Below are 57,671 nucleotides of genomic sequence, written 5' to 3' on the forward strand. Positions count from 1 at the left end.
TTGACGGCGTTCTCCACGACGTTCGCGACCGCCCGCTCCAGCAGGCCCCGGTCGACGTAGACCATGGGCAGGGTCTCGGGGATGTCCAGCTCCACGCTGTCCTCGGGGACGCCGCCGAGCGCCATCGGCACGACCTCGTCGAGGTCGGTCTCGCGGATGATCGGGGTGACCGTGCCGGTCTGCAGGCGGGACATGTCCAGCAGGTTGCCGACGAGGTGGTCGAGCCGGTCGGCGCCCTCCTCGATGGCCTCCAGCAGGTCCGCCTGATCCCGCTCCGACCACTCGACGTCGTCCGATCGCAGCGAGGTGACGGCGGCCTTGATGCCGGCGAGCGGGGTGCGCAGGTCGTGGCTGACGGCGGCCAGCAGCGCGGTGCGGATGCGGTTGCCCTCGGCCAGTTCCTTGGCCCGGTCGGCCTCGCTCTGCAGCCGCTGCCGGTCCAGGACCACGGCGGCCTGCGCGGCGAACGCGGCCAGCACCCTCCGGTCGGCGGCGGGCAGTACCCGGCCGCGCAGGGACAGCGCCATGTGGTCGCCGACCGGTACGTCGACGTCCGCGTCCTCAGGGATCCGCGCGGGCTCGGGCCCGACGCTGCCGGCGCAGGTCCAGGGGGCCGTCTCGCCGGAGCGCTCCAGCAGGGCCACCGACTCCATGCCGAAGGTCTCGCGGACCCGTTCCAGCAGCGCCTCCAGGGTCGTTTCGCCGCGCAGGACGTTCCCGGCGAGGAAGGAGAGGATCTCCGACTCGGCGCGCAGCCTGGCCGCCTGATGGGTGCGCCGGGCCGCGAGGTCCACCACCGAGGCCACGGACACGGCGACCCCGATGAAGATCGCGATGGCGACGATGTTCTTCGGGTCGGCGATGGTCAGGGTGTGGACGGGCGGGGTGAAGTACCAGTTCAGCAGCAGCGATCCGACCATCGCCGAGGCCAGCGCCGGGAGGAGGCCGCCGAGCAGGGCCGCCGCGACCGTCAGCGTCAGGAACAGCAGCATGTCGTTGGCGAGGCCGACGTCCGGGACGGCGCCGGTCAGCAGCCAGGTCATCAGCACCGGGCCCAGCACGCCCACGGCCCAGCCCCAGATGACCCGGGAGCGGCCGAGGCGGGCGCCGCGCGCCACCGGCAGTCCGCGGCCCTTGCCCGCCTCGTCGTGCGTGATGAGGTGCACGTCGAGGTCGGGACCGGACTCGCGGGCGACCGTGGCGCCGACGCCCGGCCCGAAGACGTACTGCCAGCTGCGGCGGCGGGAGACACCCAGCACGATCTGGGTGGCGTTGACGCCCCGCGCGAAGTCCAGCAGGGCGGCCGGTATGTCGTCGCCGACGACATGGTGGAAGGTGCCGCCGAGGTCCTCCACCAGGGTGCGCTGGTCGGCCAGTTCCTTCGGGGAGGCGGAGGTCAGGCCGTCGCTGCGGGAGATGTAGACGGCGAGCACCTCGCCGCCGGCGCCCTTCTCGGCCAGGCGGGAGGCACGCCGTATCAGGGTGCGTCCTTCGGGGCCGCCGGTGAGGCCGACCACGATCCGCTCGCGTGAGCCCCAGATGGTCGAGACGCGGTGCTCGCTGCGGTACTCGTTGAGATACTCGTCGACCCGGTCGGCCACCCACAGCAGGGCCAACTCCCGCAGCGCCGTCAGGTTTCCGGGCCGGAAGTAGTTGGACAGGGCCGCGTCGACCTTGTCCGGCTTGTAGATGTTGCCGTGCGCCATCCGGCGGCGCAGCGCCTCCGGGTCCATGTCGACCAGCTCGATCTGGTCGGCGCGGCGTACGACCTCGTCGGGAACGGTCTCCTGCTGCCGGACGCCGGTGATCGACTCGACCACGTCGCCGAGGGACTCCAGGTGCTGGATGTTGACGGTCGAGATCACGTCGATCCCGGCGGCGAGCAGTTCCTCGACGTCCTGCCAGCGCTTGGCGTTGCGGGAGCCGGGGATGTTGGTGTGCGGCAGTTCGTCCACGAGCGCCACCTGGGGGCGGCGCGCGAGGACGGCGTCCACGTCCATCTCGGTGAAGACGCCGCCCCGGTAGGTGAGTTCCCTGCGCGGCACCTGTTCCAGGCCGTGCAGCATCACCTCGGTGCGCGGCCGGCGGTGGTGTTCGACGAAGGCCACGACACAGTCGGTGCCCCGCTCGATACGACGGTGCGCCTCCGCCAGCATCGCGTACGTCTTGCCGACGCCGGGTGCCGCGCCGAGGTAGATCCGGAACCTGCCGCGTGCCATGTCATCCCTCGAAGCGGTAGCCCATGCCGGGCTCGGTGATCAGATAGCGGGGCTGCGAGGGGTCCGACTCCAACTTGCGGCGGAGCTGGGCCATGTAGACCCGCAGGTAGTTGGTCTTGTTGCTCTGCGAGACGCCCCAGACCTCCTGGAGCAGCTGTTTCTGCGTGATCAGCCGGCCGGGGTTGGTCACCAGTATCTCCAGCAGATGCCACTCGGTCGGGGTCAGCCGTACGTCCCGGCCGGACCGTACGGCCTTCTTGGCGAGCAGGTCGATGCTGAAGTGCTCCGTCTCGACCAGTGTGGTCTCGGGGACGAGCGGGGCGTCGTCGGTGCGGCGGACGGCGGCCCGCAGCCGGGCCAGGAGTTCGTCCATGCTGAACGGCTTGGTGATGTAGTCGTCCGCGCCGGCGTCGAGCGCGGCCACCTTCTCGTCGGAGGCCTGCCGGGCGGACAGGACCATGATCGGCACACGGCTCCAGCCGCGCAGCCCCTTGATGACCTCGACGCCGTCCATGTCGGGCAGGCCGAGGTCCAGCAGCACGACGTCGGGCTGACGCGCGGCGGCGAGCCGGAGGGCCGTGGCACCGTCGGGGGCGGCGTCCACGCCGTAGTGACGTGCCTGCAAGTTGATGACGAGGGCCCGCACGAGCTGCGGGTCGTCCTCCACCACGAGCACCCTGGTCATGGGTGTGTGCCTCTCCTGTCATGCCTGCGGGAGCCGGCGACACCGGGATTCCTCCCGGGCGCCGGCTCCCGTCGCGAATCGCTTAAGACCGTCACTTCTTGGCCACGAGGTCCTTGAGCGCGATGTTGAGTTGAAGGACGTTCACCTGGGGATCGCCGATGAAGCCGAGGGTGCGGCCCTGGGTGTGGTCCTTGACGAGCTTCTCCACCTGGGCGACGGACAGCCCGTTCTTCGCGGCGATCCGGTGGACCTGGAGTTCGGCGTACTCCGGGGAGATGGCCGGGTCGAGGCCGGAGCCGGAGGAGGTGACGGCGTCGGCGGGGATGTCGGACGGCTTCACCGTGTAGCCGGGGACTGAGTTGTCCTTGACCACCTTGGCCCTGGCGTCCTCGACCTGCTTGATGAGCGCCTTGCTGTCGGCGGACAGGTTGGTGGCCCCCGAGAGGATCAGCTTGTACTGCGTGTTGACGCTGTTCGCGCCGAGGCCGCCCGCCGGGCGGGGCTGGAAGTAGTCGAGGCTGTAGCCCTGTTGCCCGATCAGGGACGAGCCGACGACCTTGCCGTCCGCCTTGATCTCGGAACCGTTCGCCTTGTTGTTGAACAGTGCCTGGGCGATGCCGGTGACGACCAGCGGGTAGATGACGCCGGTCACCAGGGTCAGTACGAGGAGGGCCCTGAGGCCCGCCCCGAGCAACCGGGCGGTGTTCGTAACGGAGTTGTTCATGGCCATCAGCCGATTCCGGGGATGAGGGAGATGAGCAGGTCGATGATCTTGATGCCGATGAAGGGCGCGATCAGGCCGCCGATGCCGTAGATCCCGAGGTTGCGGCGGAGCATCTTGTCCGCGCTCATCGGCCGGTACCGCACGCCCTTCAGGGACAGCGGCACCAGCGCGATGATGATCAGCGCGTTGAAGACGACGGCCGACAGGATCGCGGAGTTGGGCGAGGACAAGTGCATGATGTTCAGCTTGTCCAGGCCCGGGTAGACCGCCGCGAACAGCGCCGGGATGATCGCGAAGTACTTCGCGACGTCGTTGGCGATGGAGAACGTGGTCAGCGCGCCGCGCGTGATCAGCAGCTGCTTGCCGATCTCGACGATCTCGATCAGCTTGGTCGGGTTGGAGTCGAGGTCGACCATGTTGCCGGCCTCCTTGGCGGCCGACGTACCGGTGTTCATCGCCACGCCGACGTCCGCCTGCGCGAGCGCGGGCGCGTCGTTGGTGCCGTCACCGGTCATCGCGACCAGCTTGCCGCCGGCCTGCTCCCGCTTGATGAGGGCCATCTTGTCCTCGGGGGTGGCCTCGGCGAGGAAGTCGTCGACGCCCGCCTCCTCGGCGATGGCCTTCGCGGTCAGCGGGTTGTCACCCGTGATCATGACCGTCTTGATGCCCATGCGGCGCAGTTCCTCGAACCGCTCCCGCATGCCCTCCTTGACGACGTCCTTCAGGTGGATGACACCCAGCACGCGGGCGCCCTGCTCGTCGTTCACGGCGACCAGCAGCGGGGTGCCGCCGGCCTCGGAGATGCGGTTGGCGATGGAGTCGGCGTCCTCGGCGACCGTGCCGCCCTGCTCCTCGACCCAGGCGATGACGGAGGCCGTGGCGCCCTTGCGGATACGGCGGCCGTCGACGTCCACACCCGACATACGGGTCTGGGCGGTGAACTCGATCCACTCGGCGTGCGCCAGCTCGCCCTGGTGGCGTTCGCGCAGCCCGTACTTCTCCTTCGCCAGGACGACGATGGAGCGGCCCTCGGGGGTCTCGTCGGCCAGCGAGGACAGCTGGGCCGCGTCCGCGACCTCCGCCTCCGTCGTACCGCGCACCGGGACGAACTCGGCGGCCTGGCGGTTGCCGAGCGTGATCGTGCCGGTCTTGTCGAGCAGCAGCGTGGAGACGTCACCGGCGGCCTCGACCGCACGGCCGGACATGGCCAGGACGTTGCGCTGCACCAGCCGGTCCATGCCCGCGATACCGATCGCGGAGAGCAGGGCGCCGATGGTGGTCGGGATCAGACAGACCAGCAGGGCGACCAGCACGACCATGGTCAGGTGCGTGCCCGCGTAGGTGGCGAACGGCGGCAGCGTGGCGCAGGCCAGCAGGAAGACGATGGTCAGCGAGGCGAGCAGGATGTTCAGCGCGATCTCGTTGGGCGTCTTCTGCCGGGCGGCGCCCTCGACCAGGTTGATCATCCGGTCGATGAAGGTCTCGCCGGGCTTCGTCGTGATCTTGATGACGATCCGGTCGGAGAGGACCTTCGTACCGCCCGTGACGGCGCTGCGGTCGCCGCCGGACTCCCGGATGACCGGGGCGGACTCACCGGTGATGGCCGACTCGTCCACCGAGGCGACGCCCTCGACGACATCGCCGTCGCCGGGGATCACATCGCCGGCCTCGCAGACCACCAGGTCACCGATCTTCAGCTCGGTACCGGCGACCACGGTCCCGTGGACCTTGCGTGCCACGGTGTCGGTCTTGGCCTTGCGCAGGGTGTCGGCCTGCGCCTTGCCGCGGCCCTCGGCGACCGCCTCCGCCAGGTTGGCGAAGATCACGGTCAGCCACAGCCAGGCGCTGATCGCCCAGCCGAACCAGTCGCCCGGGTCCTTGAAGGAGAAGACGGTGGTCAGGACGGAGCCGATCCACACCACGAACATCACGGGCGACTTGACCATCACCCGCGGGTCGAGCTTGCGGAACGCGTCCGGCAGCGACTTGACCAGCGCCTTGGGGTCGAAGAGGCCTGCTCCGACACGGCCCTCGGCACTCTTGTGCCCGGTCGGCGCGTCCTGATGGGGCGCCAGGGTGGGAGTGGACATGGAGTCCTCGTGCTTCTCGGTGTCGGTCGTCATCACGCCAGCCCTTCCGCGAGCGGGCCCAGCGCGAGGGCCGGGAAGTACGTGAGACCGGTGATGATCAGGATCGCGCCGACCAGCAGGCCGGTGAACAGCGGCTTCTCGGTGCGCAGGGTGCCCGCGGTGGCCGGGACCGGCGTCTGCTCGGCGAGCGAGCCGGCGAGCGCCAGGACGAACACCATCGGCAGGAAGCGGCCGAGCAGCATGGCGAGCCCGGTCATGGTGTTGAACCAGTCCGTGTTCGCGTTCAGGCCGGCGAAGGCCGAGCCGTTGTTGTTGGCCGCCGAGGTGAAGGCGTACAGGACTTCGGAGAAGCCGTGCGCGCCGGAGTTGAGCATCGAGTGCGGCGGGGTCGGCAGGGCCATGGAGGCGGCCGTGAAGACCAGCACCAGGGCGGGTGTGACGAGGATGTAGCAGGCGGCGAGCTTCATCTCGCGGCCGCCGATCTTCTTGCCCAGGTACTCGGGGGTGCGGCCGACCATCAGACCGGCGATGAACACCGCGATGACCGCCATGATCAGCATGCCGTAGAGGCCGGAGCCGGTGCCGCCGGGCGCGATCTCGCCCAGCATCATGCTCAGCATGGTGATGCCGCCGCCGAGGCCGGTGAAGGAGGAGTGGAAGGAGTCCACCGCACCGGTCGAGGTCAGGGTCGTGGCAACGGCGAAGATCGACGATCCCCCGACGCCGAAGCGGACTTCCTTGCCCTCCATCGCGCCGCCCGCTGCCTGGAGGGCCGGGCCGTGGTGGGCGAACTCGGTCCACATCATCAAGGCCGTGAAGCCCAGCCAGATGGTGACCATCGTGGCGAGGATCGCGTAACCCTGCCGCACCGAGCCGACCATCAGGCCGAAGGTGCGGGTCAGCGCGAACGGGATGCACAGGATCAGGAAGATCTCGAACAGGTTCGTGAACCCGGTCGGGTTCTCGAAGGGGTGGGCGGAGTTGGCGTTGAAGTAACCGCCGCCGTTCGTGCCCAGCTCCTTGATCGCCTCCTGCGAGGCGACCGCGCCGCCGTTCCACTGCTGCGAACCGCCCATGAACTGGCCGACCTCGTGGATGCCGGAGAAGTTCTGGATGGCGCCGCAGGCGACGAGGATCACTGCGGCCACGGCGGCGATCGGCACCAGGATGCGCAGCGTGCCACGCACCAAGTCGGTCCAGAAGTTGCCGAGTTCACCGGTGCGTGAGCGCGCGAAGCCGCGTACGAGGGCCACCGCGACGGCCATGCCCACGGCCGCCGACACGAAGTTCTGCACGGCCAGACCGGCGGTCTGCACGACGTGGCCCATGGTCTGCTCGCCGGAGTACGACTGCCAGTTGGTGTTCGTCACGAACGAGACGGCCGTGTTGAACGACTGCGCGGGATCGACCGAGGAGAAGCCCATCGAGCCGGGCAGCACGCCCTGCAGCCGCTGCAGCAGGTACAGGAAGAGGACACTGACGGCCGAGAAGGCGAGGATTCCGCGCAGATACGCGGGCCAGGTCATCTCGGTGTCGGGGTTGGCACCGATGCCCTTGTAGATCCACTTCTCCGTCCGCAGGTGCTTGTCGGAGGAGTAGACCTTGGCCATGTAGTTGCCGAGGGGGACGTAGACGAGCGCCAGCGCGCCTATGAGGGCGAGCAGCTGGAGCACGCCGGCGAGTACGGGACCCATGTCGTGTCTCAGAACCTCTCCGGGTAGATCAGGGCGAGGACGAGATAGCCCAGCAGGGCGACGGCCACGACGAGGCCGACGATGTTCTCGGCGGTCACAGCTTCGTCACCCCCTTGGCGACGAGGGCCACCAGCGCGAAACCCGCGAGCACGGTGACGACGAAGGCCAGATCGGCCATCGCGAACTCCTGGAGTGAGGTTCGGTGAAACGGACGTGTACGAGGAAACCGCCTGCCTGGCCGGATCCGGCCGCCCGTTGACGCCTCTCATACGGCCGCGCTCACGCCTTTGACGGGTCTCTTACGACCCCTGACCCGTACCGGCGGGTAGCGCGCCGCGACGGTAGGCGACCCCGGTCACAGCCGCTCCGGCCCAGCCCCCGCGACCAGCACCCCGACCTGGTGCCGGGCCCGGTGGCAGCCACCTCACCGACGTACGCGGCTACGGGCCACCCGAGCACGCCGCCCACAGAACAGCCGCACCACCAGTCACAACCGGAACCGCAGCCGGCAGATCACCGCGTCCGTCTCCCGACGCACCGAGTGCGCCACGATCGCGCCCCGCCGATTCGCAGCAGCCTCCCCCCACGCTCGGCTCCGCTCGCGCGAGGGCACCCCCAGCCACAGCCACTCCGGCCCGGCCCAGCCCCCGCGACCAGCACCCCGACCTGGTGCCGGGCCCGGTGGCAGCCACCTCACCGACGTACGCGGCTACGGGCCACCCGAGCACGCCGCCCACAGAACAGCCGCACCACCAGTCACAACCGGAACCGCAGCCGGCAGATCACCGCGTCCGTCTCCCGACGCACCGAGTGCGCCACGATCGCGCCGCGCTGGTTCTGCAGCAGGCGCTGCCACAGACGCTCCGGCTCGGCCTCCGCGATCAGTACGGTGACCTGGGTGCCGGGCTCGGTGGCGGCCACGTCGCGGACGTACGCGGCGATGGGCCGCCCGAGCGTGCGCCGCTCGCAGGACAGCCGGACCAGCTCCACCCCCGGGTCCCAGTCCGCCCAGGCGCGTTCCAGGGCGTGCAGCTGGGCCCGGTCCTCGGGGTCCGGGTAGCAGACGGTCACCGCGCGGACCTCGTCGCCGAGGGAGCTGGCCGCGGTGAGCGCCTCGGAGGTCAGACGGGAGAGCGTGGACACCGGGACGACCACCAGCGAGCGCTCGCGGTGCGGGACCTCCGGGATACGGCCGAGGCCGAGCCGCTCGCCGATCCGGCCGTAGGCGCGGTGCACGGTCTCGAAGACGAGCACCAGCAGCGGCAGGGCGATCACGATCAGCCAGGCGCCCTCGGTGAACTTGCTCGCCGTGACGACGACGGCGGCGATGCCGGTGAGGACCGCGCCGAAGCCGTTGAGCAGCGCCTTCCCACGCCAGCCGGAGCCCTTTTCCCGCAGCCAGTGCCGGACCATGCCCACCTGGGCGATGGTGAAGCCGACGAAGACACCGATGGCGAACATCGGCACCAGGGTGTTGGTGTCACCGCCGGAGAAGACCAGCAGCCCGGCCGAGACGACGGCGAGCGCGAGGACGCCGTGCCGGTGGACCTGGCGGTCGGCCTTCAGCGCGAAGACGTGCGGCGCGTAGTTGTCACGGGCGAGCAGCTTCAGCAGCACCGGCAGCCCGCCGAAGGAGGTGTTCGCGGACAGCGCCAGCAGGATCATCGTCGCGAACTGGATGACGTAGAAGGCCCAGTTGTGGCCGAGCGCGGCGTCCGCGAGCTGGGCGAGGACGGTGACGCCCTCGACCGGCTGGAGGTGGAAGCGGCCGATCAGCACCGACAGGCCGATCAGCATCAGGCCGAGCACACCGCCGAGGGCGACCTCCGCACGCTGGGCCCGGCGCACCCGCGGCACCCGGAAGGAGGGGACGGCGTTGGCGATGGCCTCCACGCCGGTCAGCGCGGCACACCCGGAAGCGAAAGCTTTCAGCAGCAGGAGCGCGCCCACGGAGGAGGCGTTGTCGGCGAGGACCGAGGCATGCCCGGCGGCGGTGGCCGTGCTCACGGGGTGGGAGCGGAACAGACCGACGACGATCAGCACGAAGATCGAGCCGACGAACACGACCGTCGGCACGATGAACGCCTTCGCCGACTCCACGATCCCGCGCAGGTTGACGGCCGTGATCAGCGCGAGCACCGCCAGGCACAGCCACAGCCGGTCACCGTAGAGGGAGGGGAAGGCGGAGGTCAGGGCCGCCACGCCCGCCGTCACCGCGACCGCGACGTTGAGCACGTAGTCCAGCACCAGCGAGGCGGCGGCCACCAGGCTCGTCCGCGCCCCCAGGTGGGTCTTGGCCACGGCGTACGACCCGCCGCCGTCCGGGAAGGCCGCGATGACCTGCCGATACGACGCCACCAGCACCGCCAGCAGGGCGGCGATCGCGAGCGTGACCGGCATCGTGAAGCCCAGCCCGTGCGCGCCCGCGGCGGCGAGGACGAGGACGATCGCCTCGGGGCCGTACGCCACCGACGCCATGGCGTCCAGGGACAGGGCCGCGAGGCCGGTGACGGCGGTCAGCCGGTGACGATCGCCGGTATCAGGCGGCTCCTCGCCGGCGGGTACGGCATCCGGCTGCTCGGTGGTCAGGACGGACATGGGCGCGTGCTCCTCTTTCTTACGGGTGCACACAGGTTCTGTCCGGTTCGGGCTCGCCTCTGCTGTTGTTTGCGCCATCTTCGCGCGCAATGGGCTGCCTTTGACGAGATCTTGACGGTTCAGCGCCGTGGGGCTCGCCCCTCAGCGGGTCATCAGGGTCCTCCTACGCTCTGCTCGGTCGGTTCGGCACCGGTGGGGCGGCCCGCGAACGGCAGCGACACCACCATCGTGAGGCCGCCGCCGGGAGTGTCCTCGGGGCCGAGGGTGCCGTTCATCGCCTCGGTCAGGCCGCGCGCGAGGGCGAGGCCGAGACCGAGTCCCGTGGTGTTGTCGGTGTCGCCGAGCCGCTGGAAGGGTTCGAAGAGGCGGTCGCGGCCGTCGGCGGGGAGTCCGGGCCCCCGGTCCACCACCCGCAGCTCCACCCGCCCGGCCAGGGCGCTGGCGGTGACCAGCACCGGCTTCCCGGGCGGGGTGTGCCGGGCGGCGTTGCCGACCAGGTTGGCGATCACCCGCTCCAGCAGCGGCGGATCGGCCAGCACCGCCGGGATCCCCTCCATGTCCGTCACCCGTACGTCCGGCACGTCGGCCAGCGCCAGGGGCAGCACCTCCTCCAGGGTGGTGGCCCGCAGGTTCAGGGTGAGGGCGCCGGCCTCCAGCCGGCTGAGGTCGAGAAGGTTCTCCACCAGGCGGTTGAGCTTGGCCATGGACTCGTCGGCGGTGGCGAGGAGTTCGTCGCGGTCCTCGTCGGTGAAGGCGACATCGCGGCTGCGCAGCGAGGTGACGGCGGCCCAGCCGGCGGCCAGCGGGGTGCGCAGGTCGTGGCCGACGGCCCGCAGCAGGGCGGTGCGCAGCCGGTCGGCGGCCTTCACGGGCTCCACCTCGGCCGCCGCCTCGGCCAGCCGGGACCGCTCCACCGCCGAGCCGACGTGCGCCGCGAAGGCGGCGAGGACCCGCCGCTCGGAGGAGGAGAGGGTACGGCCGCGCAGCACGAGCCAGGCACCGGGGCCGGCCGGGACCGCCGTCGCCCCGGCGGAAGCAGAAGGGGAACCGGACACGTGGGACCCGGACAGGGGAAGCCCGGACAGGGGAAGCCCGGACAGGGGAAGCCCGGACACGTGGGCTGCGGCCGTATCCGGCCCGCACGCATCCGGCCCGCACGCGTAAGCCACGACCGCGTGGGCCCCGGCCACACACGACCCGGCCACATGCGACCCGGCCACATGCGACCCGGCCACATGCGACCCCGCCATATGGGCCTCGGCGACAGGGGACCCGACCATATGGGACCCGACCGCATGGGACCCGACCGCGTCGGGCCCGGTCGCGTCCGGCGGCTCGTCCACCAGGTCCGCCGAGTCCATGCCGAAGGTCTCGCGGGTGCGCTCCAGCAGGGCCGGGATGGTGGCCTCGCCGCGCACGATGCTGCCGGCCAGGGACGACATGGTCTCCGCCTCGGCCGTGGCCCGCGCGGAGCGGCGCGACAGGCGCAGGGAGCGGTCCACGACCGCCGCCACGGTGGCCGCGACGACCGCGAACACCGTCAGGGCCACCAGGGCGTTCGGATCGTCCAGCGTGAAGGCGCCGATGGGCGGGATGAACCAGTAGTTGAGCAGCAGGGACGCCGTCACCGACGCGATCACCGCGGAGGCGACCCCGCCTATGCAGGCCACGCCCACCACGGCCAGCAGGAATAGCAGGGCCTCGCTGGTCAGGTTGAGCGTGCCGCGCAGCTGCGCGAGGACGGCGGTGAGCAGGATGGGCAGCACCAGTCCGGCCACCGGTCCGGCGATCAGCCGGGCGGTCGACAGGGTGCGGCGCCGGGACGGGAGCAAGGTGCCCCGTCCCGCCCGCTCGTGCGTGACCCGGTGGACGTCGATGTCCCCGGACAGCTCGGTGACGGTCTCCCCCGTGCCCGGACCGGTCAGAAACCGCGCGAGCCGCCCCCGCCGGCTGGTGCCGAGGACCAGCTGGGTGGCGTTCTCGGCGCGCGCGAACTCCACCAGGGCGGTGGCCACGTCGTCGCCGACGACCGAGTGGTAGCTGCCGCCGAGGTCCTCCACGAGCCGGCGCTGCCGGGCCAGCGAGGCGTGCGAGACGCCGGCGGCGAGGCCGTCGCTGCGGGCCACGTGCACGGCGAGCAGATCGCCGCCGGCGGACCGGTCGGCGATGCGGGCGGCCCGCCGTACCAGCGTGTCGCCCTCCGGTCCCCCGGTCAGCGCTACGACCACCCGCTCCCGGGTCTCCCACACCCGCCCGATCCCGTGCTGCGACCGGTACTCCTGGAGCGCCTCGTCGACCCGGTCGGCCACCCACAGCAGCGCCAGCTGGCGCAGGGCGGTCAGATTGCCGGGCCGGAAGTAGTTCGCGAGCGCGGCATCGATCTTCTCGGGGGCGTAGATGTTCCCGTGCGCCATGCGCCGGCGCAGCCCCTCGGGGGGCATGTCCACCAGCTCGATCTGCCAGGCCCGCCGTACCACCTCGTCCGGCACGGTCTCGTGCTGCGGCACCCCGGTGATCTTCTCCACGACGTCGTTGAGGGACTCCAGGTGCTGGATGTTCAGCGCGGTGATCACATCGATGCCCGCGTCGAGCAGGGCCTCGATGTCCTGCCAGCGCTTGGGGTTGCGGCCCCCGCCGGGCACGTTGCTGTGGGCGAACTCGTCGACGATCGCCACCTGCGGCCGGCGGGCGAGGACCGCGGCCAGGTCCATCTCCTGGAACTGTCCCCCGCGGTAGCTGCAGGACGCCCGCGCGACGCTCGCCAGGCCGTCGAGCATGGCCTCCGTGTGCGGACGTCCGTGGCACTCCGCGTATCCCACCACCACGTCCGCCCCGCGGGCGGCACGGCGCCGCCCCTCGTCGAGCATCCGGTAGGTCTTGCCGACCCCCGGGGCCGCGCCGAGGTAGACCTTCAGTCGTCCGGGCCGTACGTCACTCATCGCCGCCGACGCGCTCCGCTCACTGATCCAACTCCCTTTTCGCGGGAGGGTTTCTCCTCCCAAGGAAGCCGGTTCGCGAAGCGGGCGGCGCGCTTGTTAGCGGTTCCTTGGCGGCGGTCCCGGGGACCTTGACACTGTCTTGACGTGACCTGGCCCGATAGGGTGAGGACAGGTGTGCCGGGAAGTCTGGTCGGCCGGGAGCCGGAGCGGCTTCCGCAATCCCAGGGGGACGGCATGCGCAGCGTCGGTACGGTTCTCGCCCTCGTGGTCCTCGCCACGGTGGTCGCCACCTTCGCGCGCCGCTGGCGCATTCCCGCCCCCTCCCTGCTCGTGGTCGCCGGTCTCGCCGTGGCACTGCTGCCGGGCACCCCGCAGATCCGGATCAGCCCGGAGATCATCGGCCTCGTCGTCCTTCCGCCCCTGCTGTACGCGAGCGCCGAGGACATGCCCTGGCGGGAGCTGCGGGCGGTGTGGAAACCGGTCGGGATCCTCGCCATAGGGCTGGTCCTCGCGTCCGCGGCCGCGGTCGCCGCGGTGGCCGCCGCGGTCACTCCCCTGTCCTGGCAGATGGCGTTCGTGCTGGGCGCGGTGCTGGCCAGCACCGACCCGGTGGCCGTGACCGCGCTCGGCCGCCGCCTCGCCCTGCCCCCACGCGTACAGGTCCTGGTCCAGGCCGAGAGCCTGTTCAACGACGCGACCTCGCTGGTGCTGGTCCGGGTGGCGGCGGGCATCGCCATCGCCTCGGCCGCGGCGAACTGGGGCGCGGCGGGCGGCGAGTTCTTCCTGCTCGCCGGCGGCGGCACGGTGATCGGGGCCGCGGTGGCCGGGGTGGTCACCCTGATCCGGCGCCGCACCGAGGACCCGGTGCTGGAGACGGTGATCGCCCTGGTCACGCCGTACGCCGCCTACCTGCTGGCGGAGGCCGCGCACACCTCGGGCGTGACGTCCTGCGTGGTCGCCGGAGTGGTCCTGGGCGGCCGGGGCGACCGCCTCACCAACGCCCGCATAAGACTCCAACTGCACGCCGTGTACGGCACGGTGGTGTTCCTGCTGGAAAGCGTGGTCTTCAGCCTGATCGGGCTGGCCCTCCCTGCCCAGGTGAGGGCCTTGGCGGACGGCGACCGCGCCTGGCCCCTCCACGCCCTCGCTGTCGCCGCCACCCTCATCGCGGTACGACTCCTCTGGCTGGCCCCCCTGTCGGCGGTCGTGCAGCGCAAGGGCGGGATCGGCCGGCTGAACTGGCGGATACCGATGGTGCTGACCTGGGCGGGCACGCGCGGCGTGATGCCGCTGGCCGCCGCGCTGTCCATCCCGGAGGTCGCGAAGAACGGCAGCCCGCTCAGCGACCGCCCCCTGGTCCTGGTCCTCACCACGTCGGTCGTGGTCGTCACCCTCGTCGTCCAGGGCTTCACCCTGGCCCCCGTGGTCCGCGCCTCCGGCATCGCCCTGGAGCCCGCGCACACCGCCCGCGAGGAGGCCGAGGCCCGCTCCCGCCTCGCCCACGCGGGCCTGGCCCGCCTGGAAGAACTCGCCGAACTCGAAGTCGTCCCCGACGTCGTCCTGGACCGCCTCCGCCGCGGCCTCACGGCCCGCCTCGACGACGCGGAGGGCTCCGCCTCGGACTCCGCCGACCGGGTCTACCGTCAGCTGCGGCGCGATCTGATCGCCGTCGAGACGGGGGAACTACAGCGGCTCTACGACGCCCACACGATCAGCGAGACGACGCGACGCCGGCTCCAGCGTTCGCTGGACCTGGAAGAAGCCCGGCTGACGGACAACTGACCTAACCGAGGCGGTCCACGGCCTCCTTGGCCTCCCTCAGCTCGGCGCCCGTGATCTCCCGGTACAGCTTGATCGCGTGGATCTTCTTGCCGTCGCGGACGAGCGCGGCCACCTCGTCCATCCGCGGGTGCCGCTCCTCACGCAGATCCAGGTGCTCCATGATCAGGTCGAGCTTGCGCTCGACGCGCGCGAGGCGCCGGTCGGCCCGCGTGAACCGGCTCTCGGTACCGATGACAGAGCCGAGTACCGCCAGGGCGAGCGCGAGCAAACCTATGGTGTCCATGACCGCGATCCTAAGAGCGCCAGAGGTGTCAGGCGGCCAGCGGGCCCGGGAGGAACCACGGCCCCCAACTGCCCGCTCTCAGCTGAACTCGGCCAGCCGCGGGCGCAGCCCCGGACCCGGTCCGGCCGTCCGCGGAATCCCCTCTCTCCGCGGTCCGGGGCTGCCCCCGGACGGGGCGACCTCCCTTCGTCGTGGCGGTGTCTCCCCCTCGGTCCTCGGACCTCGCGCTGTTCCGGCCGTGAGAGCCACGGTCCCTCCAACGTCACGCCACGGACGGTCGCCCGTCCCCCGTTGCCGATCAGTCTGCGATGGGATTCGGCCAGGTACGGCCCGCCTTGACGGGGCCCTGACGGCTTCTCGGCCCGGCTTGACGGGTCTTTGACGGCCGATGCGACCGCGCCGTATGGGTGCCGCAAATTCCGCGCCTGCCTGGGCGGTTGGCCGCGCGGCCGGGGCTAGATTCGCTGACGGCCGCCGGGGCCGAGGCCGCGGGCCGAGGAGCCCCTCGGCTCCGCATGACCGGCGGAGCCCCACTCCGCGGTGGCGTGAAGCCGCGGTGACGCGAAGCCGCGGTGACGCGCGGGCGGCCGTCGACCACCGTCCCCGTCCCGCCTCACGGCACGAAGGTGTCCATGCTTCCCGCCGCCCCCGAGCAGGCCCCACCGTCCCGCCCCGAGCGCGGAGCCCGGACCGGACCGGAGCGAAGGCCGAGACGCCGCGCCCCCAGCGGGCTGTTCGAGCCCGCCCAGCTCGTCCGTTCCTTCCCCGAGGCGCTGCGCAAACTGCACCCGCGCGTCCTGGTGAAGAACCCCGTGCTCTTCGTCGTCTCCGTCGGCGCGGTCCTCACCACGCTGTCGGCGTTGCTGCACCCGGCGGTCTTCACCTGGGTCATCAGCCTGTGGCTGTGGCTGACGGTCGTCTTCGCCAACCTGGCCGAGGCGGTCGCCGAGGGCCGCGGCAAGGCGCAGGCCGAGTCGCTGCGCAGGGCCCGTACGGACACGGTGGCGCTGCGGCTGGAGCACTGGAGCTACGGCACGAACCCCGCCGCCGCCCGCACCGAGGCCGTCGCCGCCACCGACCTGAAGCCGCTGGACGTGGTGCTGGTGGAGGCGGGCGAGATGATCCCGGCGGACGGCGATGTCATCGACGGGGTCGCGGCCGTGGACGAGTCCGCGGTCACCGGCGAGTCGGCACCGGTGATCCGGGAGGCGGGCGGAGACCGCAGCGGGGTCACGGGCGGTACGACGGTGTTGTCCGACCGGATCGTCGTACGGGTCAGCGCCCGCCCCGGACACAGCTTCCTGGACCGGATGATCGCGCTGGTCGAGGGCGCCTCCCGGCAGAAGACCCCGAACGAGATAGCCCTGAACATCCTGCTGGCCTCCCTGACGATCATCTTCGTCCTGGTCGTGGTGGCCCTGCAGCCGATGGGCGAGTACGCGGGCGCCGGCCAGTCCACGACCGTGCTGGTCGCCCTGCTCGTCACCCTCATTCCGACCACCATCGGCGCCCTGCTGTCCGCGATCGGTATCGCGGGCATGGACCGGCTGGTGCAGCGCAACGTCCTCGCCATGTCCGGCCGGGCGGTGGAGGCGGCCGGCGACGTGGGCACCCTGCTGCTCGACAAGACCGGCACCATCACGCTCGGCAACCGCGAGGCCGCCGCCTTCGTCCCACTGCCCGGCGTCGACGAACGGCAGCTCGCCGACGCCGCCCAGCTCTCCTCGCTGGCCGACGAGACGCCCGAGGGCCGCTCCGTCGTCGTCCTCGCCAAGGACCGGTACGGCCTGCGGGCGCCCGCCGAGGGCGAGTTGGCGAACGCCCGCTGGGTGCCGTTCAGCGCGCAGACCCGGATGAGCGGGGTCGATCTGCGCTGGCCGAACGGCGCCGTCTGCGCCATCCGCAAGGGCGCCGCCCAGCAGGTCATCGACTGGGTGCGGATGTACGGCGGCCATGTCCCGCCGGAGGCACGCGGGTACGCCGACGCGGTGGCCACCTCGGGAGGAACGCCGTTGCTGGTGGCAGTGCACGACTGGGACGGACCGCGCGTGCTGGGCCTGATCCACCTCAAGGACGTCGTCAAGGACGGTATCCGCGAACGCTTCGCCGAACTGCGCCGCATGGGCATCCGCACGGTGATGATCACCGGCGACAACCCGCTGACCGCCCGCGCCATCGCCGAGGAGGCGGGCGTCGACGACTACTTGGCCGAGGCCACCCCCGAGGACAAACTCGCCCTGATCAAGCGGGAGCAGGAGGGCGGCAGGCTGGTCGCGATGACCGGTGACGGCACCAACGACGCGCCCGCGCTCGCGCAGGCGGACGTCGGCGTGGCCATGAACACCGGTACGTCGGCCGCCAAGGAGGCCGGCAACATGGTCGACCTCGACTCCAACCCGACCAAGCTCATCGAGATCGTCGAGATCGGCAAGCAACTCCTCATCACCCGGGGCGCGTTGACGACATTCTCCATCACGAACGACGTGGCGAAGTACTTCGCGATCATCCCGGCGATGTTCGCGGGCACGTACCCGGGCCTGGAGTCGTTGAATGTGATGGGCCTGCACAGCCCGACCTCAGCCATCACCTCCGCGATCATCTTCAACGCGCTGATCATCGTCGCCCTGATCCCGCTGGCCCTGCGCGGGGTGCGCTACACCCCGGCCTCGGCACACGACCTGCTCCGCCGCAACCTGCTCGTCTACGGCCTCGGCGGACTCGTCCTGCCCTTCGTCGGGATCAAGCTGATCGACATGCTGATCTCGGGGGTGCCCGGCCTCGGCTGAGCCGCGCCCGCCCCTTCGGCCCTCCCGTCAAGGTCCCGTATGCGCACGTCAGGACCGCGTCAGAGACCGGGGTTCCGGCTTGCCCGGCGGATCCGGGACGGCTTCCATGGACGGTGTGAACAGCGCCTGGCTCCTGCTCGACCGGCCGCCGAGTCCCGCTCGGCCGTCGCGTCGTGAGCCGCGCTGACCAAAAGCGCCCGCGCCACGCCGACATCGCGTCCCGCCGATGCCATGTCCTGCTGACGCCGCGTCCCGCCGACGCCGCTTTCCGTGATCCGAGGGGCGCCGTGAGCGGCTCCGGCGCCCCTCGACCGCACTCCACCACCGCACGCCCGCCCCCCTTGTCGCGGGGCCGCCCAGGCGTGCCGCGAACCCGGATCGGATCATGCCCGACTCAACGCTTTCGTCCCTCACCGTCCTGATCACCGGCGCCACTTCCGGCATCGGCAACGAGACCGCACGGCAACTCGCCGAGCGCGGCGCCACCGTGCTGCTGCACGGCCGTACCGCCGAGGAGACCCGTGCGGCGGCGGACCGCCTGATCGCCACGACGGGCATCCCCGAGTCCCGACTGGCCCTCTACTCGGCCGACTTCGCCCACCTGGAGGAGGTCGAGCGGCTGGCCGCCGCGATCGTCGCCCGGCACCCGCATCTGGACGTCCTCGTCAACAACGCGGGTACGGCGGCGCCGGAGCGGCACACCGTGACCGCCGACGGCAACGAGATCGCCTTCCAGGTCAACTTCCTCGCGCACTACCTGCTGACCTGCCTGCTGGAGCCGGCGCTCACCAGCGACCCGGGCGGCCGGGTCGTCAGTGTCTCCTCCGCCCTGCACCGCACGGCGTCCATCCGGTGGGCCGACCCCCACCGCGCCCGCCGCTACTCCCGCCTCGCCGCCTACGCCCAGTCCCAGCTCGCCCTCACGGTATTCGCGGCCGACCCGCGCGTCACCGCGGTCTCCGTCCACCCGGGCGTCTGCGACACCGCGCTGCTCCCCCTCTACGCCCACGAGGGCGTCTCCCCGGCCGAGGGCGCCGCACACGTGGTGCGGCTGTGCGACCCGGCCGTCGAGATCGTCAACGGCGCCTACTACGACCGCGACGAGCGGGTCGACCCGGCTCCGGCGGCGACCGAGGGCCGCACGATCAGACGCCTGAACAAGCTGGCGGACCTGCTCGTCGGGCGCACCGCTTGAAGGGCGGGCACTACAGGAGTTGTCTTGCGAAATTGCCCAAGAGGCCTTCGTCCTCGGCGTCGTCATCGGCCGACTTCTCCGCGGCGTCGTGTCCGCGGTGAGCGGCCGCCTTGGACTTGGCCTTGGGCTCCGGCTCGGGGATCGGTCTCTCGATGGTGGACTTTCTCGGAGTGGCCGCGGACGCGGCGGTCATGCCGACCGCGGCGAGCAGGACAGGGGTGGTGATCGCGATGACCAGGGCTCTACGTACTCGCATGCTTTTGCCTCCTCTAGGACAACAGACCGCCGCGAAGCTACCCCGGCATTCCTTCCGAATAACCGCTCACCGGACTAACCACTCGCACGGCCGAGCCCTTGAACGGACTGCGACGGCGGGGCCCTTCCGTGTCTCTGCCGAAGGAAACGCCCTAGTCTTCACGACGTGACGACCGAGTTGACCCTGCTGTCCCGTGTCGCCTGCCGCGGGCGGGAGATCACCGCGCCGCGGCTGCGCGGGTTGTTGGCCCTGCTTGCCGAGGATCTGCGTGCCGGGTGCAGTACCGGACGGCTCGTGGAGGGGCTGTGGGCCGACGAGTTGCCCGAGCGGCCGGGGAAGGCGGTGCAGATCCTGGTGTCGCGGCTCCGGGCGCAGGTGGGGGCCGAGCTGGTCGTGAGTACGCCGACCGGCTATCGGCTGGCGCTCGACGAGACGCAGGTCGACAGTTCCGCGCTGCTGCTGCACGAGGCGGCCGCCGCCGAGCACGCGCGGGCCGGGGAGCACACGGCCGCGCTGGCCGAGGCGGAGGCCGGGCTGGCCTTGTGGGACGGAGGCGTGGGCGCCGCCGCGGGCGAGGACCTGCACGATCCGGTCGTCGCGCTGCGTGTCGAGCGCACGCGGGCGTACCGGGCGCTGGTGCGTTCCCGGGCGCTCGCGCTGGCCCGGTCGGGGCGGCGCGAGGAGGCCGCGGCGCCGCTGGCCGGGCTGGCGGAGGAGGCGCCGCGGGACGAGGAGGTGCTCGCGGAGCTGCTGCGCTGCGAGGCCACCGGCGCGGGCCGGGCCGCGGCGCTGACCCGGTACGACGCCTATCGCCGCCGGCTGCGGGACGACCTGGGAACCGATCCCGGACCCCAACTCAGGGCTGTGCACCAGGAGTTGCTGAGCGCGGACGCGCCACTCGTCCGGCACGGTGTCCCGCACGAGCCGAATCCGCTGCTGGGGCGGGACGCCGACCTCGCCGCCGTGGCCGGGCTGCTGCGCGAGACCCGGGTGGTCACCGTCGTCGGTCCCGGCGGCCTGGGCAAGACCCGGCTCTCGCACGCGGTGAGCCGGGCCGCCGAGCAGCCCGTGGTGCACTTCGTCACCCTGGCCGGTGTCACCGCCGACGACGACGTACCCGGCGAGGTGGCCTCGGCGGTCGGCAGCGGGGACGGCCGGCAGTTCGCCGGGGGCGGGGACGTGGTGAGCGGCATCGTCGCCGCACTCGGTGCCGGGCCGGCGCTGCTGGTGCTGGACAACTGCGAGCACGTCATCGCGGGCGCGGCCGCGCTCGTCCAGGCGCTGGTGTCGCGCTCCAGCAAGCTGCGGGTCCTGGCCACCAGCCGGGCCCCGCTCGGACTGTCCTCGGAGTCCGTCTACGCCCTGCCGGAGCTGTCGCAGGCGACGTCGACGGAACTCTTCGTGCAGCGGGCGCGGGCCGCCCGGCCCGGCGTGGACCTGCCCGCGGCCGAGGTCGCCGAGATCTGCCGCCACCTGGACGGGCTGCCGCTCGCCGTGGAGCTGGCCGCGGCCCGGGTCCGGGTGCTGTCGGTGGCCGACATCTCCCGCCGGCTCAGGGACCGGTTCGCGCTGCTGCGCGGCGGCGCCCGCGACGCACCCGAGCGGCATCGCACGCTGCGGGCCGTGGTCGAGTGGAGCTGGAACCTGCTGGAACCCGACGGCCGGGCCGCCCTGCGCGCCCTGTCCGTGTTCCCCGGCGGCTTCACCGAGGACGCGGCGGAGTATGTGCTCGGCGACACCGGGGACGCGCTGGAGCTGCTGGAGCAGCTGGCCGGCCAGTCACTGATCAAGGTGGGCGACGGCCCGTCCGGGGTGCGCTTCCACATGCTGGAGACACTGCGGGAGTTCGGCTCCGCCAAGCGCGCCGAGGCCGGCGAGGAGGAAGCGGTCGCCGGCCGGTTCCTCGCCTGGGCCCGGGCCTTCGGCCGCGCCCACCACGACGTGCTGTTCGGCAGCGAACCCGTGCCCGCCTGGCTGCGCATCCGGGCCGAGCAGGACAACCTCGTCCTGGCACTGCGGCACGCCCTCGCCCGCGCCGACGGGCCGAGCACGGCCGCCATCACCGCCGTACTGGCCTGCTTGTGGGCCACCGATTCCAACTACCCCCGGCTCGCCGCCCTCATCACCGAGACCGGCGGGCCGCTGTCCCGGTTCCGGCCCGGGCCCGGGAGCCCCGAGGACGTGGAGTCGGCCCGCAGCGCTGCGGCCGTGTGCGCGGCGAGCCTGTTCATGGGCCACGGCCCGCACGCCGTACGGCAGTTGGTCGTGCTGCGCCGGCTGCCGCCCGCGCCGCCGGACACGGTGCTGCGGGCGCTGACGATCGTGCTGTGTGCCGTACCGGACATACACCCGCCGCAGTTCGCGCGGCTGGCCGAGCTGTGCGAGTCCGACGAGCCGCTGCTGGCGGGCATCGCGGCGTGCGTGGCGAGCTATGTGTGGGACTCCCAGCACGAGACGGAGCGCGCGCTGGAGTACGCCCGCCGGATGCTCGACGCGCTGGGCCCGCTCGGCAATCCGACCATGGCGCTGCTCAGCCACGGGCGGATCAGCGAGCTGTGCCTGCAGTCCGAGCGGGGCGCGGAGGCGTACGACCATCTGCGGGCGGCGCTGGACGCGCTCGGCGAGTTCAGCCGGTTCGGCGAATGGTCGGACTCGGTCGGGGTGCGCTGGGGGCTGGTGCTCGCCTGTCTGCAGCGCGGGGACATCGACGAGGCCGAGTACTGGCTGGGGCTCGCGGAGCTGGACCAGCCGCCGGAGTCCGCCCGGGTCTTCGCCCCCGATCTGCCGGCGCGGGCGGAGATCGCGCTGGCCCGGGGGCTGACCGAGGTCGGGCTCGGGCTGTGGCGCCGGGCGGTGACGCGGGTCCGGGAGGACGGCCTGCAGTACCCCGGTGACCCGTTCGTGGACACGTGGTCGCTTCAGCTGCGGTCGGCCGCGCTGGCGGCGCATGCGCAGGCGGGCCGGCTGGAGCCGGTGGCCGGCCTCGACGAGGAGCTGCGGGAGCGGCTGCTCGACATGCTGTCCGGCACGGCCGGCCGGTCCCCGGTGGAACTGCCGGTGTACGGCACGGTGTTGCTGGCCCTCGGCTTCGCCGCGCTGGCCCGGGGCGAGGCGGGTGGGGTACGGCTGGTGGCGCTCGCGGAGCGGATGCCGGCGACGCGGGAGTTTCCCGTCCTGTCCCTGACCCGGTCCCGGGAGACGGCCGAGAACGCCGACAGGGCGGCGTACACCGACGCGAGGTCGGGATACGCCGCCCTGGGGCGGGAGGAGTTGCGGGCGGTGGCGCTGCGCGAGCTGTCCGGCGGGTGACCGCCCGGCCTCACCGCTGCGGCTCGCGGTTGAACTGCGCCTTGGACCACACGTAGCCCAGCAGGGTCAGGCCCAGGAACCAGGCGACGGCGAGCACCGCGTTCTTGGTGCCGATCCCGCTGCCCAGCAGCAGCCCGCGCAGGGTCTCGATGGCGGGCGAGAAGGGCTGGTACTCGGCGAACCAGCGGAACCAGCTCGGCATGGCGTGCACCGGCACGAACGCGCTGGACAGGAACGGCAGCATGACCAGCGGCATTCCCATGTTGCTGGCGCCCTCGGGGTTGGGGCTCGCCAGGCCCATGCCGGCCGCGAGCCAGGTCAGCGCGAGGCTGATCAGCGCCATCAGCCCGGCCGCCGCGATCCACTCCACCGGCGTCGCGTCGGGCCTGAAGCCGATGGCCAGTCCGATGCCCAGGACCAGCACCAGGGCCATCATCGTCTGGATCACGCTGCCGATCACGTGGCCGATCAGCACGGAGGCGCGGGAGATCGCCATGGTGCGGAACCGGGCCATGATGCCCTCGGTCATGTCGGTGCACACGGACACCGCGGTGCCGAGCGAGGTCATGGCCACGGTCAGGAAGAGAATGCCGGGGACGAGGTAGGCGACGTAGTCCGCCCGGTCGGCGTGGCCGCCGTTGATGCCGGCGCTCATCACGTCGCCGAAGACGTAGACGAAGAGCAGCAGCAGGATGACCGGGGTGAGCAGGAGGTTCAGGGTGAGGGAGGGGTAGCGGCGGGCGTGCAGGAGGTTGCGCCGCAGCATGGTCATGTTGTCGCGGAAGGCGTGGTTGGCGGTACTCATCGGAGAGTCTCCTTGCCGGTGGACGGGGCGTACGGGATGGACGGGGAGGACTGGGCGTACGGGGCGGACTCGGCGGGCCGCACGGGCTAGGCGGCGGGTACGGGGCTTCCGGTCAGGGCGAAGAACACGTCGTCCAGGTCCGGGGTGTGCACGGACAGCTCGTCGGCCTCGATGCCGGCCGCGTCGAGCCAGTCGAGTACGGCACGCAGCTCGCGCTGGCTTCCGTCGCTGGGGATCTGCAGGGCGAGCGCCTCGTCGTCGCGCGTGGTCTCGCGCAGCGCGGTCGCCGCCCGCTCGTACAGCACCGGGTCGGCGAACCGCAGCCGTACATGGCCGCCGGGGACCAGCCGCTTCAGCTCCTCGGCGCTGCCCTGGGCGACGAGCTTGCCGCCGTTGAGGACCGCGATCCGGTCGGCGAGCTGGTCGGCCTCCTCCAGGTACTGGGTGGTGAGGAAGACGGTCGTACCGCCCGCGACCAGTTCGCGGATGATCTGCCACATGGTGTGGCGGGAGCGCGGGTCGAGGCCGGTGGTGGGCTCGTCGAGGAAGATGATCCGCGGGGCGCCGACCAGGGTCATGGCGATGTCGAGGCGGCGCTTCATGCCGCCGGAGTAGGTGGAGGCGGGCTTCTTCGCGGCCTCGACCAGGTCGAAGCGCTCCAGCAGATCGGCGGTGACCCGCCGTCCCTCCCGCCGGGAGAGGTGCTGCAGGTCGGCCATCAGCAGCATGTTCTCCTCACCGGTGATCAGTCCGTCCACGGCGGAGAACTGGCCGGTGACCCCGATGGCGGCCCGCACCGCCTGGGCCTCGGCGGTGAGGTCGTGCCCGGCGATCCGCGCCTCGCCGGCGTCGGCGGAGATCAGCGTGGACAGGATGTTGACCGCCGTGGTCTTGCCTGCGCCGTTCGGCCCGAGGAGGGAGAAGATCGTGCCGGCGGGCACCTGGATGTCGATGCCGTCGAGGACGGTCTTGTCGCCGTACGCCTTGCGCAGCCCGGTGGCCGCGATCGCGAGTTCGTGCTGTGTCGTCGTCATGCCCCAGAGCGTGCGGCCCCGGCGGTTCAGACCGGCTTCAACTGGGTTTCAGCCGGGCCGCACGGGCTTCAGCATGTGAAACCCGCAGGTGGGCGGCGAGTGGCGGCCCGACCCTTAGGCTTCGTCTTGTAGGAAAGTCGCTTCGGAAAGAGGTCCCGTGAGCTTCTGGTCGATCTACCAGCACGGCTTCGCGCGCGTCGCCGCCTGTACGGGCCACACCGTCATCGCCGACCCGCCCGCCAACGCCGAGGCGGTCCTGCGCCATGCGCGCCGCTGCGCCGAGGAGGGCGTCGCCGTCGCCGTGTTCCCGGAGCTGTCCCTGACCGGGTACGCGATCGACGACCTGCTGCTGCAGGACGCGCTGCTCGACGACGTGGAGACGGCGCTCGCCACGATCGTGGCCGAGTCGGCGGACCTGCTGCCGGTGCTGGTCGTCGGCGCCCCGCTGCGCCACCGCGACCGGATCTTCAACTGCGCGGTCCTCGTGCACCGCGGCCGGATCCTCGGCGTCGTACCGAAGTCGTACCCGCCGAACTACCGGGAGTTCTACGAGCGCCGGCAGATCGCCGCGGGCGACGACGAGCGCGGCGGAACGATCCGGCTAGGCGGCGCGGACGTACCGTTCGGCGTGGATCTGCTCTTCGCCGCGACGGACGTGCCCGGACTCGTGCTGCACGCGGAGATCTGCGAGGACATGTGGGTCCCGGTGCCGCCGAGCGCCGAGGCGGCGCTGGCCGGCGCGACCGTCCTCGTCAACCTCTCGGGCAGCCCGATCACGGTCGGCCGGGCCGAGGACCGCAAGCTGCTGTGCCGCTCGGCGTCCTCCCGCTGCCTCGCCGCCTACGTCTACGCGGCGGCCGGTCTCGGCGAGTCGACCACCGACCTGTCCTGGGACGGCCAGACCCTGGTCTACGAGAACGGGACGCTGCTGGCCGAGACCGAGCGCTTCCCGCTCGGCGAGCAGTACGCGGTGGCCGACGTCGACCTGGACCTGCTGCGGCAGGAGCGGCAGCGGACGGGCACGTTCGGCGAGAACGGCCGCACCCACGCCGCGCGCACCCGCGACTTCCGCTCGATCTCCTTCGAACTCGCCCCGCCGGCCACCACCGACCTGGGCCTGCGCCGCCGCCTGGAGCGCTTCCCGTTCGTGCCCGCGGACGCCGAACGCCTCGCCCTGGACTGCTACGAGGCGTACAACATCCAGGTCGCCGGCCTGCAGCAGCGCCTCGCGGCGATCGGCGGCCCCAAGGTCGTCATCGGTGTCTCGGGCGGACTCGACTCCACGCACGCGCTGATCGTCGCCGCCCGGGCGATGGACCGCGCCGGCCGCCCGCGCAGCGACATCCTGGCCTTCACCCTGCCCGGCTTCGCCACCAGCGACCACACCAAGGACAACGCGCACCGGCTGATGCGGGCCCTCGGCGTCACCGCGGCCGAGCTGGACATCACGCCGACCGCGCGGCTGATGCTCAAGGAGATCGGCCACCCCTTCGCCGCCGGCGAGCCGGTGTACGACGTCACCTTCGAGAACGTCCAGGCGGGCCTGCGCACCGACTACCTGTTCCGGCTGGCCAACCAGCGCGGCGGCATCGTGCTCGGCACCGGCGACCTCTCCGAGCTGGCGCTCGGCTGGTCGACGTACGGCGTCGGCGACCAGATGAGCCACTACAACGTCAACTCCGGCGTGCCCAAGACGCTCATCCAGCACCTCATCCGCTGGGTCATCAGCAGCGAACAGTTCGACGAGGAGACCGGCAAGATCCTGGCCGCGATCCTGGACACCGAGATCAGCCCCGAGCTGGTGCCGGGCGAGGAGATGCAGTCCACCGAGTCGAAGATCGGCCCGTACGCGCTGCACGACTTCACCCTCTTCCACGTCCTGCGCTACGGCTTCCGCCCGTCGAAGATCGCCTTCCTCGCCTGGCACGCCTGGCACGACGCGGAGGCGGGCGCCTGGCCGCCCGGCTTCCCGGAGGCCGACCGCGGCGCGTACGACCTCACCCAGATCCGGCACTGGCTGGAGGTCTTCATCCGCCGCTTCTTCGCCTTCTCCCAGTTCAAGCGCTCGGCCATGCCGAACGGCCCGAAGGTCTCGGCGGGCGGTTCACTGTCGCCGCGCGGCGACTGGCGGGCCCCTTCGGACGGCAACGCACACGCCTGGCTGCGGGACTTGGAGCGCTTCGATCCGACGGAGGCGTAAGCGCCGTAAGGGCTCAGGCCAGCGCACGCAAGACGCGGGCGAGGTCGTCCGGCGCGGCAGCCAGCCGCACCGGCGTCCCCGCGTCGTCGAGTTCGGCGACATGCCAGTCGTGCGGGACGAGGTCGCCCTCCTCGCCCCGGGCCCGCCGTACCGACCGGAGGGTGAGCCGCTCGACAGGGATCGGTTTCGCCGCGAAACGGCCCGGCCCGGGATGGGGTGTCACCGCGGGGCCGTCGGCGCCGAGGACGACGTGGCTGCCGAAGCGGTACGTGTTGTAGTCGGTGTGCTCCAGGAAGCGGGCGGGCAGGAACACGTCCTCCCCGTCCGGGAGTTCGGGGGTGGGGCGCGCCGGTGCGGCGGGGTCGCCGGGCACGCGGATCCGGGTCGCCTGCCAGGCCCAGGCGGACAGGGCAAGGCTGACCGTCCCGCCGGCGGCCCACCACGCGATCGCCTCCGTGGAGCCGAACAGCGACGTGGGGTGCCGGTAGCACAGCGGCAGCAGCCACACGGCGGTGACCAGGAGCGGGGCCAGGAAGGGCAGCGGTGACGGCAGGACCTCGTCCGCCGGCCGCCCGCGCCCGCGCAGCCGCACCAGGAGCCGCGCTACCGGCCAGCCGGCGCCCAGCGCGAGCCCGGCGGCGGCGACGGCCATGCTGCCGCCGGTGGTCACATGCTCGTGCCAGACGTAGTGCCGCCCGGAGACCTTCATCACCTGCCCCCGCCAGTACGTCAGCGTGACCCGGTCCCCGGCCTCGAAGGACTCGGCGGCCTCCTCCGCCACGGTCAGCCTGTGCAGCGGCCGACCGTCGGTGAAGTACAGATAGCTGTCCTTCTTGGGCTGGTGCGGATCGGTCCGCTCGATCACGGCCGGGACCGTGCTCAGGCAGTCGTCGCCGTGCTCGGCGGCCGCGCAGGGCCGGGCCGCGTCCCATGCCCGCTCCCGCGCGGTGGTGCCCGCCACGGCCCCGGCGACGCCGCACGCGCACGCCAGCAACAGCACACAGACGGCCAGCGGCTTGGCCCAGCCGCCCCGCGCGGCACCTTCCCGGGTGTTCATGCCCCGCATTTTCGCGCCACCCGTGATCCGGCCACATGTGCGGGGTCCGGCAAGGTGTCAGCGGTCCACGCTGCCGTGTTCCGACAGCGTGGGCACGCTCAGTTGTTCCAGGTCTCGTCGTACGGGTCGTGCGGCACCGGGACCGGTTGCGCCGACGTCACCTTCAGATACGGGATGGGGCCGTTGTTGACCGGGTCGTGCATGAGGCGCGGGGTGTAGCTGCCGGTCACCTCCAGCCAGGCGTCCGGGCGCAGGACCGGGGGCAGGGTGCCGGTCAGGGCGATCTTGACCGGCTGGGCGTCCGCGGCACAGCAGTTGAGGGCCATGCGGACCAGATACGGCGCCCCCGAGTGGTCCAGGGCGAGGAACCCGGTGACGCGGACCGGGCGGTCGTGCAGGGAGCGGCCGTGGTCGTAGGCCGCGCGGGAGGCGTAGTCGACCACGGAGAGCGGGACGGGGTCGCCGGCGGGCAGCGGGCCTAGGGCGTACGGCTTCTGCAGGGCCGTGCCGGACCGCACGGCGCTGTAGGAGCCGAGGGCGGGCGGGGCGATGAGGATGAGGGCGAGGAGGGGGAGCAGGAGGAGCCAGGAGATGCGGGGTTCGGGGTGGGCGTGGGTGTGGCTCTGGGATCCGTGGGGTTCCTGAGATTCCTGGAGTTCCTGAGACCTGTGGCGTCGGTACTCGTACCAGACCGTCGCCAGCGCGGCCAGGATCAGGACCGCGCCCGAGGCCAGCAGCAGCGGCTGCAGGCTCGCCTTGACATAGCGCAGGTAGAGGCTGGTGCCGCCCGCGTGCAGCAGGGCGGCACCGAGCAGGAACAGGACGGCGGCCTGGGCCTGGCGGTTCACAGCAGCACCGCCGAGGTCAGGACGCCGCCCGCGACGGCGAGCACGAAGGTGGCGGGCGCGAAGCGGAGGGCGAAGCCGCGGCCGAAGGTGCCGGCCTGCATCGCGAAGAGCTTGAGGTCGATCATCGGGCCCACCACCAGGAACACCAGCTTGGCCGTCAGGGAGAACTGGGTGAGGGAGGCCGCGACGAACGCGTCCGCCTCCGAGCAGATGGACAGCAGCACCGCGAGGACGGCGAGGGCGAGCACGGAGAAGACCGGGTTCCCGGCCGCCGTGCGCAGCCAGTCCGCCGGGGTCGCCGCCTTCAGCGTGGCCGCGGCCATCGCGCCGAGCACCAGGAAACCGCCGGCGTGCATGGTGTCGTGCCGTACCGAGTGCCAGAACGCCTCCCCCTTCGTCGCGCCCTCGTGCGCGCCGTGGGCCGGCGGGCGCAGCCAGTCGGCGCGGCCGAGGCGCTGCCACAGCCAGCCCATCGCGCACGCCACCAGCAGGCTGGCCAGGAAGCGGCCGAGGACCATCGCCGGGTCGCGCGGGAAGGCCACGGCGGTGGCGGTCAGCACGATGGGGTTGATCGCGGGGGCGGAGAGGAGGAAGGCGAGGGCGGCGGCAGGAGTCACGCCTCGGCGCACCAGCGCGCCCGCCACCGGCACGGACGCGCACTCGCAGCCCGGCAGCACCGCGCCCGCGATCCCGGCGACCGGTACGGCGAGCACGGGATGGCGCGGGAGGGCGCGGGCGAAGAACGACGGGGGCACGAACACCGCGATCGCCGCCGACAGCAGCACACCGAGCACCAGGAACGGCAGCGCCTGCACGGTCACCGCGACGAACACCGTCATCCAGCTCTGCATCAGCGGGGTGCCGAGGAAGCCGCGGATCGGGGACTGGGCGAGCACCGCCAGCAGCAGCGTCAGCGTCAGCACCAGCGGGGAGCTGAGCCGGCGGCCGCCGCTGTCCGGCCCGCCGCCGGGAGGGTGCGCGGGGTCCCGCGCCTCGGCACCGGGCAGGGCGTCTTCGGTGATGGCCACGCGTGGATACCTCCGGCTGTCCTTGCTCCCTCCCCCTCAGTACGCGGGTCGGGGCGCACACGTTCAATCGGTCCTGTTCAATCCGTCCTGGAACCACCCGACTTCATGGGGCACTCTGTTCCCTTGTGGCGAGCGTTCCGTATCAAGGGGGGCCGGGTGCCCCGCCGGCGCACATGGTGGTGTGCGGTGACGACGGACTCGCGCACCGGCTGGCCGCCGAGTTGCGCGGAGTCTACGGCGAGCAGGTCACCCTCGTGGTACCGCCGAACGAGCGCACCGCCAGACCTCCGGTGGTCGGCCGTGCCCGGTCCGCCTCGGCGGCGCTGTTCGACCGTGTGGTGAGCGCCGCCGTCGGCCGCGGCGGCACCGGACCGGGACCGGCCACGCCCACCGCGAGCACCGGCAGCGGCAGCAACGGCGCCGATGCCGCACGGGTGTTGGAGGCCGCTGAGATCACCGAGGCCGTGCTCGCCGAGGCCGGGGTGGAACGGGCCGCCGCGCTCGCCCTCGTCTTCGACGACGACGAGACCAACATCCGGGCCGCGCTGACCGCCCGGCGGCTCAACCCGCGGCTGCGGCTCGTCCTCCGCGTCTACAACCGCCGGTTGGGCCAGCACATCGAGGAACTCCTCGACCAGGCCGCCGCGTTGGCCATCGGCGACGGCGACGGCGAGGGCGGCACGGACGCGTCCACCACCGTGCTGTCCGACGCCGACACCGCCGCGCCCGCGCTCGCCGCCACCGCCGTCGCCGGCACCAGCAAGGTCGTGCAGACCGAGGGGCTGCTGCTGCGAGCCGTCGAACGGCCGACGGCCGGTACCGGACTGTGCACCCTCGCCCTGCTCTCCCCCACCGGTACGGACCCCGAGAGCGGCGGGGAGCAGGAGCCGCGGCTGCTGCCGGACGACGACGAGGTGCGGCGGGCCGCCGGGCGGTCGGCCGTGGTGCTGGAACAGGTGTCGTCGGCGGGCGGCGGGGAGTCGGCCGGGCCCGGCCGGGGCGGGGTGCCGCCGCTCGCCTCGCTGTTCTCGCGGCGGCTGCGGTGGTCGCTGGCGGGCAGCGTGGCCTGTGTGGTCGCCCTCGCGGTGGCGCTGTGGGTCCTCACCCCCGGACTCAATCCGCTGCGGGCCTTCTACTACACCCTCCTCGACCTGTTCGCGATCGACAACCCCGCGATCGGGGCGCCGCTGGGCCGGCAGATCCTCCAACTCCTCTCCGGGCTCGTCGGGTTGCTGATGCTTCCGGTGCTGCTGGCCGCCGTGCTGGAGGCGCTGGGCACCTTCCGCACCGCCTCCGCCCTGCGCAAGCCGCCGCGCGGTCTGGGCGGGCATGTGGTGCTGCTCGGGCTGGGGAAGATCGGCACCCGGGTACTGACCCGGCTGCGCGAGCTGAACATCCCCGTCGTCTGCGTCGAGTCCGATCCGGAGGCGCGGGGCCTTGCGACCGCGCGGCGGCTGCGGGTGCCGGTGGTGCTCGGGGACGTCACCCAGGAAGGGGTGCTGGAGTCCGCCAAGATCCACCGGGCGTACGCGCTGCTCGCGGTGACCAGCGCGGACACGACGAACCTGGAGGCCGTGCTGTACGCGCGGTCCGTACGGCCCGATCTGCGGGTGGTGCTGCGGCTGTACGACGACGACTTCGCCACCGCCGTGTACCGCACGCTGCGGGCGGCGTATCCGCATGCGCTGACCCGGAGCCGGAGCGTCACGCATCTGGCCGCGCCCGCGTTCGCCGGGGCGATGCTCGGGCGGCAGGTGCTGGGCGCCATCGCGGTGGAACGGAGGGTGCTGCTGTTCGCCGCGGTCGACGTGGCCGGGCACCCCCAGCTGGAAGGGCGCACCGTACGGGACGCCTTCCGGGCCGGGTCCTGGAGGGTGCTGGCGCTGGAGGGACGCACGGACACGGCGCCGCAACACGTACTGGAGAAGGGGGACCGGGTTGTCGTGGCCGCCACCCGCAGGGGGCTCGCGGAGCTGCGCTGACCCACCAGGCGGCTCCGCCCCCTGAACCCCCGTCTCCCTACTTGGTCGAGAAGGCTTCTAGCTGCCCAAGTGCCGCTCCGCGAAGTCCATTTCGAGTCTCACCTGCTTGATCCGCTCGTCCACCACCAGGGAGCCGTGCCCGGCGTCGTAGCGGTAGACCTCGTGGGTCGCGCCTCTCGTCTCCAGGCGCTTGACGTAGTTGTCGATCTGGCGGATCGGGCAGCGCGGGTCGTTGACGCCCGCCGAGATGTAGACCGGGGCCTTGACCTGGTCGACGTAGGTCAGCGGGGACGATGCCTCGAAGCGCTCGGGGACCTCCTCCGGGGTGCCGCCCAGCAGGGTGCGGTCCATGGCCTTCAGGGCCTCCATCTCGTCGTGGTACGCGGTGACGTAGTCCGCGACGGGCACGACCGCGATGCCCACCGTCCACGCGTCGGGCTGGGTGCCGACGCCGAGCAGGGTGAGATAGCCGCCCCAGGAGCCGCCGGTGAGGACCAGCCGGGTGGGGTCGGCGAGCCCGGAGGAGACGGCCCAGTCACGCACCGCCGCCACGTCCTCCAGCTCGATCAGGCCGACCCGGTGCTTCAGGGCGTCGGTCCACGCGCGGCCGTAGCCGGTGGAGCCGCGGTAGTTGACGCGGACCACCGCATAGCCCCGGTCGACCCAGGCGGCCGGGCCCGCGGCGAAGGAGTCGCTGTCGTGCCAGGTCGGGCCGCCGTGCAGGTCGAAGACCGTCGGCAGGGGGCCGCTCGCGCCCGCCGGCTTCTGGATCAGGGCGTGGACACGGCCGCCGGGGCCCTCCACCCACGCGTCCTCCACCTGCACCGACGGCGGGCAGGCCAGGCCCGGGGGGTCCAGGACCACGCCGCCGGTCGTCGAGCGCACCGCCGGCGGCTCGGCGGCCGAGGACCACAGATACTCCACGCTGCCGTCGGGGCGGGCCGTGGCGCCGGAGACCGTGCCGGGCGGGGTGGGGATACGGGTCAGCTCGCGGGTCGCCAGGTCGAGACGGAACAGCTCGCTGCGGGCCTCGAAGCCATGGACGACGAGCAGGGCCGAGCCGTCCGGATACCACTCGGCGCTGACGTCACCGGGCAGGTCCAGGGCGAGGTCGGTCTCCTCGCCCGAGACCACGTCCCACACCAGCGGCTCCCAGCGGCCCCGGCGCTGGTGGCCGATGAGCAGGCGGGCGTCACCGTGCACCGGCGCGAATCCGAGGACCTCCAGGCCCAGCTCCTCGGTGCCGCCCTTGGTGTCGTCCAGCTCGGCGACCGGCGTGCCGTCCGGGCGGAGTACGCGCAGCGCCGCGTGCATGGCGTCGCCGTGCTCGGTGTGCTCGATGGCGATCAGGGAGCCGTCGTGCGAGAGGTCGCCGACGCCCGCCGACTCGCGGTGCCGGTAGATCTCGACGGGGGCCTCGCCCTCGCGGGCGAGGTGGATCGTCGTACCGTCCTCGTCCGTGGAGCGGCCGACGACCGCCGTGCGGCCGTCGCGGGCCAGGGCCAGGCCGGCCGGGTAGGAGGGGTCGAGGCCTGGGACGGCCGGCTCGTGCGCCCCGCCCCCGAAGGGCTGGCGGCGCCAGATGCCGAACTCGTCGCCGTCCTTGTCGTCGAACCACCAGACCCAGGCGCCGTCCGGCGAGAGCACGCCGTCCGTCGTGCCGTTCGGCCGGTCCGTCGCCTGCCGCTGCTCGCCCGTCGCACGGTCCCAGGCATACAGCTCGTACGTCCCCGTCGCGTTCGACACGAACAGGGAGCGGTCCGGCGCGTCCTCCGCCCAGTCGGGCAGCGAGACGCGCGGCGCCCGGAAGCGCTTCTCCCAGTCCGGCATCCGGTCCCGCGTGCTCGACGTGCTGTGCTCACTCATCGCCCCAGTCATGCGCCCATACTGCCTGGCCGCGCCGACAATTGGGTGGCGCATGTGCGCAGCCTGTGGATAACTTCCCGATCGTGAGCGCATCGACTTCTTCTACGTCCGTTCCCGAAGGCTGGCGCGAGGACAACCGGGCCATGTGGGACGAGAGAGTGCCCGTGCACGTCGCCGGTGAGTACTACGACCTCGACGGCTTCCGGGCCCGCCGGGACGTCCTGCGGGACTTCGAGACGGCCGAGGTCGGCGACGTCACCGGCAAGACCCTGCTGCACCTGCAGTGCCACATCGGGACCGACACCCTCTCCTGGGCCCACCGGGGCGCCGCCCGGGTCGTGGGCCTGGACTTCTCCGCCCCGGCCGTCGAGGCCGCCCGCACCCTCGCCGCCGACCTCGGCTACGGCCCCGAGCGCGCCGCCTTCGTCACCGGCGATGTGTACGACGCGGCGCGGGCGGTGCCCGAGGCGTCGTACGACATCGTCTACACCGGGCTGGGCGCGCTGTGCTGGCTGCCCGACATCCGCCGCTGGGCCCGCACGGCCGCCTCGCTCGTGGCACCCGGCGGCTTCCTCTACCTCGCCGAGTTCCATCCGCTCACCGAGGCCCTGGACGACGCGACCGGCAGCCGGATCGTGCGCGACTACTTCGCCCGCGACGCCCAGGTGTACGACGAGCCCGGCACCTACGCCGACCGGGACGCCCCCACCGTCCACAACCGCAGCGTGTCGTGGCAGCACACCCTCGGCGACGTCGTCTCCGCGCTCGCCGCGACCGGGCTGCGCATCGAGTTCCTGCACGAGCACGACGTCTCGCTCTTCCCGCGCTTCGAGAACTTCGAGGTCCGGGGCGGCTACCACCGCTTCCCGGCGGGCCATCCGCGCATCCCGCTGATCTACTCGCTCAGGGCGAGCAGGGACTGAGCCGCACGCCGGGCGCGGCAAGCGGACCCCCGGGCAACGGCCCGGGAGCCGCGCCGTACCGTGGAAGGCGTGTACCGGTTTCTGCTGACACCCCGCTGGTGGGGCATCAACGTCTTCGTGCTGCTCGCCATCCCGTTCTGCGTCTTCATGGGGTCGTGGCAGCTGAGCCGGTTCGAGGGGCGGGTGCACGACAGTCGCGCCGCGACCCGGCAGGCCGCGTCCGACCGGCACGAGTCCGCGCGGCCGCTGCAGGCGATGCTGCCCGTCGACAAGGCCACCTCGGGCCGCCGGGTCACCGTGAGCGGGCACTACGGCAAGCAGCTGCTGGTGCCCGGCCGACGGCTGGACGACAGAAGCGGTTTCTACGTCCTCACCCTGCTGCGCACCGACTCCGGCAAGGCGCTGCCCGTGGTGCGGGGCTGGCTGCCGGGCACGGCCGACGCGGCGAAGGCGCCCGCGCCGCCGAGCGGTGAGGTCACCGTCACCGGTGCGCTGCAGGCCTCCGAGACACCCGGGGACAACGGGGTCAGCGCGCAGGGCGGGCTGCCGGCCGGGCAGACGGCGGCGATCAGCTCGGCGTCGCTGGTGAACCTGGTGCCGTACCGGCTGTACGACGCCTGGGTCACCCTCGACAAGGCCGATTCCGGGATGACGGCCGTGCCCGCGACCGCGCCGGACGGCACCGGGCTGGACCTGAAGGCGTTCCAGAACCTCGGCTACACCGGCGAGTGGTTCGTCTTCGCCGGGTTCGTGGTGTTCATGTGGTTCCGGTTGCTGCGGCGAGAGGTCGAGGCCGCGCGGGACGCCGCACTGGGCCTGGTGCCGCAGGAGACCCCGGAACCGGTGGTCAGCGGCTGACCTACGACCCCGCCAGCACCCCGGTGTAGTAGACCGTCCCCGCGCACTCCCCCGGCACGGTCGTCGACACCGCCGGTGCGCCGCCCTGGGCCGTGTGGTTGATCTGTACGCTGCCGGCGGCCGTGCCGTCCTCGGACGTCAGCTGGGTCGTCGTACCGGATGTGTCTCCCGTGGCCGAACCGCCGGAGGCACTCGCGCCCTGGCTGGGTGACGGATCCGGCGAGGCGCCCCCGGTGCCCGAGCCGCCGGTGGTGGGGCCGGTGGTGGGGCAGGTCTGCGACGGCACGAAGGCGAACTTCTCCTCGTAGGCCGAGGCCGGCTGCAGGATCAGCCCGGTGACCTCCTGCGAGGGGTCGGGCAGGCCGGTCGCCGCGTCCCCGGCGGCATGCCGCACCGCGCTGATCTTGGCCTGGTCGGCCGCGCCCACCGCGGTCGGGGTGACGGTGCCCGCGCCGGCGACGGTGCAGGCGGAGGAGGAGACGTTGGCGACGCGGAACACGCCGTAGACCACGCCCGCGGAGTCGGGGGCGGCGGCGGTGCCGGTGGCGGAGCCCAGCTGGGCCCGCGTGCACTGCGGGACGGTGCCCGCGGCGAGGGTGGAGGACGGGTTGGCGCCGCCGGGGGAGCCGGTGGTGCCGGCGCCGGGCCTGTCCTTCGCACCGGGCTTGCCGGGCTGCTTGCCGGGCCTGGCGCTCGTACCGCCGGTGCCCTGCCTGGTGCCCGTGTCGCCGCTCTTGTCCTTGCCCTGTCCGGTGCCGCCCTGGGCCTGGGAGGACTGGCCGGCCATGGCGGTGTTCGGGTCGGAGCCGCCGGAGCGCGAGACATGGACGAGGGCGGGGATCGCGGTGCCGATGAACAGGGCCGCGGCGGCCATACCGACGGCGGCCTGGCGTTTGCGGGCGCGCCGCGCGGGGACGGCCCGGCGCAGCCGGTCCAGCGTGCCGGTGCGCGGCTCGATGTCGTCGACCGCGGAGTGCAGCATCCGGCGCAGGGCCTGTTCGTCGGCGCCGAGCCCACCGGGACCGGGCCCGGCCGCCCCGTCCGCACCCGCCCCGAACCCGTCGGGACCCTGGTCGAGGCCCTCGGGGCCCTTCTCGTCGGGGCCGTGGTTCACAGTTGCGTTCCCAGCGTGCGATGGCGTGTGCTCTTGCTCGTCCCGCTTCGTCGGCTGGTGCCAGGCGAAGGGCTCATGACGTTCATGGGAATGACGTCCATCGGAATCGCCCCCTTCGGCTCGCTCGCTCATGCCGGTGCCTCCATGGCCACCCGCAGCGCGGCGATGCCCCGCGAGCCGTACGCCTTCACCGAGCCCAGGGAGATCCCGAGGGTCTCGGCGACCTGGGCCTCGGTCATGTCCGCGAAGTAGCGCAGCACCAGGACCTCGCGCTGGCGGCGCTGCAGGCCCTTCATCGCCTTGATGAGGTCCCGGCGCTCCAGCCGGTCGTAGGCGCCCTCCTCCGCGCTCGCCATGTCCGGCATCGGCTTGGAGAGCAGTTTCAGGCCGATGATGCGGCGGCGCAGCGTGGACCGGGAGAGGTTGACGACCGTCTGCCGGAGGTAGGCGAGGGTCTTCTCGGGGTCGCGGACGCGCTTGCGGGCCGAGTGCACCCGGATGAAGGCCTCCTGGACGACGTCCTCGCAGGACGCGGTGTCGTCGAGGAGCAGCGCGGCGAGGCCGAGCAGCGAGCGGTAGTGCGCCCGGTAGGTCTCGGTGAGGTGGTCGACAGTCGTACCGGCGGCCTCGGTCGCCACGGTCTCGTCGGAGCCGTCGCGCTGACTGGGGATGCGGGCGGGCCGCGCTGCGGGCATGGGCGCGATCACCGGCATGCCGCCGGGCGTGCGGGGCCGCAGTGCCGCACGGGGCGGCCGGAGGGCCGCCGTGCCGCGGGCCGCGCTGAGTTCGAGTACCTCTGCCACGTCAGTTGGACACGTCTGCACCCGCCAGGGTTGTACGTGCCGGGCGCCACATATGCGACATCCGGCGGCGCCTCAAGTGCCGTCATGCGTCCCGCTCTTCCCTTATGTCCCGTTTGAACGGGCGTCCCCACGCCCTGATCACGGCGTCCCCACGCCGGGATCCTCACGTCCACAGCCCCGCAAGGGTGACCGCAAAGACGCTCCCCGCCCTGCACGCGGTTGCGCGGGGCGGGGAGGAGATCCTGTGGTGATCCTCTGCTGCCGTACGGTCTGGTTCAAGTGGTGTTGACCATGCTCCTCAACACATTTCTTACCCAGGCCCTACAAACGGACGCCCTCGGCGAGGACGATCAGGACAATTCCGCGGCGACCAGCTCCGCGATCTGCGCGGTGTTCAGCGCGGCCCCCTTGCGCAGGTTGTCCCCGCACACGAAGAGTTCCAGCGCGGTCGGGTCGTCCAGGGCCCGCCGCAGCCGGCCCACCCAGGTCGGGTCCGTGCCCACGACGTCCGCGGGGGTGGGGAACTCACCGGCGGCCGGGTCGTCGCACAGCACCACACCGGGCGCGGTCGCGAGGATCTCCCGGGCCCGGTCGACCGTCACCTCGCCCTGGAAGCGGGCGTGCACGGTCATCGAGTGGGTGGTGATCACCGGGACGCGTACGCAGGTCACCGCGACCGGCAGCTGCGGCAGCCCGAGGATCTTGCGGGCCTCGTCGCGGACCTTCATCTCCTCCGACGACCAGCCGTCCGCCATGAGCGACCCGGCCCACGGCACGACGTTCAGCGCGACCGGCTCCGGGAACGGCCCGGTGTCCTCCCCGACGGCCCGCCGTACGTCGCCGGGCTTGGCCCCCAGCTCGGTCCCGGCCACCAGGGACAGCTGGGCTCGGAGCGTGTCCACGCCGGCCCGGCCGGCCCCGCTCACCGCCTGGTACGACGACACCACCAGCTCGCGCAGCCCGAACTCGGCGTGCAGCGCACCCAGGGCGACGATCATCGTCAGGGTCGTGCAGTTGGGGTTGGCGATGATGCCGCGCGGGCGGACCCGTACGGCGTGCGGGTTGACCTCGGGCACCACGAGCGGCACCTCGGGGTCCAGCCGGAAGGCGGCGGAGTTGTCGACGACGACCGCGCCGCGCGCGGCGGCGATCGGCGCCCACTGCGCGGCGACCTCGTCCGGGACGTCGAACATCGCGATGTCGACCCCGTCGAAGGCCTCTTCGCTCAGGGCCACCACCTCGACCTCCTCCCCGCGCACGGCCAGCTTGCGGCCGGCCGAGCGCGGGGAGGCGATCAGGCGGATCTCGCCCCAGATGTCCGCGTGCTGGGACAGGATCTGGAGCATGACCGCGCCGACGGCCCCGGTCGCTCCCACGACCGCGAGCGTCGGCCTGCCGGTCATCGTCGTACGCCTCCGTACGTGGAGACGGTCATCGGCCGGTGCCGCCGTAGACGACGGCCTCGTCGGTGTCGGAGTCCAGCCCGAAGGCGGTGTGCACGGCGCGGACCGCCTCCGGCACGTCGTCCTCGCGGGTGACGACCGAGATACGGATCTCCGAGGTGGAGATCAGCTCGATGTTCACACCCGCGGCGGACAGCGCCTCGAAGAAGGAGGCGGTGACGCCCGGGTTGGTCTTCATGCCGGCGCCGACGAGCGAGATCTTGCCGATCTGGTCGTCGTAGCGCAGCGAGTCGAAGCCGATGCCGGGGCGGTTGCGCTCCAGCGCGTCGATGGCCTTGCGGCCCTCGGTCTTCGGCAGCGTGAAGGAGATGTCCGTCAGGCCGGTGGAGGCGGCGGACACGTTCTGCACGACCATGTCGATGTTGATCTCGGCATCGGCGATGGTCCGGAAGATCGCGGCAGCCTCACCCGGCTTGTCCGGCACACCGACGACCGTGATCTTGGCCTCGGAGGTGTCGTGCGCGACACCGGAGATGATGGCCTGCTCCACCTTCTTGTCCCCAATCGGCTCATTGCTGACCCAGGTACCCTGCAGCCCGCTGAAGCTGGACCGGACATGGATCGGGATGTTGTAGCGGCGGGCGTACTCCACACAGCGGTGGAGCAGCACCTTGGAGCCGGAGGCGGCAAGCTCCAGCATGTCCTCGAAGGAGATCCAGTCGATCTTCTTCGCCTTCTTCACCACGCGCGGGTCGGCGGTGAACACGCCGTCCACGTCGGTGTAGATCTCGCAGACCTCGGCGTCGAGAGCCGCGGCGAGTGCCACGGCGGTCGTGTCGGACCCGCCGCGCCCCAGCGTGGTGATGTCCTTCTTGTCCTGGCTGACGCCCTGGAAACCGGCGACGATCGCGATGTTGCCCTTGTCCAGCGACTCCCGGATCCGGCCGGGCGTGACGTCGATGATCCGGGCTTTGTTGTGGACCGAGTCGGTGATGACGCCTGCCTGGCTGCCGGTGAAGGACTGGGCCTCGTGGCCCAGGTTTTTGATCGCCATCGCCAGCAGGGCCATGGAGATCCGCTCTCCGGCGGTCAGCAGCATGTCGAATTCGCGCCCGGCAGGCATCGGAGAAACCTGCTCGGCGAGATCGATCAGCTCGTCCGTCGTGTCGCCCATCGCGGAAACGACGACGACAACCTGGTTGCCGTTCTTCTTCGCTTCCACGATCCGCTTGGCGACGCGCTTGATGCCTTCGGCATCGGCTACGGAGGAGCCTCCGTACTTCTGCACGACAAGGCCCACGTGCGCTCCTCGCTCGGTTCGTTTGTGTCGGCTCAGTCTAACGAGCGCCCGAATTCCACCGCCCTGCTCCCGCATGGTGAGACATGGACGGTGAGGCGGAAAGACGTCGGACGTCCGCGTCCCGCATCTGCCCAGCCTCCGCCGAGCCACGCGGGAAAGTGCCCCGCGTCACAGTCGCAACTGCATTAGGTTTCAACCACCGTTTCCACCACAGGGGACGGCACGGGGGACGGCACGGGGGTGCGACATGACGGAGACGGTGCTCGCGGCGATCGTCCTGCTCGGCGCGAGCGTGCAGTGGCTGACCGGAATGGGCTTCGCCCTGGTCGCCGTACCGGCGCTGGTGCTGCTGCTCGGTCCCGCCGACGGGGTGGTGCTCGCCAACTGCGCCGCCGGCGCCATCAGCGTCGTGGGCCTGGCGGGCGGCTGGCGCCGCGTCCGCCCGGCGGCGATGGTGCCCCTGTGCCTGGCGGCCGCCTGCACGGTCCCGGCGGGCGCCTGGATGACCCGCCAACTCCCGCGCCCCGTCCTGCTGCTGGTGATGGGCGCCCTGGTGACGGCGGCCGTGCTGCTCGTGATGCGCGGCGCCCGGGTCCCGGCCCTGCGGGGCGGCAGAGGCGCGGTGACGGCGGGAGCGCTGGGCGGCTTCATGAACGCGGCGGCGGGCGTGGGCGGTCCGCCGGTCTCCCTCTACGCCCTCAACGCGGGCTGGACGGTACGGGAGTTCGTCCCCAACGCGCAGTTCTACGGCGTCGCCGTCAACGCGTTCTCCCTCGCCGCGAACGGCACGCCCCGCCTGTCCGGGGCGCAGTGGGCACTCGTCGCCGCGGCGATGGCCGTCGGCGCGCTCATCGGCAACACGGTCGCCGCCCGCATCTCCGAGCACCGCGCCCGCCATCTGGTCCTCGTGCTGGCCCTGGCGGGCGGCGGGACGGCGATGACGAAGGGGCTGTGGGGGATGTGGCTCAGCCGATGAGCCGCTTGTCCGGCGGCGGGACGCGGTTGCCGTCGTCCTACTTGCCCTGCCCCATCCCCAGCGGGCCGCCGATCTCCTCCGCCATGACGCGGCCCGCCTCGAACTCCAGGGTCTCGTCGCCCATCGTGGCCTGGTCGGTGTCGAGGCCGTCGAGTTCTTCCAGGGGCTGGTTGAGGCGGACGTGGATGAGGACAGACTGCAGGGCGCGCAGTACGGCGGAGGCGGTCGGGCCCCAGTTGGAGAAGTAGGAGAACTGCCACCACCACAGGGCCTCCGTGGTGCGGCCGGAGCGGTAGTGGGCCATGCCGTGGCGCAGGTCGGTGATGACATCGGCGAGATCGTCGGAGACACGCGCCGGGACCGGGGCCTTGCGGGGCTCGTACGGGTCGAAGACCTCGGAGTAGACGTCGACCGGTTCCAGCAGGCGGGCCAGGTTCTCCCGGAGTCCGTCCACGTCCGGCTCGGGGCCGAGGTCCGGCTCGTAGCGCTCGTCGGGGACGATGTCCTCGTGCGCGCCCAGGCGGCCGCCGGCCAGCAGCAGCTGGGAGACCTCCAGGAGGAGGAAGGGTACGGCCGAGCCGGGCTCGTCGCCCCTCGCCACCTCCGAGACGGCCACCAGGAAGCTCTCGATCTGGTCCGCGACCTGGACCGCGAAGTCGTCCGGGTTCTGGCCGGTCGCGTGCAGTGTGGCGTCAGACATCTAGGAGTCGTCTCCCCTCGAAGGCGCGGCCGAGAGTGACCTCGTCCGCGTATTCCAGGTCGCCACCCACCGGGAGGCCGCTGGCCAGGCGGGTGACCTTCAGGCCCATGGGCTTGATCATGCGGGCGAGATAGGTGGCCGTGGCCTCGCCCTCCAGATTGGGGTCCGTCGCCAGGATCAGCTCCGTGACCGTCCCGTCGGCCAACCGCGCGAGAAGTTCTCGTATACGCAGGTCGTCGGGACCCACACCCTCGATCGGGCTGATGGCGCCGCCGAGCACGTGGTAGCGGCCGCGGAACTCGCGGGTGCGCTCGATCGCCACCACGTCCTTCGGCTCCTCCACCACGCAGATGACCGAGAGATCGCGGCGCGGGTCACGGCAGATGCCGCACAGCTCCTCCTGCGCCACATTGCCGCAGGTCGCGCAGAAGCGGACCTTCGCCTTGACCTCCAGGAGCGCCTGCGCGAGCCGCTTCACGTCCGTCGGCTCGGCCTGCAGGATGTGGAAGGCGATCCGCTGCGCGCTCTTGGGACCGACGCCGGGCAACCGCCCCAGCTCGTCGATGAGGTCCTGAACCACGCCTTCGTACAACGGACTGCCCTTCCTGGAGACCTTTCGGTTCGTACCGTAGTTGGCCCGGCCTCAGAACGGCAGACCGGGGATGCCCGTGCCGCCGCCGAGGCCCTGGGCCAGCGGGCCGAGCTTCTGCTGCTGGAGCGTCTGCGCGTTCTCGTTGGCCGCCTGTACGGCCGCCACGACCAGGTCGGCGAGCGTCTCGGTGTCCTCCGGGTCCACGGCCTTCGGGTCGATCTTCAGCGCCCGCAGCTCGCCGGCGCCGGTCACGGTGGCCTTCACCAGACCGCCGCCTGCCTGCCCCTCGACCTCCGTGTTCGCCAGTTCCTCCTGCGCCCGCTGGAGATCCTGCTGCATCTTCTGGGCCTGCTGGAGCAACTGCTGCATGTTGGGCTGGCCACCACCGGGGATCACGATCAGCTCCTCTACGTTCTTCTCCTTGAGCATGAGCCTACGTGGTCCACGCCCCCGTCGCCCCGCCACTCTTTCGAGTGAGAAGCCACCGGGGCCTATACCTGATCAAGACCCTCTTCCGGGCGGAAAAGTCGGGAAACCTCCCTCTCCGCCACCCATTGGGCGGTAGGAAGGGTGCCGCACGTCGGCATGGTATGTCACGCTGCGTGACCGGTCGTGAACAGTGATCATTAGGGAGTGGCGGGTGGGTCAGCCGGAGATGCAGCCCGAAGGTCCGCCACAGGACGGGCGGGGCGAGGACGCGGCCGGGCTGCGGCCGGGCGATCTGACCGGGCGGGCGTTTCCGCTCGGAGACTGGGGCGAGCCCGCCGAGCGGCTCGACGAGCTGTACCGGTGGGTGGAGCGCGGGGCGCTGGAGACGGCGTCCTGGTATCTGCGGGACCGGGTGTGGAAGCGGCGCGGCGCCCGGGCGCTGCGGTCGGCCGCGGCGGCGGGCGCGGTGGCCGGTGCCGCGCTGCCGCTGCTGGACCTGGCGGGCGCGGCCCGCGGGGTGGCGCCGTGGGGCTGTCTGGCGCTGCTGCTCGCGGTCTCCTGCGCCGGCGTCGACCGGTTCTTCGGCGTGACGTCCGGCTGGATGCGGGACGTGGCCACGGCGCAGGCGGTGCAGCGACGGCTGCAGGTGCTGCAGTTCGACTGGGCCTCCGAGAGCATCCGGGAGGTGCTGGGCCCGGCGGAGGGCACGGCGAGCGAGGCGTCCGAGCGGTGCCTCGGGGTGCTGCGGCGCTTCTCGGAGGACGTCACGGAGCTGGTGCGCACGGAGACGACCGACTGGATGGTCGAGTTCCGCACCGGGGCGGCGCCGCTGGGGATCCAGGCGGCGGTGACCCATGTGCCGCGCCAGGACGCAGGGGGCTCGGCCGGCCGCTTCCCCCTCCCCCCGGCCAACGGCACCCGCCCGAACATGCCCCGCCAACGCCCCCCGGAGCCGCGCTAGGTCCACCGGGTCACCGCCTGGTGCAGTACGTCGTCACTGCTTGGTGTACGTCAGGCTCTCGCCGCCGGCCTTCGCCCGCTTCAGCATGCCGCTCGGCAGCAGGGTGACCTCGGTGGCCTCGCCCGGGGTGCAGGAGGCGAGCGGCGCACCGCTGGTGACGGTGGACGGCCCGATCTCCAACGTGCCGTCGGAACGCGGCTGTCGGGTGAGCTTGGCCGCGAAGACGCAGTGGTACGTGCCGCCGGAGTCCGTCGGTCCGTCCGCGACCAGCGTCAGCACGCTCTCGCCCACCTTGCCCTGCCGGATGGTCAGCCGGCGGGTGCTGATCCCGCCCGCGTTGTCGATCGCCGTCTTCCAGGTGCCCAGGTAACCGGCCGGAACGTCCCCGTCCGTGGGCGCGGACGCGGAGCCGGACGGCGTGGACGCGCCGGAGTCCGGCGCCCCCGACGTCGTCCCGTCGGTCGCGGCCCCGGAAGGCGCGGTGGGGGCGGGACCGGCGCTCCCGCCCCCCTTGTCCCGGCCGCCCCCGTTGTTCATCAACGCGTACACCGAGCCGCCCGCGCCCAGCGCCACCACCAGCGCGACCACGACGAGCAGCGCGGTGGAACGCCCGCTGCGCCGCTCCGGCTCCTGCACCCCACCGCCGGGCACCGCCCCGTACGGCGCCGTGGTCCCGGCCCCACCGCCGTACGGCCCACCGCCGTAGCCCTGGTACGACGGCTGCCCTCCGCTCCACGCCCCGGCCCCGGCCTGCTGCGGATACCCGTAGGCGCCGCCCGACTGGGGATGCTGGTGCGCATACCCGTACCCGAACCCAGGAGGGCCCGGCACAGCTGCCGGCGGCACCTCCCCCGCCGCGACGGCCGGCACCTGCCCGCCCTCCGCACCGCTTCCCGCGTCAGAGACAGCGGCATGCTCGGGCGACCGCTCTGCGGCGCCGTTCCCCGCGGCGGCACCGTCCACGCCGGGGCCGGCCGCGGCCGACGCCGCCCGCCCCGTCCCCTCCGGATCCTCGACCTCCAGCAACTGCACGGCGTGCCGGCCGAGTTGGGCGACCAGCGCGCCCGGCAGCCAGGGATCCCGGGACCTCCCCCCGGCCACGGTGTCCTCCGCCCCGGTCCGCTCCAGCAGCGCGTCCAGCGAGGGCCGCGCCCCCGGATCCTTGCGCAGGCAGTCCCGCACCAGGTCGGCGATCCCCTCCGGCACCCCCGCCAGATCCGGCTCCTCCTGAGCGATCCGGAACATCAGCGCGTGCACACCGCTGTTCGCGGACCCGAAGGGCAGCGCACCGGTCGCCGCGTAGGCGAGCACGGACCCGAGGCAGAAGATGTCGCAGGCCGGCGTGATCCGGTCTCCCCGCACCTGCTCGGGCGCCATGAATCCCGGTGATCCGAGCAGCGACCCGGTCCGGGTCAGTTCCTCCCCGCCCAGCGAGGTCGTCTCCAGTGCCCGCGCGATCCCGAAGTCGATCACGCGGGGCCCGTCGATCGTCACCAGCACGTTCGACGGCTTCAGGTCCCGGTGCACGATCCCCGCCGCGTGGATGTCCTTCAGCGCATGCGCGAGCCCCGCCGCGAGGATCCGTACCGACCGCTCGGGCAGCGCCCCGTGGTCGTGGCCCACGACCTGCTGCAGGCTCGGCCCGGCGACGTACCCGGTGGCCACCCACGGCACCGCCGCCTCGGTGTCGGCGTCGAGCACGGGCGCGGTCCAGTACCCGCCGACCCGCCGCGCGGCCTGCACCTCCTGCCGGAACCGCGCCCGGAACTCCTCCTGTGCGGCGAGTTCCTCGCGGACCAGCTTCACGGCGGCGGTACGGCCCCGGTCCGACCGGGCGAGATACACATGCCCCATGCCGCCCGCGCCCAGCCGCGCCAGCAGCCGGTAGCTCCCGATGTGCTGCGGATCCCCCGCCCCCAGCTTCTCCATGGCCCGCCCCGCCTCCCCCGTACGCCCCGTGCACCCCATACACGCCATGCATACGTGTACGACGGACCGAGAATAATCCGGCCCCGACCGGGGAGTCGCGCGGCTCGGCGCCTACGGTTCCGTAACGGGCCGGCCCGGCTCGTCAGGCACCGCCGGGAGCCCGTGCCCGGGTATCGACAACCTGTCGTGGAAACCGCGCGTCCAGGGAACAAGACGCCGATGTCGCTTCCGCATCGCGGACATTTACGCTCGGCCGCATGACCCCTCAGCCCAACCCCGATGCCGGCGCCGCAGTCAAGGCCGCGGACCGCGCGCACGTCTTCCACTCCTGGTCCGCGCAGGACCTGATCGATCCGCTCGCCGTCGCCGGCGCCGAGGGGTCGTACTTCTGGGACTACGACGGCAAGCGGTACCTGGACTTCACCAGCGGGCTCGTCTACACGAACATCGGCTACCAGCACCCGAAGGTCGTCGCGGCCATCCAGGAGCAGGCGGCCACGATGACGACCTTCGCGCCCGCCTTCGCGATCGAGGCGCGCTCGGAGGCGGCCCGGCTGATCGCCGAGCGGACCCCCGGCGACCTGGACAAGATCTTCTTCACCAACGCCGGCGCGGACGCCGTCGAGCACGCGGTGCGCATGGCCCGGCTGCACACGGGCCGCCCGAAGGTGCTCTCGGCCTACCGCTCGTACCACGGCGGCACCCAGCAGGCGATCAACCTCACCGGCGACCCGCGCCGCTGGGCGAACGACGGCGCCGCCGCCGGCGTCGTCCACTTCTGGGCGCCGTTCCTCTACCGGTCCCGCTTCTACGCCGAGACCGAGGAGCAGGAGACCGCGCGCGCCCTGGAGCACCTGGAGACCACGATCGCCTTCGAGGGGCCTGGCACGGTCGCGGCGATCATCCTGGAGACCGTGCCGGGCACGGCCGGGATCATGGTTCCGCCGCCGGGCTATCTGGCCGGCGTCCGCGAGATCTGCGACCGCCACGGCATCGTCTTCATCCTGGACGAGGTCATGGCCGGCTTCGGGCGCACGGGTGAGTGGTTCGCGGCCGACCTGTTCGGTGTCGTGCCGGACCTGATGACCTTCGCCAAGGGCGTGAACTCCGGTTATGTGCCTCTCGGCGGCGTCGCCATCTCGCAGGAGATCGCGGAGACCTTCGGCAAGCGGCCGTACCCCGGCGGTCTGACGTACTCCGGGCACCCGCTGGCCTGCGCCGCCGCCGTCGCCACGATCAACGTGATGGCCGAGGAGGGCGTGGTCGAGAACGCCAAGCGGCTCGGTGAGAGCGTCGTCGGCCCGGCCCTGGCCGAGCTGGCCGAGCGGCACCCGAGCGTCGGCGAGGTGCGCGGTGTCGGCATGTTCTGGGCGCTGGACCTCGTGAAGAACCGCGAGACCCGCGAACCGCTCGTGCCGTACAACGCGGCCGGCGAGGCGAACGCCCCCATGGCCGCGTTCGCGGCCGCCGCCAAGCAGCACGGCGTGTGGCCCTTCGTGAACATGAACCGGACCCATGTGGTCCCGGCGTGCACGGTCACGGAGGCCGAGCTGAAGGAGGGCTTCGCCGCGCTGGACGCCGCGCTGAGCGTGGCCGACGAGTACACGGCGTAACCGGACAGCGGCTGCCGCCCGGGACACTCGAACGCGTAAGGTGACGTGCTCGTAAGAGATCTCGTAAGAGACCTGAGACCTACGGGTACGTCGCCCACGCGTGAGGAGAGCCCGACCATGCCCGGCACCGGCGCCGTGACGCGCAGCACCCTGCGCCAGCAGATCGCGGACGCGCTCCGCGACGAGGTGCTGGCCGGACGGCTGCGACCGGGCCGGGCGCTCACGGTCAAGGAGATCGCCGACCAGTACGGCGTCTCCGCCACACCGGTGCGCGAGGCGCTGGTCGACCTGTCCGCGCAGGGCATCCTGGAGGCCGACCAGCACCGCGGGTTCCGTGTGCCGGAGTACACCCTCACCGACTACCGGAACATGATCGAGGCCCGCAGCCTGGTCACCGACGGCATGTTCCAGGCCCTCACCACCGGCCATCCCGCCTTCCGCACCCCGCCGGAGGACCCGCACACGACGGCCGCGCTGACCACGGTGCGCCGCCGCGGCGAGGAGGCCGCGCGGGCCGCCGCGGCCGGCGACCTGACGATCCTCATCGGCTACGACCTCCGCTTCTGGCGCGAGCTGAGCGCGCTCTTCGGCAACCCCTACCTCGGTGACTTCCTCAACCGCCTGCGGGTGCAGTCCTGGGTCTGCGCGGTGCAGCATCTGCTCCGCCTGCCCGACCTGCGCGGCCGGCTGTGGGCCGGGCACACGGACCTGGTCGACGCGCTGGCCCGGCGCGAGGCCGACGCCGCCCGCTCGATCGTCGCCGCCTCCAACGCGCACTCGCTGGCGCTGCTGGAGGGTCTCGCCGGTAGCTGAGCGGCCGAAAGGGTATGGGACCGGCACATCACCGACTACCCTTCCCTGACCACCTTCTGTGTGTGAGGAGCCCTCTTTGGCCTGTGACCTGTGGCTGGTACCGCTCGTGGACGTGTTGTGCCACACCCCGGACAACCCGTTCGCCGAAGAACTCGCTCAGTACAACAACGCGCTGACGGAGGCCGGGCTGCCCCCGGTGCCGGTGTACCAGTACATGCCGGGCCTGTCCGGCGAGGTCGCACCCGTGGCCGGCTTCGACTACGACGCCCTCCACTTCCTGCGCCGCGCGTATCTCCTCCAGGTGTGCGGTCTGCCGGTGACCCCGGTGGACGAACTGGGCGGCGACTACGAGCAGTTGCTGGAGATGTTCGAGTCCACGGCCCAGCAGTCCCACCTGGTCTGGCACTACGACCACGCGGGCGCCTACGTCCCGGTCGACTTCCCGCAGCCCCTGTCCAACGAGGAACTCCTGGCGGGCGGCGGCCCGCTGGGCTCCTCGCAGACGCTGCTGCGGGAACTGGAGTACGTCGCCCAGGCGATCGGCATCGACCCGGCGAACCCCCCGACGGCCCCGGCCCCGCCCACGGCACCCACGGAACTGGAGGAACCGGCCGTACCGGCGCCGTACGACCCCAGCCCGTTCGCCCGCGAACGGCACGTATGGCTCGGCCTGCACGCGGCGGCGACCCGCTCCCTGGCCCAGGGCTCGATGATCGTCTTCAGCTGAGCCCCGCCTCTGGCCTGGTGTGATTTCACCCACCTGTTCTTGTCGTGGGTGAAATGCACACCTACGTTCGGTGGTATGTCCCCCGACGACTCCGCCTTCGACTTCACCGTCGACCTCAGCGCACACGAGATGCTCCGGCGCACCCACGTCATGGCCGCCGTGGGCCCCGACTGGGATCCCGCGGCGGCGCTCCGCGGGGAGCAGGAGGCACATGCGCTGCTGTACTCCGGCCTGGACGCGGAGCAGCAGCGCATCTACGACGAGCTGGTGGCGGCCGGTGTGCTGCAGCCGGGACCCGGCGATGCTGCCGCTTGATCCGCAGGCCGACACGGGACGGCGCGCCTGGGGAGTGGACTGCCCGGACTGCGACGACCGGCGCGGGTGGCGCTACCTGCTGTCCAACACCGGCAGCCTGCTGCACCTGCAGTGTCCGGCGTGCCACCATGTCTGGTCGCACGAGACACACTTCGGCGCCACCCGCCGGGCGCCCTGAGGGTCAGAAGACCGGCGTGCCGTTCTGCGTGAGCTTCCAGTTGGTGACCGCGAAGTCCGCCGGGTTCAGCGTCTTCTTCGCCGTGACGTAGTCGATCATCAGCTGGCGGATCTCGTTGGTCGAGCTGTACGCGTTCGGCGCCGAGGCGATGTGCGGATAGCCGGAACCGCCGTTCGCGCGGTAGTTGTTGACGGCCACGACGAAGACCTGGTCGTCGGCGATCGCCTTGCCGCCGTAGCTGAGGTTCTTGATCCGGGAGCCCTCCGGCTGAGCGATGTCGATCTCGTAGTCGACGCCCGCCGCCGTGTCGTACATGTAGTCCCAGAAGCTGTTGGCGTTGGTGAGGGTCGCCGTGTCGACCTTCGTGCCGGCCGGCACCTGGTGGTAGTACTTCGCCGCGTACTCCAGGTAGTCCTTGAGCTGGGCGCCCGTGAGCTTCTTGCCGTACAGGGTGTTGTCGTAGATGTAGAGGCCGGCGATGTCCTTGATGGTGACGTTGCCCTGGGGGATGTCGGCCGTGCGGGAGAAGGGCGCCGCGACCGAGATCAGCGGGAGGGCGGCGTCGGCCGTCGACAGGCCCGCCTTCACGCTCTCCATCTGCACCTTGTGGATGAAGTCCATGATCGGCACGTCCTTCCAGCAGGACTCCGCCGCCGAGAGGTCCGCCGTGCAGGTGCCGACGGCCGTGTTCACGTACTTCACGACCAGCTCGTGGTCGGCCTCCAGGAGCTTCTTGATCTCCGGGTCCTCGTCCACCGTGTTGGGGTTGAGGGTCTGCGCCTTCTTGCTCGTCACCTTCCACTGCCCGTGGTGCAGTTCGAGTTCGAAGTCGAAGACGCTGAGGCGGAAGCCCCAGCAGTACGGCTCGGAGAGGAGGACCTCTTCGCCGGTCTCCGCGTTCTTGACCGTGTAGGAGGGGACCTCGACGTGGGTGTGGCCGACCAGGATCGCGTCGATGCCGGGCACCTGCTCGGCGACCAGGTTCGAGGCGTTCTCCACGTACGGGAGTGCGTCGCCGTAGGACGAGGAGCCGTCCAGGCCCGAGTGGTCCGTCAGGAAGACGACGTCGCAGCCCAGCGCGCGCAGCCTCGGCACGTACTTCTTCGCCTGCTCCACCAGGCCGGGGAAGACCATCTTCCCGCTGACGTTGTCCTTGTCCCACAGGGCGATACCCGGGTTGGTGAGGCCCAGGATGCCGACCTTGATGTCGGGGGCGCCGGGGACCCGGATCCGCTTGACGGTGTACGGGTGGAAGGCGGGGCGCAGCGTCTTGGCGTCCAGCGCGTTCGCGCCGAGCAGCGGGAAGTGGCACTGGCTCTCGAACTTGCGCAGCGTGTCGATGCCGTAGTTGAACTCGTGGTTGCCGAGGGCGGCGGCGTCGTAGCGCATGTGGTTCATGGCCACGGCCATCGGGTGCTTGGGGCCGTGCTTGCCGTCGGTGCCGGTGATCGGGGCGACGCGCGCGAAGTAGTAGGCGAGGGAGGTGCCCTGGATGATGTCGCCGGCGTCGACGAGGAGGACGTGGTCCTCGCCCTTCGCCTCGCGCTGCTGCTTGATGAGGGTGGCCACGCGCGCCACGCCCACCGAGTTGCCCGCCTTGTCGGTGTAGGCGGCGTCCTTGTAGTAGTCCCAGTCGAAGACGTGGCTGTGCAGGTCGGTCGTGCCGAGGATGGAGAACGACCAGGTGCGCGGGGGACAGTGCCGCTTCTGCTCGGCCGCCTGGGCGGGGGCCGCCGCGACGGTTCCCGCGGCGGCGACGGCCGCCCCGGTGACGGCCGACTTCTTCACGAACTCCCGGCGGTTCATGGGACTGAGGGGCATTCGGGGCTCCTGGAAGGGCTGGAGTGAGGGGTTCAGTGCGTGTGCCGTGCGGCGGCTACCCGCGTAGATGCTTGTCTCACTCTGGTTCGCTGGGAACCAGGAAAAACCCAAGGGAAGGTCAAGGAAGTTCATGTCCATGACCAGTCTCGGGCGATTTCACCAGGCGTTAACCGCCATAGCGCCAGGACCGGTTGTCGCCTGTCACAGCCGCCGCAGGCCGCAGTCCGTGCCGTCCACCCACTACGGCGAAACGCCCGCCGATCACGCCCGAAGGCGGACCGGCGGGCGCTTCCGCACGCCGTCTGGCCAGGTGGTGCCTACAGGAACGAGTTGATCTCGATCGTCTCGTCCCGGCCCGGGCCCACGCCGATCGCGGAGATCGGGGCGCCGGACATCTCCTCCAGCGCCTTGACGTAGTTCTGGGCGTTCTTGGGGAGGTCGGAGAAGGACTTGGCCTTCGTGATGTCCTCGTTCCAGCCCGGCAGGGTCTCGTAGACCGGCTTCGCGTGGTGGAAGTCGGTCTGGGAGTACGGCAGTTCCTCGACGCGCTTGCCGTCGATCTCGTACGCCACACAGACCGGGATCTGCTCCCAGCCGGTCAGCACGTCCAGCTTGGTGAGGAAGAAGTCGGTCAGGCCGTTCACGCGGGTCGCGTAGCGGGCGATCACCGCGTCGAACCAGCCGCAGCGCCGGTCACGGCCGGTGGTCACGCCCCGCTCGCCGCCGATGCGGCGCAGCGCCTCGCCGTCCTCGTCGAAGAGTTCGGTGGGGAAGGGGCCGGCGCCGACCCGGGTCGTGTACGCCTTGAGGATGCCGATGACCCGGCTGATCTTCGTCGGGCCCACGCCGGCGCCGGTGCAGGCACCGCCGGCGGTCGGGTTCGACGAGGTCACGAACGGGTACGTGCCGTGGTCGATGTCCAGCAGCGTGCCCTGGCCGCCCTCGAAGAGGACGACCTTCTCCTGCTCCAGCGCCTGGTTCAGGATCAGCACGGTGTCGGCGACGTACGGCTTGATCTGCTCGGCGTAGCCCAGCAGCTCCTCGACCACCTGGTCCACGGCGATCGCGCGCCGGTTGTACAGCTTGGTGAGGATCTGGTTCTTGACGTCGAGGGCCGCCTCGACCTTCTGGGTCAGGATCGACTCGTCGTACAGGTCCTGGACCCGGATGCCGACGCGGTTGATCTTGTCGGCGTAGGTCGGGCCGATGCCCCGACCGGTGGTGCCGATCTTGCGCTTGCCGAGGAAGCGTTCCGTCACCTTGTCGACGGTCACGTTGTACGGCGTGATGATGTGCGCGTTACCGCTGATCAGGAGCTTGGACGTGTCAACGCCGCGCTCGTTCAGACCGCTCAGCTCGGAGAGCAGGACCGACGGGTCGACGACGACGCCGTTGCCGATGACCGGGACACAAGTAGGTGAGAGGATTCCGGAAGGGAGCAGGTGGAGTGCGTACTTCTGGTCGCCCACGACGACCGTGTGGCCGGCGTTGTTGCCGCCCTGGTATCGCACTACATAGTCCACCGAGCCACCGAGCAGGTCGGTCGCCTTTCCCTTGCCTTCGTCACCCCACTGAGCACCGAGCAGCACAAGTGCGGGCACGCGCGTACACCCCTTCCGGGCGGGGCATGTCCAAGGTCGGGGGCTTGGGCGTAAGGTTCACCGCCGCGTGCCACAGCGACCGCCGTTGGTCGCACAACCGTCGGACCGGATGCCCCGGAATAGACGAAGCCCCTGGCGCAATAGCGCAAGGGGCTCTTGCACAAAGATGCTACCCGAGGAAGCGAGGCAGGACCGAGGTGGCGACTTTCGCGACGTCCGAACAGCTGCTGGTGATCATCGATCCGGCGGCCCGGCAGACGGACGGGGAGTCCGTACGCATCGCGAAAGACGTGCTCAGCGCGGGTGCGGCGGCCAAGGTGTGCCTGCCGGAGGGGCCGGAGGAATTCGCCCGCGCACTGGGCCGACGGGGTTCCAGGAGGCCGGTGGTGGTCGGTGACGACCGCGCTCTGGTGCGGGCCGTGACCCTGCTGCACCGGGCGCGGGAGCTGGACGGATGCGCGCTGTCGGTGGTCCCGGTGGGCGGCACCGGGCTCGCCGAGTCGCTGGGTGTGCCGGGCGGGGCGGTGGCGGCGGCGCGGGCCGTGCTGGACGGGGCCGAGCGGCGCCTGGACCTGCTGGTCGACGACAGTGACGGGGTCGTGCTGAGCGGGCTGGGCATTCCGCCGGAGCCGGTCAGGGCGGCTGCCGCCGTACCGGTGGCCGCGGCCTCGGGGCGGCCCTGGTACCGCTCGCTGGCCCGCACCCTCGCCCCCCGCCCGCCCCGGCTGTCCGCCGTACCGGCGCCGGGGCCGTCCCGGCTGCGGGTCGAGGTCGACGGTCGGACCGTGGTGGACCTGGGCCAGCCGGTGGAGGCGGTGTCGGTGGCGCCGGGCACGGGCGGGCTGGCGCGGGTGGAGGTGCGGCCGCTGTCGGTGGGGGCGGAGGCGACCGCGCTACGGACGTCCGGGCGGACGGTGACGGTGACCGGCGCGGACTTCCGGTACCGGGCGGACGCGGCCGTGTCGGGGCCGGTACGGCGGCGTACCTGGCGGGTGGTGGAGGGGGCCTGGGGGCTCACCCTGCCCGCCGCGTCATGAGCCGTACGACGGCCCGCACAGCACCCCTAAAGGTCTGGTGACAAATATTTAACAGTGCCGACCCCTTCCCGCACCCCCGTGTCGTCCACCATCCTGCTCCATCAGGACCCAGCAGGACTCACCGACCTGACACGGAGGGGGCCACCCGATGGCAGTGGACGAGGGCGTCGCCCCGGCGGCGAAGACGGATGGCGATGAGACGGTTCACCGGCTGAAACCCAATGCCGTGGGCCTGCTCGGCGTGGTCTTCATGGCGGTCGCGACCGCCGCGCCGATCACCGCGATGACCGGCAACGTGCCCTTCATGGTGTCGTCCGGCAACGGGATCGGGGCGCCCGCCAGTTATCTCGTGGCAATGGTCGTCCTGGCAATCTTTTCCGTCGGTTTCACCTCGATGGCGAAGCACATCACGTCCACGGGCGCGTTCTACGGATTCATCTCGTACGGCCTCGGCCGCACCGCCGGTCTCGCCTCCGGGCTGCTGGCGACCTTCGCGTACGTCGTCTTCGAACCGGCGCTGATCGGCATCTTCTCCACCTTCGCCACGACCACCCTGAAGGACCAGACGGGCGTGCACGTGCCCTGGTGGGCCTTCGCGATCCTGATGCTCGCGATCAACGCGACCGGCACCTGGTTCGGCATCAGCGTCGCCGAGAAGCTGCTGGTGGTGCTGCTGGCGACCGAGGTGACCGTGCTCGCGGCCATGGCGGTGTCCGTCGCCCTCCACGGCGGCGGCCCGCACGGGTTCAGCCTCGCGCCGGTCGACCCGGTCAACGCCTTCAAGGGCACATCCGCCGGGCTCGGGCTCTTCTTCGCCTTCTGGTCCTGGGTCGGCTTCGAGTCGACCGCGATGTACGGCGAGGAGTCCCGCGACCCGAAGAGGATCATTCCCAAGGCGACGATGATCAGCGTCCTGGGCGTCGGCGTCTTCTACGTCTTCGTCTCCTGGATGGCCATCTCCGGCAACGGCGAGGCCGAGGCCGTCAAGGCGGCCTCCTCGGCGAACCCGCTCGCGTTGTTCTTCAACCCCACCGAGCGCTATGTCGGCCACTGGGCCGTCGACGTCATGCAGTGGCTGATGATCACCGGCTCGCTGGCCTGCGGCATGGCCTTCCACAACTGCGCCGCCCGCTATCTGTACGCCCTCGGGCGGGAGGGCGTGCTGCCCTCGCTGAAGAACACGGTCGGCCGCACCCACGCGCGGCACGGCTCCCCGCACATCGCAGGGCTGGTGCAGACGGTGGTGAGCGCCGTCCTGATCGCCGCGTTCTGGATCGCGGGCAAGGATCCGTACAACGCGCTCTACGTCCTGCTGGCCATCCTCGGCACGATGGCGATCCTGATCGTGCAGGCCGTGTGCTCCTTCGCGGTCCTCGTCTACTTCCGCCGGCACCACCCCGAGAGCCGCCACTGGTTCCGCACGTTCGCCGCTCCGCTCGTCGGGGGGATCGCGATGCTGGGGGTGGTGGTGCTGCTGGTGTCCAACATGACCGCGGCGGCGGGGCCGGAGTCCGGGTCACTCCTGCTCAAGGCGACGCCTTGGCTGGTGGCGCTGGTCGCGGCCACGGGGGTGGGTTACGCGCAGTACCTCAAGCGGTGGGCTCCCGAGCGGTACGCGTTGCTGGGGCGGACGGTGCTGGAGGAGACCAAGGAGAGGTAGCGCCGCCGTTCGTCCGCCGCGCCGTCGTGGCTGGTCGCGCCCACGCGGCGGTAGCCGCACATCAGACACGGCCCCGCCCTAGGGGTGCTGGTACTTCTGCTCCCGATAAACGCGCCAGCGCTCCATCATCTCGGCCACGTCCTTCTCGATGAACTCGAAGAAGTCCAGGGTCTCGGCCAGTCTGCGCCCGGCCGGTGTGTCGGCGCCCAGGCTGGCCACGCCTTCCCGCAGGGCCTCCTCCCAGCGCTTGATGACGGCCTCGCGGTTGGTGAGCGCCTCGTACCACTGGTCGCTGTGCACCCGGTACCGCTCGCGGCGCGAGCCGGGCTCCCGCTCCCGCGACACCATGTGGACCTGCGCGAGGTAGCGCACGGCGCCGGAGACGCCCGCGGGGCTGATCCGCAGCTGTTCGCTCAGGTCGGCCGAGGTCAGGGCGCCGGTGTCGGAGGCGAGGAGGGCGGCGAAGACCCGGGAGGGCATGCGCGCCATCCCGGCCTGGACGAGCTGAGCCGCGAAGTGCTCCACGAACCGTGAGACCGACTCCGGGTCCCTGTCTGCCCTCGACTCCGTCATGCCGTTCACCCTATCCGAGGTTCACTCACTTCCTTAACTTCACAAATTTCTGAACGAAGCGTACGTTCGGAAGCATGACGAAGGCAATCACGGTCGCCGGACTCCACAAGTCCTTCGGCCGTACGCACGCGCTGGACGGCCTCGACCTGGACGTCGAGGCAGGTGAGGTGCACGGCTTCCTCGGCCCCAACGGCGCCGGCAAGTCGACCACGATCCGGGTGCTGCTCGGACTGCTGCGCGCCGACGCGGGCGCCGCCCAGGTGCTGGGCCACGACCCGTGGCGGGACGCGGTGGAGGTGCACCGCAGGATCGCCTATGTGCCGGGCGACGTCACCCTGTGGCGCAACCTCTCCGGCGGCGAGGTCATCGACCTCTACGGCCGACTGCGCGGAGGCCTCGACATGCGGCGCCGGGCCGAGCTGATCGAGCGGTTCGAGCTGGACCCGACCAAGAAGGGCCGCACCTACTCCAAGGGCAACCGGCAGAAGGTCGCGCTGGTCGCCGCCTTCGCCTCGGACGTGGACCTGCTCATCCTGGACGAGCCGACCTCGGGCCTGGACCCGCTGATGGAGGAGGTCTTCCAGGCCTGCGTCGAGGAGGAGCGCGACCACGGCCGCACGGTCCTGCTCTCCTCGCACATCCTGAGCGAGGTCGAGGAACTCTGCGACCGGGTCACCATCATCCGCACGGGGCGGACGGTGGAGAGCGGGTCACTGGCCGACCTGCGGCATCTGACCCGCACCAGCGTGCGTGCCGAACTCGCCGGCCCGCCCAACGGGTTGGCCCGCCTGCCGGGCGTGCACGACCTCGACGTACAGGGCCACCGGGTCCGGCTCCAGGTGGACACGGACCGACTCGACGCCGTGCTGCGCTCGTTGACCGAATCCGGAGTGCGCTCGCTGACCTCGACACCGCCGACGCTGGAGGAGCTGTTCCTGCGGCACTACACGCAGGAGGCGGCCGTATGACCTCCCCACTGGCGGGCACATGGACCCTGCTCAGGTTCGCCCTGCGCCGCGACCGCGTACTGATCCCGGTGTGGGTCACGGTGAACGCGCTGATGGTCCTCTCCATGCCGAACACCCTGAAGACCCTCTACGGCACCCCCGCCCAGCGCGCCGGCCTGCTGCACCAGATGGCCACCAACACCTCCCTGCGCGCCCTGGTCGGCCCGGTCTTCGGCGACTCCCTCGGCGCGCTGACGGCCTGGCGGGTCGGGGTGTACGCCGCCGCGCTCGCCGCCGTGATGAGCCTGCTCGTCGTCGTCCGGCACACCCGGGACGAGGAGGAGAGCGGCCGGCAGGAACTGGTGTCCTCCGGGATGGTGGGACGCCGCGCCCCGCTCACGGCCGCGCTGCTGGCGGCGGCGGTCGCCGACGCGGCCCTGTGCGTCCTGATCGTGGCGGGGCTGGCCGGGCAGGGCGCGGCCGGCGCGCTGGCCTTCGGGCTCGGCGTCGCGGGCACGGGCATGGTCTTCGCCGCGACGGCGGCGATCGCCGCCCAGCTGACGGAGAGCGCCCGGCTGACCCGGGGACTCACGGCGGCGGTGCTCGGCGCGGCCTTCGTCCTGCGCGCGGCGGGCGACTCGGCCACGAACGACGGTTCGTCGGTGCTGACCTGGCTGTCCCCGCTGGGCTGGCTGGAGAACGTGCGTGCCTTCGCGGCCGAACGCTGGTGGGTGCCGGCGCTGTTCGCGGCGGCCGTCGCCCTTCAGGGGTGGGTGGCCTACGAGTTGGCGGGGCGCCGGGACATCGGCATGAGCTTTCTGCCGACCCGGCCGGGACCGGCACACGGCCGCCTGGGCACGGCGGGCGCGCTGGCCTGGCGGTTGCAGCGGGGCAGCGTGCTCGGCTGGTCGACCGGCTTCTTCGTCGCCGGAGTCGTCTACGGCGGGATGACGGACGGCGCGGCGAGACTCGTCGGTGACAACGCCAGGGCGCGGGAGATCTTCCAGCGGATGGGTGG

46 protein-coding genes (2 of these 46 running past the window's edge) are annotated in these 57,671 nt (G+C 71.8%); 19 read left to right on the forward strand and 27 right to left on the reverse strand.

Annotated elements, in window-relative coordinates; genetic code table 11:
- From AB0L75_RS04670 to AB0L75_RS04705, 8 genes are all read right to left on the reverse strand, one after another.
- Positions 1-2,219: the 5' portion of a DUF4118 domain-containing protein gene (locus AB0L75_RS04670; RefSeq protein ID WP_365175295.1), read on the reverse strand. 325 nt of this gene lie to the left of the window's left edge; 2,219 of the gene's 2,544 nt are visible here — the first part of the coding sequence; it begins with the start codon at positions 2,217-2,219; its stop codon lies off the left edge, out of view.
- A gap of 1 nt (position 2,220) precedes the next feature.
- The gene (locus AB0L75_RS04675; protein ID WP_365175297.1) at positions 2,221-2,904 is read right to left on the reverse strand and encodes a response regulator transcription factor; all 684 of its coding nucleotides are present in this window, start codon (positions 2,902-2,904) and stop codon (positions 2,221-2,223) included.
- 91 nt (positions 2,905-2,995) lie between these two features.
- On the reverse strand, positions 2,996-3,628 hold the full coding sequence (locus tag AB0L75_RS04680) for a potassium-transporting ATPase subunit C (protein WP_365175299.1): 633 nt from the start codon (positions 3,626-3,628) through the stop codon (positions 2,996-2,998).
- Between the two features lie 5 nt (positions 3,629-3,633).
- Positions 3,634-5,751: a potassium-transporting ATPase subunit KdpB gene (gene kdpB, locus AB0L75_RS04685; RefSeq protein WP_365175301.1), complete on the reverse strand. Its 2,118-nt coding sequence runs from the start codon at positions 5,749-5,751 to the stop codon at positions 3,634-3,636.
- Positions 5,751-7,412 (reverse strand): potassium-transporting ATPase subunit KdpA, encoded by a 1,662-nt coding sequence (kdpA, locus tag AB0L75_RS04690; RefSeq protein ID WP_365175303.1) that lies wholly within the window; start codon positions 7,410-7,412, stop codon positions 5,751-5,753. Before kdpA ends, kdpB (AB0L75_RS04685) begins: the two co-directional genes overlap by 1 nt.
- Before the next feature lie 8 nt (positions 7,413-7,420).
- The gene (kdpF, locus tag AB0L75_RS04695) at positions 7,421-7,510 is read right to left on the reverse strand and encodes a K(+)-transporting ATPase subunit F (protein ID WP_018533641.1); all 90 of its coding nucleotides are present in this window, start codon (positions 7,508-7,510) and stop codon (positions 7,421-7,423) included.
- 658 nt (positions 7,511-8,168) lie between these two features.
- Positions 8,169-10,010: an APC family permease gene (locus AB0L75_RS04700; RefSeq protein WP_365175306.1), complete on the reverse strand. Its 1,842-nt coding sequence runs from the start codon at positions 10,008-10,010 to the stop codon at positions 8,169-8,171.
- Positions 10,011-10,162: 152 nt separating this feature from the next.
- On the reverse strand, positions 10,163-12,949 hold the full coding sequence (locus AB0L75_RS04705; protein ID WP_365175308.1) for an ATP-binding protein: 2,787 nt from the start codon (positions 12,947-12,949) through the stop codon (positions 10,163-10,165).
- Between the two features lie 234 nt (positions 12,950-13,183).
- On the opposite strand from AB0L75_RS04705, the gene AB0L75_RS04710 reads away from it, so the two are divergent.
- Positions 13,184-14,731: a Na+/H+ antiporter gene (locus AB0L75_RS04710; protein WP_365175310.1), complete on the forward strand. Its 1,548-nt coding sequence runs from the start codon at positions 13,184-13,186 to the stop codon at positions 14,729-14,731.
- Position 14,732: 1 nt separating this feature from the next.
- On the opposite strand, the gene AB0L75_RS04715 is transcribed toward AB0L75_RS04710, so the two are convergent.
- Entirely contained in the window at positions 14,733-15,014 is a 282-nt protein-coding gene (locus AB0L75_RS04715) for a ribosomal protein L7/L12 (RefSeq protein WP_365175312.1), read from the reverse strand.
- Positions 15,015-15,646: 632 nt separating this feature from the next.
- On the opposite strand from AB0L75_RS04715, the gene kdpB (AB0L75_RS04720) reads away from it, so the two are divergent.
- Together kdpB (AB0L75_RS04720) and AB0L75_RS04725 are read left to right on the forward strand one after the other, a co-directional pair.
- Positions 15,647-17,800 (forward strand): potassium-transporting ATPase subunit KdpB, encoded by a 2,154-nt coding sequence (gene kdpB / locus AB0L75_RS04720; protein ID WP_365176450.1) that lies wholly within the window; start codon positions 15,647-15,649, stop codon positions 17,798-17,800.
- 385 nt (positions 17,801-18,185) lie between these two features.
- Positions 18,186-18,995, forward strand: a complete 810-nt coding sequence (locus tag AB0L75_RS04725; RefSeq protein ID WP_365175314.1) for an SDR family NAD(P)-dependent oxidoreductase — start codon at positions 18,186-18,188, stop codon at positions 18,993-18,995.
- Between the two features lie 10 nt (positions 18,996-19,005).
- Here AB0L75_RS04725 and AB0L75_RS04730 read toward each other — a convergent pair whose 3' ends face one another.
- Positions 19,006-19,251, reverse strand: coding sequence for a hypothetical protein (locus AB0L75_RS04730; RefSeq protein ID WP_365175316.1), 246 nt, complete (start codon positions 19,249-19,251; stop codon positions 19,006-19,008).
- A 165-nt stretch (positions 19,252-19,416) separates the two neighbouring features.
- On the opposite strand from AB0L75_RS04730, the gene AB0L75_RS04735 reads away from it, so the two are divergent.
- On the forward strand, positions 19,417-22,560 hold the full coding sequence (locus tag AB0L75_RS04735; protein ID WP_365175318.1) for a BTAD domain-containing putative transcriptional regulator: 3,144 nt from the start codon (positions 19,417-19,419) through the stop codon (positions 22,558-22,560).
- A 10-nt stretch (positions 22,561-22,570) separates the two neighbouring features.
- Here the strand turns inward: AB0L75_RS04735 and AB0L75_RS04740 are convergent, their stop codons facing one another.
- Both AB0L75_RS04740 and AB0L75_RS04745 read right to left on the reverse strand, forming a co-directional pair.
- A complete protein-coding gene (locus AB0L75_RS04740) occupies positions 22,571-23,365 on the reverse strand; it encodes an ABC transporter permease (RefSeq protein ID WP_365175320.1) in 795 nt (264 codons plus the stop codon).
- An 86-nt stretch (positions 23,366-23,451) separates the two neighbouring features.
- Positions 23,452-24,399 carry an ATP-binding cassette domain-containing protein gene (locus AB0L75_RS04745; protein WP_365175322.1) on the reverse strand — a complete coding sequence of 316 codons (948 nt, stop codon included), beginning with the start codon at positions 24,397-24,399 and terminating at the stop codon, positions 23,452-23,454.
- Between the two features lie 157 nt (positions 24,400-24,556).
- Between AB0L75_RS04745 and AB0L75_RS04750 the strand changes: the two genes are divergently transcribed.
- Positions 24,557-26,599, forward strand: a complete 2,043-nt coding sequence (locus AB0L75_RS04750) for an NAD(+) synthase (protein ID WP_365175324.1) — start codon at positions 24,557-24,559, stop codon at positions 26,597-26,599.
- A gap of 13 nt (positions 26,600-26,612) precedes the next feature.
- Here AB0L75_RS04750 and AB0L75_RS04755 read toward each other — a convergent pair whose 3' ends face one another.
- From AB0L75_RS04755 to AB0L75_RS04765, 3 genes are all read right to left on the reverse strand, one after another.
- Entirely contained in the window at positions 26,613-27,656 is a 1,044-nt protein-coding gene (locus tag AB0L75_RS04755) for a hypothetical protein (protein ID WP_365175326.1), read from the reverse strand.
- Between the two features lie 98 nt (positions 27,657-27,754).
- On the reverse strand, positions 27,755-28,504 hold the full coding sequence (locus AB0L75_RS04760) for a TIGR03943 family protein (protein ID WP_365175328.1): 750 nt from the start codon (positions 28,502-28,504) through the stop codon (positions 27,755-27,757).
- Positions 28,501-29,532, reverse strand: coding sequence for a permease (locus AB0L75_RS04765; RefSeq protein WP_365175330.1), 1,032 nt, complete (start codon positions 29,530-29,532; stop codon positions 28,501-28,503). The genes AB0L75_RS04760 and AB0L75_RS04765 overlap by 4 nt, the downstream gene beginning before the upstream one ends.
- A gap of 173 nt (positions 29,533-29,705) precedes the next feature.
- Here AB0L75_RS04765 and AB0L75_RS04770 point away from each other — a divergent pair, with 173 nt between their 5' ends.
- Positions 29,706-31,514, forward strand: coding sequence for an NAD-binding protein (locus tag AB0L75_RS04770; RefSeq protein WP_365175332.1), 1,809 nt, complete (start codon positions 29,706-29,708; stop codon positions 31,512-31,514).
- A gap of 57 nt (positions 31,515-31,571) precedes the next feature.
- On the opposite strand, the gene AB0L75_RS04775 is transcribed toward AB0L75_RS04770, so the two are convergent.
- Positions 31,572-33,380, reverse strand: a complete 1,809-nt coding sequence (locus AB0L75_RS04775) for a prolyl oligopeptidase family serine peptidase (protein ID WP_365175334.1) — start codon at positions 33,378-33,380, stop codon at positions 31,572-31,574.
- Positions 33,381-33,523: 143 nt separating this feature from the next.
- Between AB0L75_RS04775 and AB0L75_RS04780 the strand changes: the two genes are divergently transcribed.
- Positions 33,524-34,303 (forward strand): class I SAM-dependent methyltransferase, encoded by a 780-nt coding sequence (locus AB0L75_RS04780; RefSeq protein ID WP_365176452.1) that lies wholly within the window; start codon positions 33,524-33,526, stop codon positions 34,301-34,303.
- Positions 34,304-34,372: 69 nt separating this feature from the next.
- A complete protein-coding gene (locus AB0L75_RS04785; RefSeq protein ID WP_365175336.1) occupies positions 34,373-35,161 on the forward strand; it encodes an SURF1 family protein in 789 nt (262 codons plus the stop codon).
- A 1-nt stretch (position 35,162) separates the two neighbouring features.
- Here the strand turns inward: AB0L75_RS04785 and AB0L75_RS04790 are convergent, their stop codons facing one another.
- The 4 genes from AB0L75_RS04790 to AB0L75_RS04805 form a co-directional block, all read right to left on the reverse strand.
- Positions 35,163-36,275, reverse strand: coding sequence for a hypothetical protein (locus AB0L75_RS04790; protein WP_365175338.1), 1,113 nt, complete (start codon positions 36,273-36,275; stop codon positions 35,163-35,165).
- Positions 36,276-36,403: 128 nt separating this feature from the next.
- Complete coding sequence (locus AB0L75_RS04795; RefSeq protein ID WP_365175340.1) at positions 36,404-37,078, reverse strand: SigE family RNA polymerase sigma factor; 675 nt, start codon at positions 37,076-37,078, stop codon at positions 36,404-36,406.
- A 350-nt stretch (positions 37,079-37,428) separates the two neighbouring features.
- Positions 37,429-38,481, reverse strand: coding sequence for an aspartate-semialdehyde dehydrogenase (locus tag AB0L75_RS04800; RefSeq protein ID WP_365175342.1), 1,053 nt, complete (start codon positions 38,479-38,481; stop codon positions 37,429-37,431).
- A 28-nt stretch (positions 38,482-38,509) separates the two neighbouring features.
- A complete protein-coding gene (locus AB0L75_RS04805) occupies positions 38,510-39,781 on the reverse strand; it encodes an aspartate kinase (RefSeq protein ID WP_365175344.1) in 1,272 nt (423 codons plus the stop codon).
- A gap of 247 nt (positions 39,782-40,028) precedes the next feature.
- On the opposite strand from AB0L75_RS04805, the gene AB0L75_RS04810 reads away from it, so the two are divergent.
- A complete protein-coding gene (locus tag AB0L75_RS04810; RefSeq protein ID WP_365175346.1) occupies positions 40,029-40,757 on the forward strand; it encodes a sulfite exporter TauE/SafE family protein in 729 nt (242 codons plus the stop codon).
- A gap of 37 nt (positions 40,758-40,794) precedes the next feature.
- Here AB0L75_RS04810 and AB0L75_RS04815 read toward each other — a convergent pair whose 3' ends face one another.
- The 3 genes from AB0L75_RS04815 to AB0L75_RS04825 are packed head-to-tail and all read right to left on the reverse strand — an operon-like array spanning position 40,795 to position 42,445.
- Entirely contained in the window at positions 40,795-41,457 is a 663-nt protein-coding gene (locus tag AB0L75_RS04815; protein ID WP_365175348.1) for a DUF5063 domain-containing protein, read from the reverse strand.
- Entirely contained in the window at positions 41,450-42,049 is a 600-nt protein-coding gene (gene recR, locus AB0L75_RS04820) for a recombination mediator RecR (protein WP_365175350.1), read from the reverse strand. Before recR ends, AB0L75_RS04815 begins: the two co-directional genes overlap by 8 nt.
- A 51-nt stretch (positions 42,050-42,100) precedes the next feature.
- Complete coding sequence (locus AB0L75_RS04825) at positions 42,101-42,445, reverse strand: YbaB/EbfC family nucleoid-associated protein (protein ID WP_365176454.1); 345 nt, start codon at positions 42,443-42,445, stop codon at positions 42,101-42,103.
- Between the two features lie 244 nt (positions 42,446-42,689).
- On the opposite strand from AB0L75_RS04825, the gene AB0L75_RS04830 reads away from it, so the two are divergent.
- Entirely contained in the window at positions 42,690-43,439 is a 750-nt protein-coding gene (locus tag AB0L75_RS04830) for an SLATT domain-containing protein (protein ID WP_365175352.1), read from the forward strand.
- A 33-nt stretch (positions 43,440-43,472) separates the two neighbouring features.
- Here the strand turns inward: AB0L75_RS04830 and AB0L75_RS04835 are convergent, their stop codons facing one another.
- The gene (locus AB0L75_RS04835; RefSeq protein WP_365175354.1) at positions 43,473-45,368 is read right to left on the reverse strand and encodes a serine/threonine-protein kinase; all 1,896 of its coding nucleotides are present in this window, start codon (positions 45,366-45,368) and stop codon (positions 43,473-43,475) included.
- A gap of 257 nt (positions 45,369-45,625) precedes the next feature.
- Here AB0L75_RS04835 and AB0L75_RS04840 point away from each other — a divergent pair, with 257 nt between their 5' ends.
- The 5 genes from AB0L75_RS04840 to AB0L75_RS04860 all read left to right on the forward strand — a co-directional run bounded on the left by AB0L75_RS04840 (position 45,626) and on the right by AB0L75_RS04860 (position 49,014).
- Entirely contained in the window at positions 45,626-46,981 is a 1,356-nt protein-coding gene (locus tag AB0L75_RS04840) for an aspartate aminotransferase family protein (protein ID WP_365175356.1), read from the forward strand.
- Positions 46,982-47,098: 117 nt separating this feature from the next.
- Positions 47,099-47,794: a GntR family transcriptional regulator gene (locus AB0L75_RS04845; protein ID WP_365175358.1), complete on the forward strand. Its 696-nt coding sequence runs from the start codon at positions 47,099-47,101 to the stop codon at positions 47,792-47,794.
- Positions 47,795-47,870: 76 nt separating this feature from the next.
- A complete protein-coding gene (locus AB0L75_RS04850; RefSeq protein ID WP_365175360.1) occupies positions 47,871-48,521 on the forward strand; it encodes a hypothetical protein in 651 nt (216 codons plus the stop codon).
- Positions 48,522-48,596: 75 nt separating this feature from the next.
- Complete coding sequence (locus tag AB0L75_RS04855; protein WP_365175362.1) at positions 48,597-48,836, forward strand: DUF6400 family protein; 240 nt, start codon at positions 48,597-48,599, stop codon at positions 48,834-48,836.
- Complete coding sequence (locus AB0L75_RS04860; protein WP_365175367.1) at positions 48,823-49,014, forward strand: hypothetical protein; 192 nt, start codon at positions 48,823-48,825, stop codon at positions 49,012-49,014. Before AB0L75_RS04855 ends, AB0L75_RS04860 begins: the two co-directional genes overlap by 14 nt.
- Before the next feature lie 3 nt (positions 49,015-49,017).
- Here the strand turns inward: AB0L75_RS04860 and AB0L75_RS04865 are convergent, their stop codons facing one another.
- Together AB0L75_RS04865 and AB0L75_RS04870 are read right to left on the reverse strand one after the other, a co-directional pair.
- On the reverse strand, positions 49,018-50,835 hold the full coding sequence (locus AB0L75_RS04865; protein WP_365175369.1) for a 5'-nucleotidase C-terminal domain-containing protein: 1,818 nt from the start codon (positions 50,833-50,835) through the stop codon (positions 49,018-49,020).
- Between the two features lie 317 nt (positions 50,836-51,152).
- On the reverse strand, positions 51,153-52,436 hold the full coding sequence (locus tag AB0L75_RS04870) for an adenylosuccinate synthase (protein WP_365175371.1): 1,284 nt from the start codon (positions 52,434-52,436) through the stop codon (positions 51,153-51,155).
- Positions 52,437-52,633: 197 nt separating this feature from the next.
- Here AB0L75_RS04870 and AB0L75_RS04875 point away from each other — a divergent pair, with 197 nt between their 5' ends.
- Together AB0L75_RS04875 and AB0L75_RS04880 are read left to right on the forward strand one after the other, a co-directional pair.
- Positions 52,634-53,473 carry a diacylglycerol kinase gene (locus AB0L75_RS04875; protein ID WP_365175373.1) on the forward strand — a complete coding sequence of 280 codons (840 nt, stop codon included), beginning with the start codon at positions 52,634-52,636 and terminating at the stop codon, positions 53,471-53,473.
- Positions 53,474-53,621: 148 nt separating this feature from the next.
- On the forward strand, positions 53,622-55,133 hold the full coding sequence (locus AB0L75_RS04880; RefSeq protein ID WP_365175375.1) for an APC family permease: 1,512 nt from the start codon (positions 53,622-53,624) through the stop codon (positions 55,131-55,133).
- Between the two features lie 78 nt (positions 55,134-55,211).
- Here AB0L75_RS04880 and AB0L75_RS04885 read toward each other — a convergent pair whose 3' ends face one another.
- Positions 55,212-55,706, reverse strand: coding sequence for a MarR family transcriptional regulator (locus AB0L75_RS04885; RefSeq protein WP_365175377.1), 495 nt, complete (start codon positions 55,704-55,706; stop codon positions 55,212-55,214).
- 74 nt (positions 55,707-55,780) lie between these two features.
- Between AB0L75_RS04885 and AB0L75_RS04890 the strand changes: the two genes are divergently transcribed.
- The gene (locus AB0L75_RS04890; protein WP_365175379.1) at positions 55,781-56,674 is read left to right on the forward strand and encodes an ABC transporter ATP-binding protein; all 894 of its coding nucleotides are present in this window, start codon (positions 55,781-55,783) and stop codon (positions 56,672-56,674) included.
- On the forward strand, positions 56,671-57,671 hold the 5' portion of the coding sequence (locus AB0L75_RS04895; protein WP_365175381.1) for an ABC transporter permease. The gene runs 571 nt beyond the window's last position; 1,001 of the gene's 1,572 nt are visible here — the first part of the coding sequence; its start codon is at positions 56,671-56,673; its stop codon lies off the right edge, out of view. Before AB0L75_RS04890 ends, AB0L75_RS04895 begins: the two co-directional genes overlap by 4 nt.

This window comes from Streptomyces sp. NPDC052101, from assembly GCF_040680235.1.
Lineage (GTDB): Bacteria > Actinomycetota > Actinomycetes > Streptomycetales > Streptomycetaceae > Streptomyces.

What these genes read in the sequence shown, in the direction of transcription:
- AB0L75_RS04770 (WP_365175332.1), top strand. Translation starts at nt 29,706, where the DNA reads ATGGTGGTGTGCGGTGACGACGGACTCGCGCACCGGCTGGCCGCCGAG.
- AB0L75_RS04725 (WP_365175314.1), top strand. Translation starts at nt 18,186, where the DNA reads ATGCCCGACTCAACGCTTTCGTCCCTCACCGTCCTGATCACCGGCGCC.
- AB0L75_RS04810 (WP_365175346.1), top strand. Translation starts at nt 40,029, where the DNA reads ATGACGGAGACGGTGCTCGCGGCGATCGTCCTGCTCGGCGCGAGCGTG.
- AB0L75_RS04865 (WP_365175369.1), bottom strand. Translation starts at nt 50,835, where the DNA reads ATGCCCCTCAGTCCCATGAACCGCCGGGAGTTCGTGAAGAAGTCGGCC.
- AB0L75_RS04755 (WP_365175326.1), bottom strand. Translation starts at nt 27,656, where the DNA reads ATGAACACCCGGGAAGGTGCCGCGCGGGGCGGCTGGGCCAAGCCGCTG.
- AB0L75_RS04775 (WP_365175334.1), bottom strand. Translation starts at nt 33,380, where the DNA reads ATGAGTGAGCACAGCACGTCGAGCACGCGGGACCGGATGCCGGACTGG.
- AB0L75_RS04845 (WP_365175358.1), top strand. Translation starts at nt 47,099, where the DNA reads ATGCCCGGCACCGGCGCCGTGACGCGCAGCACCCTGCGCCAGCAGATC.
- AB0L75_RS04715 (WP_365175312.1), bottom strand. Translation starts at nt 15,014, where the DNA reads ATGGACACCATAGGTTTGCTCGCGCTCGCCCTGGCGGTACTCGGCTCT.
- AB0L75_RS04730 (WP_365175316.1), bottom strand. Translation starts at nt 19,251, where the DNA reads ATGCGAGTACGTAGAGCCCTGGTCATCGCGATCACCACCCCTGTCCTG.
- kdpB (WP_365175301.1), bottom strand. Translation starts at nt 5,751, where the DNA reads ATGACGACCGACACCGAGAAGCACGAGGACTCCATGTCCACTCCCACC.
- AB0L75_RS04740 (WP_365175320.1), bottom strand. Translation starts at nt 23,365, where the DNA reads ATGAGTACCGCCAACCACGCCTTCCGCGACAACATGACCATGCTGCGG.
- AB0L75_RS04700 (WP_365175306.1), bottom strand. Translation starts at nt 10,010, where the DNA reads ATGTCCGTCCTGACCACCGAGCAGCCGGATGCCGTACCCGCCGGCGAG.
- AB0L75_RS04710 (WP_365175310.1), top strand. Translation starts at nt 13,184, where the DNA reads ATGCGCAGCGTCGGTACGGTTCTCGCCCTCGTGGTCCTCGCCACGGTG.
- AB0L75_RS04855 (WP_365175362.1), top strand. Translation starts at nt 48,597, where the DNA reads ATGTCCCCCGACGACTCCGCCTTCGACTTCACCGTCGACCTCAGCGCA.
- AB0L75_RS04885 (WP_365175377.1), bottom strand. Translation starts at nt 55,706, where the DNA reads ATGACGGAGTCGAGGGCAGACAGGGACCCGGAGTCGGTCTCACGGTTC.
- AB0L75_RS04890 (WP_365175379.1), top strand. Translation starts at nt 55,781, where the DNA reads ATGACGAAGGCAATCACGGTCGCCGGACTCCACAAGTCCTTCGGCCGT.
- AB0L75_RS04840 (WP_365175356.1), top strand. Translation starts at nt 45,626, where the DNA reads ATGACCCCTCAGCCCAACCCCGATGCCGGCGCCGCAGTCAAGGCCGCG.
- AB0L75_RS04675 (WP_365175297.1), bottom strand. Translation starts at nt 2,904, where the DNA reads ATGACCAGGGTGCTCGTGGTGGAGGACGACCCGCAGCTCGTGCGGGCC.
- AB0L75_RS04705 (WP_365175308.1), bottom strand. Translation starts at nt 12,949, where the DNA reads ATGAGTGACGTACGGCCCGGACGACTGAAGGTCTACCTCGGCGCGGCC.
- AB0L75_RS04780 (WP_365176452.1), top strand. Translation starts at nt 33,524, where the DNA reads ATGTGGGACGAGAGAGTGCCCGTGCACGTCGCCGGTGAGTACTACGAC.
- AB0L75_RS04880 (WP_365175375.1), top strand. Translation starts at nt 53,622, where the DNA reads ATGGCAGTGGACGAGGGCGTCGCCCCGGCGGCGAAGACGGATGGCGAT.
- AB0L75_RS04745 (WP_365175322.1), bottom strand. Translation starts at nt 24,399, where the DNA reads ATGACGACGACACAGCACGAACTCGCGATCGCGGCCACCGGGCTGCGC.
- AB0L75_RS04680 (WP_365175299.1), bottom strand. Translation starts at nt 3,628, where the DNA reads ATGAACAACTCCGTTACGAACACCGCCCGGTTGCTCGGGGCGGGCCTC.
- AB0L75_RS04835 (WP_365175354.1), bottom strand. Translation starts at nt 45,368, where the DNA reads ATGGAGAAGCTGGGGGCGGGGGATCCGCAGCACATCGGGAGCTACCGG.
- AB0L75_RS04800 (WP_365175342.1), bottom strand. Translation starts at nt 38,481, where the DNA reads ATGACCGGCAGGCCGACGCTCGCGGTCGTGGGAGCGACCGGGGCCGTC.
- AB0L75_RS04860 (WP_365175367.1), top strand. Translation starts at nt 48,823, where the DNA reads ATGCTGCCGCTTGATCCGCAGGCCGACACGGGACGGCGCGCCTGGGGA.
- kdpB (WP_365176450.1), top strand. Translation starts at nt 15,647, where the DNA reads ATGCTTCCCGCCGCCCCCGAGCAGGCCCCACCGTCCCGCCCCGAGCGC.
- kdpA (WP_365175303.1), bottom strand. Translation starts at nt 7,412, where the DNA reads ATGGGTCCCGTACTCGCCGGCGTGCTCCAGCTGCTCGCCCTCATAGGC.
- AB0L75_RS04815 (WP_365175348.1), bottom strand. Translation starts at nt 41,457, where the DNA reads ATGTCTGACGCCACACTGCACGCGACCGGCCAGAACCCGGACGACTTC.